Here is a 56,768-nt window from a genome sequence, read left to right as displayed (position 1 = left end):
CGCGCAGCCTGCTGTTGCTGCTCGCGACGATCGCGGGCGTCTCGGTCGCGAACATCTACTACAACCAGCCGCTGCTCGACAGCTTCCGCGCGTCCTTTCCCGACGGCGCGTCGTGGATCGGCGCCGTGCCGACCGCGACCCAGCTCGGCTATGCGGCCGGGATGTTCCTGCTCGCGCCGCTCGGCGACCGGTTCGACCGCCGCCGGCTGATCCTGATGCAGATCGCGGGCCTGTCGATCGCGCTGATCGTGGCGGCCCTCGCGCCGTCGCTGGCGGTACTCGCCGTCGCGAGCCTCGCGATCGGCGTGCTCGCGACCATCGCGCAGCAGGCCGTGCCGTTTGCGGCCGAGATCGCGCCGCCGGCCGAACGCGGACAAGCCGTCGGCACCGTGATGAGCGGGCTGCTGCTCGGCATCCTGCTGGCCCGCACCGCCGCCGGCTTCGTCGCCCAGTATTTCGGCTGGCGCACGGTGTTCGGCGCGTCGGTCGCGGCGCTCGTCGCGCTTGCCGCGGTGATCGTGCTGCGGCTGCCGCGCAGCTCGCCGACCTCGACGCTGCCGTACGGCAAGCTGCTCGGCTCGATGTGGCATCTGGCGGTCGAATTGCGCGGACTGCGCGAGGCGTCGCTGACGGGCGCCGCACTGTTCGCGGCATTCAGCGCGTTCTGGCCGGTGCTCACGCTGCTGCTCGCCGGCCCGCCGTTCCACCTGGGCCCGCAGGCGGCCGGCCTGTTCGGCATCGTTGGCGCGGCCGGCGCGCTCGCCGCGCCCTATGCGGGACGCTTCGCCGACAAGCGCGGCCCGCGCGCGATCATCTCGCTCGCGATCGCACTGCTCGCGGCATCGTTCGTGATCTTCGCGCTGTCGGGGTCGAGCCTCGTCGGGCTCGTGATCGGCGTGATCGTGCTGGACGTCGGCGTGCAGGCCGCGCAGATCTCGAACCAGTCGCGCATCTATGCGCTGAAGCCCGACGCGCGCAGCCGCGTGAACACGGTCTACATGGTGTGCTACTTCATCGGCGGCGCGCTCGGTTCGTCGGCCGGCGTGGCCGCATGGCACGCGTTCGGCTGGACCGGCATGTGCGCGGCCGGGCTGCTGTTTACCGCGCTCGCCGGCTGGTTCCATCATCGCGGCGCGCGCGGCGGCTGAGCGCAGCCGGCGCGGCCCGGGGCGGCTGCGTCAGGCGTCGGCGCGCGTCACAGCCGCAGCCGGTTCGGCGGCGGGCGGCGGCGCAAACGCCTGCGCGGGATCCATCACGGCAGCCGGATCGACGACGGCGCCCGGCGCCGGTACTGCGAGCGGTACGGCGGAAGGCGTCAGGATCGGCGCGTCGTCCGGCACGGCGATCGGTTCGGCAGCGGATGCCGCATCCGCTGCCGGTGCCGTCGCCACGGCCGGCGCGGCAGCAGCAGCGGCCGCCCGCGCCGCGGGCCGGCGCGCGGGATCGAACAGGAACGACAGCCCGACGCTGCCGAGAATCGCGACGGTCGCGACCACGGTGGCCGTCGTCACGGGCTCGCCGAGCATCAGCGCGCCGAGCGCGACCGCGACGATCGGGTTCACGTACATGCAGCTGCTCGCGATGATCGGGCTCGTGTGGCGGATCAGATAGCCGTACGCGACATAGGCGGCCATCGTGCAGAACACCATCAGGTAGAGGAACGCGAACACCGGCCCCACCGCGACATGCTCGACGTGCTCACCGAGCAGCCACGCGACGATCGTGGACATCAACCCGCCGAGGCCGATCTGCAGCGAGGTCGACAGGAACAGGTCGGACGGCAGCTTGAGGCGCGTCGCGAGATGCGCGCCGCCCGCCCAGAACAGCGCGCCGGCCAGCACGCAGATCGTGCCGAGCGCCGAATTGTCGGCGGCCGCGCCGCCCGAGTTCAGCACGACGATCCCGACCATCCCGAGTGCGACGGCCGCCCACTCGCCCTTGGTCACGGGCCGCCCGGCGACGGCCGCGATCACGGTCGCGAACAGCGGCACCGTGGCGACCATCACCGCGGCCGAGCCGCTGCTGACCGTGCGCATCCCGAGCGCGATCGTGCCGGACGACAGCGCGACCAGCATCGTGCCGACGATCGCCGAGTTGCGGATCTCCAGCAGCGTCGGCCATTCGGGCTTGCGCCGCAGCGCGAAGATGAACAGGCCGATCCCGCCGAGCAGGTTGCGCAGCCCGGACAGCATCAGCGGCGGGAACGACTGCAGCGCGAAATGCAGGCCGCTGTAGGTCGAACCCCAGACGAAATAGATGAACACGAGCGCCAGCGCGACGCGGCCGCCGCGGCTTTGCGGCAGGCGGATCCGGATCGGCAGGCGGGCGAGGAAATCGAGGAGGCGGTCGAGCGGCGTCATCGTCAGCCTGCCCGCACGTCGCGCCGCGTGCTCCGCTGAAGGACGCCGGCGATGCCGGCAAACGGCCCGGACGGGACCGGGAAGGCGGAAGCGGACGTGCGGAACGACATGGCAGTGCGAACGGCGACGAATAAGAACCGGCAAGCGGCGGCAGACGGACAAAAAAACGTGCGCAACCGCTTCGGCTGCGCACGTCGCGCATTATCGCATTAAGGATTAGAAAGCATCGGTCGACCTGGCTGAAAGGATAAGGACTGACGTTTCGGCGCGACATTTTCGCGCGACGGGCAGGCCGGACCGACGGCTGAGACGGCGCGGCCGCGCACGCAAGGCGATCCGGACGGGCCGCCGATGCGGGGCGCTCGTCCTGTCGCGCCGGCTACATCGGCCTGTCGGCCGGTCAGGTACGACAACCGCCGTCTCGCGCTTATGGTGACGGTACGGCGCACGCATCGCGTCGCCTTCTCCGTTCGTCCACAACCCTGACAGCCCATACAAAATTTTGTATAATCCAGCCAGCCTTCCGCAAAAGTCCGTCGTGTTCGTCGGCAGCGCCCTCGCCGATCTGCGCGACTTCCCGCCGCCCGCGCGACGCGAAGCCGGCCATCAGATCGACCAGGTGCAGCGCGGCCACGAGCCCGACGACTGGAAGCCGATGCGTACCATCGGCCCCGGCGTGCGGGAGATTCGCATACGCGACGCGGGCGGCGCATTCCGGATCGTCTATGTCGCGACGTTCCCCGATGCCGTCTACGTGCTTCATTGCTTCCGGAAGCAATCGGCGCGCACGAGCCGGCCCGACGTGGAGCTGGCCACCCGGCGCTATCGCGCCCTGTTGATGGAGTGGAAACGATGACCGAGAAACGCTATCCGAGCGTCTGGGACGCGATCGAGGGCACGCCGGCCGAGGCCGAGAACATGAAGCTGCGCTCGGAACTGATGATCGCGCTCAAGCAGCGTCTCGCGCAGCTCGAACTCAGCCAGGCGCAGGCCGCGCAGCTGCTCGGCGTCACGCAGCCGCGCGTGTCCGACCTGATGCGCGGCAAGATCAACCTGTTCGGGCTCGACGCGCTCGTCAACATGGCCGCGGCGGCCGGCTTGCGCGTCGATCTGCAGGTGCGCGCATCGCCGTAGCGCACCGCCGTCGGCGCCGTCGCGCGGCATGCGCACACGTCCGCCGCCGCGCCGCGCATCACGAGCCGCCGAACCAGTTGTATCCCTGGTCGACCCAGTAGCCGCCCGGGTACGTATCGGTCACGAAGATCTCCATGATGTGCTTCGGGTTCTTGTAGCCGAGCTTGGTCGGCATCCGCAGCTTCATCGGAAAGCCGAACTCCGGCGGCAGCCGGCGGCCGTCGTAGTCGAACGCGAGCAGCGTCTGCGGATGCAGCGCGGTCGGCATGTCGATGCTTTCGTAATAGTCGTCCGCGCACTTGAAGCCCACGTATTTCGCGCGCGTATCGGCGCCGACGCGCGCGAGAAACGCGCCGAACGGCGTGCCGCCCCAGCGCCCGATCGCGCTCCACCCTTCCACGCAGATGTGCCGCGTGATCTGTTCCGCGTGCGGCAGCGCATACAGCTCGTCGAGCGTCCACACGCGCTTGCCCGTCACGCGCCCCGACAGCACCAGCCGGTAGCTCGACGCATCGACGTGCGGCACGTCGTCGATCCCGTAATACGCGTTGAACGGAAACGGCCGCGTGAGGTCGGCCTCCGTGTAGGTCGGCGCGAGCCGCTCGCCGCTGAACAGCCACGCCTGCACGCGGTCGTTCATGCGCGACACCTTCTCGAGGAACGCGTTGACCGACGCATCGTCCTGCAGCGTGCAGCCGGTCAGCATCGTCAGGCCGCCGAGCGTCAGGATGCGCCGGTTGAACAGCCGCCGCGACGGCATGTCGAGTTCGCGGCGCACGTCGAGTTCGAGTGCGCGGCGGTCGAGCGTCCAGCGCGCACCTGCGCGCTTGTCTGCGGGTTCGGACATGATGATTCCCCCTTGCGCAGATCAGCGGCCGCGCAGCATCGCAAGCAGCGAACGCGGCACCAGCAGCGCCATCGCCACGTGCACGACGAAGAACGCGACGAGCAGCGCCATCGCCCAGAAATGCACGATGCGCGCGTTGTCGTAGCCGCCGAACAGTTCGCGCAGCAGCGGGAACTGCACGGACTTCCAGATCGTGAGCCCCGACAGCACGAGCACCACGAGGTCGACGATCGCGGTCAGGTAAGCGGCGCGCTGCACCGCGTTGTAGACGCTCAGGTCGTCGTGCGACAGCCGGCCGCGCAGCGCCGCGCGCACGTCGCGCCAGATCGACGCCGGCGTGACGGGCAGCATCTTGCGCGCGAGGCGTCCGGTCGCGATCGCCATCGCGAGATAGAACACGCCGTTGCCGACGAGCAGCCACATCGCCGCGAAATGCCATTGCAGCGCGCCGCCGAGCCAGCCGCCGAGCGTGATGCCGTGCGCGAACGTGAACGACGGGTAGATCGGCGACGCATCGTAGATGCGCCAGCCGGACAGCGCCATCAGCACGGCCGCGAGTGCGTTGAGCCAGTGGCTCGCGCGCACCCAGGCCGGATGGATCGGGCGCGCGGGCGGCGGCACGACCGCGCGATCGGGGGCGGATACGGTTTGCATGATGAAGACTCCCGGGAGGATGCGACGGTCCGCGACGCGGGCAGCCCAATGCGCATCGCGCGCCGTCGCCTGGCGCGGCGCCGGCGCACGCGCCGGCCGCGCCCCGCATGCGTCGCTCAGTTCGACGGACTCATCTTGTCGCCCTGCATCGACTTGCCCATCTCGTCGTGCGACATCGCATCCTTCTTCATCGCCCCCTTCTTCATTGCGTGCTTCTTCATCGCGTCTTTCTTCATCGCGCCGTCCTTCGCCATCGCATCGTGGCCCATCGCATCCTTCGACATCGACATGTCGTCCTTCGACATCGCATCGTTCTGCGCATGGGCGCCCGTTGCAAGCGTGGTGAAAGCGGCGACGCAGACGGCCATCAGGATCTTGTTCATGACTTCACTCCGGTACATGGGTTGAGGAGCCGAATAGACGGCGCACGTCGCCGGAAATGACAGCGATGCCGAAAAAATTTTTCGGGCGGCGCGAGCAGCGCCGATGCTGCAGCGCACCGCGAGCGCCGCTTCGCGACCGGTTGAAACCGCCGCCAAGGCGGTGTATCGTGTGCCCTTGCTAACGCGGGGGTCCTGCAATGCTCCCGGTCGAACCGACCGGCGTTGTGGGTGAGAAATACCCTTTGAACCTGATCTGGATAATGCCAGCGCAGGGAAGCGTACGGATTTCGCCGCCATCCCTCTGACGAAATCCGCCGCCTCACCAAGCCTCGTCTCCTGCTTAGCTCGAGCCCCACATTCGTCACGGGACCCGGGTGAACGCCAGCGCGCCAACTCGGGCCGACAAGGAGATTGCATGAACGCCAATCCGAAGTTTCTGTCTGCCGACGCCCACGTCGATGCCGCTGCCATCGCGCCGCTGCCGAACTCGCGGAAAATCTACGTGACGGGCTCGCAGCCCGACATCCGCGTGCCGATGCGCGAAATCACGCAGGCCGACACGCCGACCGGCTTCGGCGGCGAGAAGAATCCGCCCGTCTACGTGTACGACACGTCGGGCCCGTACACCGACCCGGACGCGAAGATCGACATCCGCGCAGGCCTGCCGGCACTGCGCCAGCGCTGGATCGAGGCGCGCGGCGACACCGAGACGCTGCCGGGTCTGTCGAGCCAGTACGGCCGCGAGCGCGCGGCGGATCCGGCCACGGCCGACCTGCGCTTCCCGGGCCTGCACCGCAATCCGCGCCGCGCGCAGGCTGGCCGCAACGTCACGCAGATGCACTACGCGCGCCAGGGCATCATCACGCCGGAAATGGAGTTCATCGCGATCCGCGAGAACCAGCGCCGCGCCGAATACCTCGAGAGCCTGAAGGCGAGCGGCCCGAACGGCGCGAAGCTGGCCGCGATGATGGGCCGCCAGCATCCGGGCCAGGCGTTCGGCGCCGCGGCCTTCGGCGCGAATGCGCCGACCGAGATCACGCCGGAATTCGTGCGCTCGGAAGTGGCGAGCGGCCGCGCGATCATCCCCGCGAACATCAACCACCCGGAATCCGAGCCGATGATCATCGGCCGCAACTTCCTCGTGAAGATCAACGCGAACATCGGCAACTCGGCCGTCACGTCGTCGATCGGCGAGGAAGTCGACAAGATGACGTGGGCGATCCGCTGGGGCGGCGACACGGTGATGGACCTGTCGACCGGCAAGCACATTCATGAAACGCGCGAGTGGATCATCCGCAACAGCCCGGTGCCGATCGGCACGGTGCCGATCTACCAGGCGCTGGAGAAGGTCAACGGCAAGGCCGAGGACCTCACGTGGGAAATCTTCCGCGACACGCTGATCGAGCAGGCCGAGCAAGGCGTCGACTACTTCACGATCCATGCGGGCGTGCGCCTGCAGTACGTGCCGCTCACCGCGAACCGGATGACCGGCATCGTGTCGCGCGGCGGCTCGATCATGGCGAAGTGGTGTCTCGCGCATCACAAGGAAAGCTTCCTGTACGAACACTTCGAAGAGATCTGCGAGATCATGAAGGCGTACGACGTGAGCTTCTCGCTCGGCGACGGCCTGCGTCCCGGCTCGATCTACGACGCGAACGACGAAGCGCAGCTCGGCGAGCTGAAGACGCTCGGCGAGCTCACGCAGATCGCGTGGAAGCATGATGTGCAGGTGATGATCGAAGGCCCGGGCCACGTGCCGATGCAGTTGATCAAGGAGAACATGGATCTCCAGCTCGACTGGTGCAAGGAAGCGCCGTTCTACACGCTCGGGCCGCTGACGACCGACATCGCGCCGGGCTACGACCACATCACGTCGGGCATCGGCGCCGCGATGATCGGCTGGTTCGGCACCGCGATGCTGTGCTACGTGACGCCGAAGGAGCACCTCGGCCTGCCGAACAAGGACGACGTGAAGGAAGGCATCATCACGTACAAGCTCGCCGCGCACGCCGCCGATCTCGCGAAGGGTCACCCGGGCGCGCAGGTGCGCGACAACGCGCTGTCGAAGGCGCGCTTCGAGTTCCGCTGGGAAGACCAGTTCAACCTCGGTCTCGACCCGGACAAGGCGCGCGAATTCCACGACGAAACGCTGCCGAAGGATTCGGCCAAGGTCGCGCACTTCTGCTCGATGTGCGGCCCGCACTTCTGCTCGATGAAGATCACGCAGGACGTGCGCGAGTTTGCGGCGCAGCAGGGCGTGTCCGAAACCGACGCGCTGAAAAAGGGGATGGAAGTCAAGGCCGTCGAGTTCGTGAAGAGCGGCTCGGAAATCTATCACCGGCAATAACACCGCGACGCACCGCGTCGCAATGCACGAAGCCCGCTTTCGAGCGGGTTCAGATTGCTGACAAACCCTCGCCAAGTGCGGGGGTTTTGTTTTTTAATGGCGTGATGCTGAAGACGCCCATGCCCACGCAGCACGAACTCGAGATGGTGACGCTCGAGGAACTCGTGCCGAAGGACCACCTGCTGCGCCAGATCGACGCGGCGGTGGATTTCGAGTTCATCCGCGCGAAGGTGGCGCATCTGTATTGCGCGGATAACGGGCGGCCAGCGCTCGATCCCGTGGTGATGTTCAAGCTGCTGTTCATCGGCTACCTGTTTGGGGTGGGCAGCGAGCGGCAACTGATGCGTGAGGTCCAGGTCAACGTCGCCTATCGGTGGTTCGCGCGGTTCCGGCTGACCGACAAGGTGCCGGATGCGTCGACGTTCTCGCAGAATCGCCGCCGCCGCTTCCCGGACACGGTGGTGTATCAGGAGATCTTCGACGAGATCGTGCGGCAGGCAATGAAGCGCGGGTTGGTCGATGGTCGGGTGCTGTACACCGACAGCACGCACCTGAAGGCGAATGCGAACAAAGGCAAGTTTGATGTCGTGAAGCTGGAGCAGACGCCTGCGGCGTACACGGAGGCGCTGAATGCGGCGGTGGATGCGGACCGGGCCGCGCATGGCAAGAAGCCGCTGGATCGCGACGACGACGAGCCGCCGCCGAGCAAGGACACCAAGATCAGCCGAACCGATCCGGACAGCGGCTACATGGTTCGGGACGACAAGCCCAAAGGGTTCTTCTATCTGGACCACCGCACGGTGGATGCCCGGCACGCGATCATCACCGATACGCATGTGACGCCGGCCTCGGTGCACGACAGCCAGCCGTATCTGGATCGGCTGGATCGGCAGCGCGAGCGCTTCGAGTTCAAGGTCGATGCGGTGGGGCTGGATGCGGGCTACTTCACGCCGGCGGTGTGCCAGGGGCTGGAGGAGCGAGGGATTGCCGGGGTGATGGGCTATCGCACGCCGAACCACAAGCCGGGCATGTTCTACAAACGGCAGTTCAAGTACGACGCGTATCGCAACGAATACGTGTGCCCGCAGGGGCAGGCACTGCCTTACAGCACGACCAATCGAGTCGGCTACCGGGAATACAAATCCAACCCGCAGATCTGCCGGCGTTGCCCGGTACGCGCGCAGTGCACGAACAGTGCGAACGCGGTGAAGGTGGTGACGCGCCACGTGTGGGAGCGCGCCAAGGAGAAGGTGGACGCGCGGCGCTTGACCGAATGGGGCCAACGCATTTACGCGCGGCGCAAGGAGACGGTGGAGCGTAGCTTCGCCGATGCCAAGCAACTGCATGGGCACCGTTATGCGCGTATGCGTGGGCTACGCAAGGTGGCCGAGCAGTGCTTGCTGGCCGCGGCGGCGCAGAACATCAAGAAGATCGCGATGCTGGTGGCGCGGAAGCGGAAAAAGGGGCCAGCGGGTCCCGATTGGCGCTTCGTGCGCATGCTGCTGCGTCTGGTGAGCGGTTTGCGCTGCAGCTTCGACTACCCGCTCGCGGCGAGCTCGCAATCCTGATCCCAGAAAGACAAAACCCCACGCTTCCAAAAACGTGGGGTTCGTCAGCAATCTGAGCCCGCTTTCGAGCGGGCTTTTTTCATGCCGAAGGACATGGCGCGCATCGCGCGTGCCTGCGGGCCTGCGCGAAACAAATGATTACGAAACCGCGATTAGCTTAACAAGTGCTTACAGAAGCACCGCCGGAGCGCGCGTAGATTGGACTCATGCGCGGTCGCCCGGCGGCTGCGCGCCTTCCTTCACAACACAAGGACGACGACCATGAACTCGACCCGGCGTATCGGAATATGTGTACTGCTCGTCGCGACAATGGCCAGCCTGTCGGGCTGCGATTCGATGTCGCGACGTCAGCGCGACACGGCCATCGGTGCAGGCGTCGGCGGCGTAGCGGGGGCGGCGATCGGCGGCAACGCGCTGTCGACGCTCGGCGGCGCGGCGGCCGGCGGCATCATCGGCAACCAGGTCGGCAAGTAAGCCGGCCCGCGGCCCGTCCGCCGCGCCACGCGCGGCGACGACAACCGGCCGAACGGCGTTTCCGCGTCGCGGGAACGCCGTTTTTGCGTGCGGCTGCGTCCGGCGGCCACGCGCGCCGCACGCTCGCCGGAAATGATCCGTTACCGTTTTGTACAGCGTGTCACGGAGGTGCGGCGTAAGCTGGATTCATGTCCATGCCCGTCACGCGCGCGCCCTGCTCCGGTTCGAACCCGCCGATCGCGGCGCAAGCCGGTCCACCGTTCGCGGCCGGCATGAACAGCCCCCAAGCATCGGCCGCTTGCCGGCCTGCCGGAGTGACATCATGAACAGGACCCTTGTCGCGGCAGCACTCGCCTGCTCGACGCTCGCCGGCTGCTACTACCCTTACGGCTACTATCCGTCCGGCTATTACGCGGCCGCGCCGGCGCCGGTCCAGCCCGCGCCAGTCTACGTGGACCCGGGCCCCGCGTACTACTATCCAGCCCCCGCCTATGCGCCCGCCTGGGGCGGCTACTGGGGCCCGTCGATATCGCTGGGCTTCGGCTTCGGCGGCGGACACGGCGGCTGGCGTCACCACTGAGCGACGCGCCGCATTCCTTCAGGGCCGGCTCGCCGGCGATGCCGTGACGACATCGCCGGCGCCGCGCCGCATTGCCGTTTCTTGTCGTTTCATTCGAGCGTGAAACGACGGCCGGGCGCGCGGTGTAAGATTCGCCGCATCCCTTTCATCCCGCCCCACCCGATGTCGCCCAAGAACGCCCTTCTGCTGACCGTGCTCGCTGCCCTGTGGGGCGCGTCGTTCCTGTTCATCCGGATCGGCGTCGCCGAATTCGGCGTCGCGCCGCTGATGGCGCTGCGCGTGGGCATCGGCGCACTGTTCCTGACCGCGCTCGCGCTGACACGCTTCAAGCCCGCCGATCTCGTCGCGCGGCTGCGCCGTCATGCGTGGCCGCTGTTCGTCGTCGGCGTGCTGAATTCGGGCGCGCCGTTCTGCCTGTTCGCGTTCGCCGAACTGACGCTGTCGGCCGGCGTGACGTCGGTGATCAACGCGACGACGCCGCTGTGGGGCGCGCTCGTCGCGTACCTGTGGCTGAAGGACAGGCTGTCGCTGCCGCGTGCGCTCGGCCTTGTGATCGGCTTCGCCGGCGTGCTGACACTCGTATGGGACCAGATCGCGCATGCGCACGGCAGCGCCGGCGCCAGCGCGACCGCGCTCGCCGCCGCCGCGGCGCTCGGCGCGACGCTGCTGTACGGGATCGCGGCCAACTACACGAAACGCAGGCTCGGCGGCGTCGATCCGCTGATCAATGCGACCGGCAGCATGATCGGCTCGACCGTGCTGCTGCTGCCGTTCGCGCTCGCGACGTGGCCGGCCGCACCCGTCAGCGCGCACGCGTGGGGCGCCGTGCTCGGCCTCGGCATCGCGTGCACGGGCATCGCGTATTTCATCTTCTTCTACCTGATCTCGCACGTCGGCCCGGCCCGCGCGATCACCGTGACCTTCGTGATTCCGGTGTTCGGCCTGCTGTGGGGCGCGCTGTTCCTCGGCGAACACGTGTCGCTCGCGATGATCGAGGGCTGCGCGATCGTGCTCGTCGGCACCGCGCTCGCGACCGGCGTGATCCGCCGCATTCCGGGCGTCGGGCCGCGCGGCGGCGAGGCGGCCTGAAACGCGGGCAGCGGCACGGGCGCGCTCCGACGCGCCGGGCGGCCGGCAGACCACGGCCGCCGCCGTCGCCCGCAACCGCGGCTGCGCTGCCGCACGCGTGTGGAGTTACCCTGATACGCGAGCGGCGCCATTCCCGGTACACTCGATGCACTTATCCGCAGAAGGCGGTCACGATGCCCCACGTTCTGCCGCGTCCACCTTCGCGCGCGACTGCTTTTGCGTGGCGGCGGGATACCGCCCCTCCGATCGCCCCAGGGCGCCGCTGACATGAAGCCCTCCCGCGACCTCTCGCTCGACTCCCTGCTCGCCCGCCTCACTCCGACTCCCGCCGGCTGGCTCGCCACTTATCGCGGCACGACGCTGCGCAGCGTATTCCAGCCGGTGCTGTCGATCACGCACAAGCGGGTCGTCGGCTACGAAGCGCTGCTGCGCGTCGTGGACGCGAACGGCGCGCTGATCTCGCCGACCGCGCTGTTCGACCGCACGCGCGCCGACGCCGATGCGCTGCTGCTCGACCGGCTCGCCCGCTGCCTGCATACCGCCAATTTCGTCGCGCAGGGGATCGGCGACGGCTGGCTGTTCCTGAACGTGACGCCGCGCGTGCTCGATTCGGGCCTCGTGCAGCGCGAGTTCGTCGAAACGCTGTGCCGGCATTTCGCGCTGCCGCCGAACCGCATCGTGCTCGAGGTCGTCGAGCAGCCCGCGCGCGACGAAGCCGAGCTCGCGCGCACGATCGACATGATCCAGCATCGCGACTTCCTGATCGCGATCGACGATTTCGGCACCGGCTTCTCGAATTTCGATCGCGTGTGGCGAGCGCGGCCCGACATCGTCAAGCTGGATCGTTCGCTGGTCGAGCGCTCGACGTGGTCCGGCGAGGACCGCCGCATCATGCATCACCTCGTCTCGATGCTGCACCAGGCCGGCACGATGGTGCTCGCCGAAGGCGTCGAAAGCGACGACACGCTGCAGTCGCTGATGGATGCCGACATCGATTTCGTGCAGGGCTTCCAGTTCGGCCAGCCCGACGCGTCGATCGCGCACGCGAGCGCGGCCGCGCCGGCGATGCTCGACGCCGCGTGGCGGCGCTTCATCGCGCGCCGACACGTGCCGGTCGCCGCGACCCAGCCGGGCTTCGACGCGATCGAGCGGCTCGTGCTCGCCGGCGCGGCCGCGTTCGCCGCGAGCGGCAACCTGCAGGACGCCGCGCAGCGCGTGTTCGCGGTGCCGGCCGCACGCCGCGTGTTCGTCACGGACGAGATCGGCGAGCAGTTCCTGCCGTCGATCGGCGCCCCGCCTCCCGACGACGGCCCGCCCGGCGGCACGCGCCTCGCGCCGCTGTTTCCGGAAACGCACAGCAACTGGTCGCGCCGCCCGTATTTCCAGCGCGCGATCGCCGCACCGGGCCGCGTCGCGCTGATGGGGCCGCACTTCTCGCTAACCGAAGGCCGCGACTGCTATACGGCCGCCGTCGCAACCCGCGCGCGCGACCGGCTCGTCGTGTTCTGCGTCGATTTCGTGCTCGACAGCGCGGGCACCGTGATGCGCTAGGCAGCCGCGCGAACCGGCCGGCCTCTCCGCAGATACGCGCGGCGCGGGCCGACGGGAATCAATCGACGATCTTGCCGCGCCCCGACTTCACCACGCTGCGGCGCGCCTTGTGCTCGAGCCGCCGCTCCTTCGACGCGCGCGTCGGCCGCGTCGCGATCCGGGCGCGCGGCGTGAACGCGACACCGCGAATCAGCGCATCGAGCCGCGCGAGCGCCGCTTCGCGGTTCTTCTCCTGGGTCCGGTGTTCCTGCGACTTGATCACGACGATGCCGTCGCGCGTGATGCGCTGGTCGGACAGCGCGAGCAGCCGCTCCTTCAGCACCGGCGGCAGCGACGACGCGCGGATGTCGAAGCGCAGGTGGATCGCGCTCGACACCTTGTTGACGTTCTGCCCGCCGGCGCCCTGCGCGCGCACGGCGGTCCATTCGACCTCGGCCGGATCGAGCGTATAGCGAATCATCATCGTGCGGCCTCCGCGCGGCGCCGCGCGAGCGCCTCGTCGACGCGCGCCGACAGCCCCGAATCGCGCTGCGTGCGCGTCGCGACCGCCTGCGCGAGCACACGGCGCGGGCCGATCACCTGCACGCGCGTGCGCGCGCGCGTGACAGCCGTATAGACGAGCTCGCGCGTCAGCACGCGGCCGAAGCTCGCCGGCAGCACCAGCACGGCCTCATCGAACTCCGAGCCCTGCGACTTGTGGACCGTCAGCGCGAACGCGGTTTCGTGCGGCGGCAGCGCAGCCGGCGACACCGCGCGCGCGGTGCCGTCCGCACGCCTGAACCAGACGCGCAATACGCCGTGCGCGTCGGGCAGCGCGATGCCGATATCGCCGTTGAACAGGCCGAGCGCATAGTCGTTGCGCGTGACCATGATCGGCCGCCCGGTGAACCAGTGCGCGCCGACCGCGAGCGGCACGCGCGCCGCGCGCCGCACGTGCGCGGCCACCAGCGCGTTGACGTGCTCGGCGCCGCGCGCGCCGTTGCGGGTCGCGCAGAGGATCCGGAAGCGATTGAGCGCATCGAACAGCGGCAGCGGATCGGGCGTCGGCGCGGCCTGCGCATCGCGCAATGCGTCGAGATACGCGCTGAAGCGCCGCGCGAGCCGCTCGACGGTCGCGGCCGCAAGCGTCTCGCCCGCGTCGTCGTGAAACGATGCGGCGGCCGCGTCGTCCGCCGGCAGCGCGTCGAGTGCGGCCTGCACGTCGCCGCGGCGGATCGCGAGCGACAGCCGGCCGATCGGCGAATCGAGCCCGAAGCGGTAGTTGCGCTCGAGCCACACGACGCAGTCCGCGAGCGGCGCGGGCGAGGTCGGCGCGGGTGCGGCGTCGCCGGACGGTGACGTCGGCGGCGACGCAGCGGAAGCCAGCGCCGCGGCGCCGGCGTCGAACGGCGGCAACACCGCGGCGTCCAGCCACGCGAGTTCGTCGGCCTCGATCCACGCGGGCGCGTCGCCGGCATTGAGCGCGGTGCTCGCTTCGTCCGAATGCGCCGCGGCCACGCCGGCCGGCGCGGGCGCATCGTCCTGCGGTTCGTCGTCGAAAAGCGACGCCTGCCGCGTATCGACTGCGACGCGGCGTGCGGGTTTGCGCGTGGATACCGGCGCTGTCGCCGAAGCCGAAGCCGAAGCCGGTTTCGACACCGCTGCCGCCGCGCCGTCATCCGGCACCGGCAGCGCCGCGACGAACGCCGCCTCGTCGATGCCGAGCGCCTGCGCGATGCGCGCACGCGCCGCAGCGGTAAAGGTCGGCCGCGCGCTCAGCTCGGCGAACACGGCGCCTGCCTCGACCGCGGCGAGCTGGTCCTTGTCGCCGAGCAGCACGAGCCGCGCGCCCGGCGCGAGCGCATCGAGCAGGTGCGCGGCCAGCGCGACGTCGATCATCGACGCTTCGTCGACGACGATCAGGTCGTACGGCAGCGGATTGTCGCGATGATGGCGGAAGCCCGTCGCGCCGCCGCCGCCGAGCAGCCGGTGCAGCGTGTACGACGTGTCGGGCAGGCGCGCCGCCAGCTCGGGCGGCAGTTCGCCGGCGCGCGCGTGCAGCGCTTCCTGCATCCGCTGCGCGGCCTTGCCGGTCGGCGCCGCCAGCGCGATGCGCAGCGCCGGCTGCGCGTCGAGCAGACAGGCCAGCACGCCGACGACGGTCGTCGTCTTGCCGGTGCCGGGGCCGCCGCTGACGATCGTCACACGGCCCGTCAGCGCGACGATCGCCGCGACGCGCTGCCAGTCGACCTCCGCCGTCGCCGGCCCGAAATAGCGCGCGAGGCTCGCGCGCAGCCGCTCGGGCGACAGCGCATCGTCGGGCATCGCGACGCCGGCCTGCGCGACGAGCGCGTCGGCCAGCCGCCGCTCGTAGTCGAAATAGCGCGACAGGTACAGATGGTCGTGCCGGTCGACGATCAGCGGCCGCTCGTCGCCGCGCGCGAGCGTGCCGAACGCGACGACGCCGCTCGCGGCAAGCGCCGCGCGCACGTCGTCGAGCGGCGCCTCGTAGCGCTGCGCGAGCGCGCCGAGCGACACGCACACGTGGCCGCCGGCCGTCGCGCGGCTCGTCGCGAACGCCGCGCGCGCGGCCCAGCGCGCCGCCGCAGCCGGCGCACCCGCGCGTCGCGCGAGATCGCCGATGCGGCGCGCAAACCCTTCCGCAAGCGCGATGCCGAAATCCGCCGGCTCCGGCAGCCGCGCAACGAGGCCGCCGGTGAATTCGAGCGTATCGTCCGCTGCGTTCATGCGCGGCCCCCTTCCATCATCCGGTCGAGCGCGTCGACGAGTTCGCGCGACGGCCGGCGCGCATGCACGCCGGCCGGCTCGCCGCCGCTGCGCCAGCCGGGCCGCACGCCGCGCACGAACAGGTACAGGTAGCCCGCGACATGCGTGTCGTAGTCGTAACCGGGCAGCCGCCCGCGCAGATAGCGGTGCAGCGCGACCGTATAAAGCAGCGCCTGCAGGTGGTACGCGTGATCGGCCATCGCGACGTCGAGCGCGCGCGGGCCGTAGGCGTCCGGCGTATTGCCGAGATGGTTCGACTTCCAGTCGACGATCCAGAACCGCCCGTCGTGTTCGACGATCATGTCGATGAAACCCTTGATGAAACCGGCGAGCGTGCCCGCCTCCAGTGCGACGTCCGGATAGCCGTGCGCGACCAGCAGCCGGCGCAGCGCGCCGAGGTCGAGCGACGGCGCAGGAAACAGGAAGCCCATCTCGTCGAGACGCTTCGCCGGGTCGAGATCCGCCAGCCGCATGCCCGGCACGAGTTCGGTATGCACGACGTCGTCGACCAGCCGCACCATCATCGCGGGCAGACGCGCCGCGAGTTCCGGCTCGGCCTCGACCGGGCGGTCGTGCAGCGCGCCGAGCGCGGCCTCGCGCCACGTGTCGGGCTGCGTGAACCGGCTCAGCTCGAACAGGCGGTGCAGGCACTCGCCCGCCGCCGCGCCGCGCGGAAACACGAGGATGTCGTCGTCGGGCGGCACGACGGCCGGCGTATCGGCAACGATGAAGTCGCCGTCCGGCACGAGCGCCGCCAGCGCATCGTGGTCGGGCCGCAGATCGTCGTCCGGCACTGCCGCGACGCCCGCTTCCTCGCGCGCCATCGACGCGGTCAGCGAACTGAAGCTCGCCATCCGCCACGCATCGCGCAGCACGCGCGTCGCATGGCGTGCCGCGAGCGTCTGCGACGCATCGTGCCCGGCCGCGACGCGCTCGCGGCGCGCGGGCACCGGCAGCGGCGCGACGCTCACCGGGCCGCCCGCGAGCGCGCGCCACGCGGCGTCGAGCGCGGCTTCGTCGGGCGGCTCGTCGAGCCACGCGTCGAACGACTGCCCGGCGCCGGCGACCAGCCAGTTGAGCACGCTGCGCCGCGCTTCGCGCGTCGAACGCGACGACAGGTACGGCCCCGCGACGAGATAGCAGCGATAGACCGCGCGCGTGAGCGCGACGTAGACGAGCCGCGCGCGTTCCGCGGCCTGCTCGCGCAGCACCTGCCGCGCCGCGTGCGCGGCGGCTTCGTCGTCGCACCCGTAGTGCAGCACCGCGTCGCCCGCATCGTCGTGATATTCGCGCGCGTCGGGCAACCCGGACGCGGGCGGTTCGCGCAAGCCGCCGTCGTTCAGGAACGGACAGAACACGACCGCGTATTCGAGCCCCTTCGACTTGTGCACCGTCACGATCTGCACGAGGTTGCGATCGGATTCGAGCCGCAGTTGCGCCTCCTCGCCGCCGCCGTCGAGCCGCTGCGCGGCGAGCCAGCGCAGCGTCGGCGCGATGCCGGGCTGCGCGGACGCGCGCGCCTGCGTGAGTTCGGCGAGATGGTTGATGTCGGTCACGCGACGCTCGCCGTCCGCACCCGACATCAGCCGCTCGGCGATCCGCAGCTCGCGCGTGAACGTGCGCCACATCACCGCGAAGCCGCGCTCGCGCCACAGCAGGCGATAGCGCGAAAAGCGCTCGACCCAGCTCATCGCGTCGATCGAGCCGCCATCGTCCGCGTCGCGTTGCGCATCGCCGCCGCCCTGCTCCATGCGCCACAGCGCGGCCGCGTCGAGGCCGAACCAGTCGGATGCCAGCGCCGCGCGCAGCCGCCGCAGGTCGCCCGGCGCGTCGATCGCCGCGAGCACGCGCTCGAGCTGCTCGGCGTCGCCGGTCGAGAACACCGACGCCTGCGCGAGCTCGACGCTGCCGATGCCCCACGCGGCAAGCACGCGCTTCACGAGACTGCCCTGCCGGTGCGTCTGCACGAGCACCGCGATATCGCCCGGCGACAGCGGCGCGTCGCCGAGCCGCGCGTGCCCTTCCCGCGCGCCGCGCATCAGCCGCGCGATCTCGGCCGCACACGCCTGCGCGGCCTGCGCCTGCGCATCGCGCTTGAGCAGCGTCGCGTCGCCGCCCGGCAGCGTCCAGATCCGGAAGTCGCCGGCCGGGCCCGGATCGGTGTCGTCGACGAACGGCGCGCGCACGCGCGTGCCCGCGCGCACCGCGTAGTAATCGAGCCCGTCGAGCACGAACGCGCGCGGATTCGACAGGAACAGGCGGTTGCACGCCTCGACGATCGACGGCGTCGAGCGCTGGTTGACCGCAAGCGTGTAGCACGCGCTCGCGCGCTCGCGCGCCCTGAGGTACGTGTGCAGGTCCGCCGCGCGGAAGCTGTAGATCGCCTGCTTCGGATCACCGACGAGAAACAGCGGCCCGCCCGGCGCGAAGATCCGGTCGAAGATCGCGAACTGCAGCGGGTCGGTATCCTGGAACTCGTCGATCAGCGCGGCCGGATAGCGCGCGCGCAGCGTCTCGGCGAGCCACGGATGCGCGTGCAGCGCGTGGTACAGGTTCGCGAGCAGGTCGTCGAACGACACCACGCGCCGCGTGCGCTTGCGCTCGGCCAGCTCGCCCGGCGCGGTGTCGAGCCATTCGGCGATCAGCGCGAGCCAGCGCGCGCGCTGCGCGGCCTCGGCGGCCGCGACCGCCGCTTCGAGCGCGTCGGCCACCTCGAAGAACGGATGCTCGGGCGTCGCGCCGCCCTTCTTGGTCGCCTTCGCGAGCGCGGTGCGCGTGAGCTTCAGCGCGGCCTTCGGCAGCGCGGCCGTCGCGTCGCGCTGCGCGAAATGCGCAGTCCACGCGCCGAGTGCATCGGCCACCGCGTCGGGCTTGTGCGAACGCTGGTTCAGCACCGGCTGCGCGGTGCGCAGCAGCGCGTCGATCGCGTCGCGCTCGGCGGCCCACAGCCGCGCCGCCTCGGCAAAGCATTCGGCGGCGGCGGCTTCGGCCGCATCGTCCGGTTCGGTCACGCCGTCCCAGCGCAGCGCGGCGAGCGGCTTCTTCAACCGGCGCGCCAGCTGCGCGTCGAGCGCGGCGGGCCCGGCGCCCGATTCGACGAGCCAGCCCGCGAAACCGGGCCAGCGCGCGGCCATTGGCTCGACGCGCGTGCGCCAGAAATCCGCGGCCAGCTCGAAGCGCAGCGCCGCATCGTCCGCTTCCATGTCGAACGCGAACGGCATCGCGGCCGCGAACGGCGCTTCCTGCAGCGCGCGCTGGCAGAACGCGTGGATCGTATGGATCGCGGCCTGGTCGAACGCGCGCAGCGCGCGGCGGATCCGCTTCGCGGCCGTCTCCGGGTCGAGCGCGCCGTCGTCGCCGAGCGTCGTGTCGAGCAGCCGGACGATGAACGGATCGCCGCCGTCGTCGCCGGTCTCGAGCGCGTGCGCGAGCTGCGCGAGCCGCCCGCGGATCCGTTCGTGCAGTTCGGCAGTCGCCGCCTTCGTGAAGGTCACAACGAGAATCTGGTCCGCGCCGAGGTCCTTTTCGAGCAGCAGGCGCACGTAGAGCGCGCAGATGTTCCAGGTCTTGCCGGTGCCGGCCGACGCCTCGATCTGGTTGACGCCGTCGAGCGGACACGCGAATACATCGAGTTCGAGCGCCGCCTGCGGCTGCGTGACGGCACTCATGCGAGCTCCTTCAGATGGTCGACGAGCGGCTCGAACACGAGCCGCGCCAGCGTGCCGAACGGCTCGTCGAGCGACGGATGCGCGCCGCGCCATGCGATCGCGATTGCCGGATCGTCGGCCTCGCTGACGACGCGCTCGTTGATCCACACGCTCGCGGCCTTCGCTTCGCCGTCGGAGACGCACGCCCATGCGCTGCGCGGAAAGAAGCGCAGCGGCATGCGCCGCCCGGCGCGAAACAGCGCGGCCAGCGGCGCGAGCTGATCGAGCGGCGCCGCGACCGGCGTCAGCTCGAACGCGCCGCCGCTGCCGAACCACAGCGTGCGGCGCGGCCCGTCGGGGTCGATCGCGCAGTAGACGAGATGCGCGAGCCACGCGGACAAATAGTCGCGTGCGCTCGGCCGCGCATAGCGATAGATGATCTGCCCGGCCGGCGTCAGCCGGTTCAGCGTGCCGTGCAGTTCGAGCGGCGCACCCAGCGCGTCGCGCGACAGCGCCGCGTCGTCGGCGCCGAACAGCGCCTGCCCGGTGTCCGGCCATGCCGGCATGATGTCGAGCGCGAACGGCCGCCGCTCGGTGCCGTCGGCCAGCGCGCGGCGCACGCTCGACGCAAGCTGCGACAGCGAGCCGAGCGCCTGGTCGCGCCACACGGCGCCGGTCGCGCCGCCCGGCAGCTCGGGGCTCGCGTCCGCGATGCGCAGCGCGTGGTCGTGCGCGCGCGCTTCGTCCGATTCGATCAGCAGCGGCAGCACGCGCGCGGCGAGCGCGTCGCTGCCCGCGAAGTCGAGCGCGAACGGCTCGGTATCGAGCAGTTCGGCCTGCGCATCGGCCAGCACGATGCCGAGGCGCGCGCGCAGCAACGCGCGCGCGGGGTGGCGCCAGAAACGTTCGAACTCGCTGAACGCGACCGGCTCGACCGGTTCGGGCGGCAGCGGCTGCGCGAAGAACGGCTGCTCGCGCGGCCCGTCGCGCGATGCGTCGGCGGCCAGCAGCGACGCGAGCGTCGCGCGTTCGGCGTCGTACGACACCAGCGCGCTGTCGGGCCGGAAATACGCGGCCGCGAACGGCTGCAGCGGATGCTCGACGATGAACGCGCGGCGCGCGGCATCGACCGCATCCGGCGCGGCGTCGGGCTCGGCCGTGACGAGCGCGAGATGGTCGAGCAGTTCGTCGACGAGCGCCGCGGGCGGCAGCGGCGCGTTGTCGCGAATGCTGCGGCCCGTGTACGCGATCAGCAGCCGGTCGCGCGCGGCCAGCAGCAGGTCGAGGAACAGGTTGCGCTCGTCGTCGCGGCGCTGACGATCGCCGAGCTTCGGCAAGACGGCCATCAGGTCGAATTCGTCGGCGCGCGCGAGGCTCGGCAGCACGCCGTCGTCCATGCCGAGCAGGCACACGACGCGATACGGCAGCCCGCGCAGGCTCGTCAGCGACGAGAACGTGACGCCGCCCCACGGCACGCCGCCGCGCGCGGGATCGTCGAGCGCGGCGGCGAGGCCCGCGCGCACGACGGCGGCCGGCAGCGCCTCGTCGGCCGCGCCTTCGGTCATCGCGGCCAGCATCGCGTCGAGCGCGTCGCGCACGCCCGCGAGCGCGTCCGCGTAGGCCGCGCCCGAGTCGAAGAAGCGCGCGAGCGTGTCGGCGAACAGTTCGCTCCACGCGCGCGGCGTGTGCGCGTCGGCCAGCCGCCGCGCAAAGCCGTCGAGATCGTCGGTGAAGCGCGCGAGCCGGCCGAGCAGCTCGGCCTCGCTGCCGGTGGCCGCCTCGATCGGCAGCCACGCGCCGACCGGCGCGGCGCCGTCGGGCATCGCATAGCCGAGAAACAGCCGCGCGAGCGCATCGGCGAACGTATGGCGCGGCGCCGGCACGGCCGCGTCATCGTGCGCGACCGGCGCGAGCCCGCGCCGCGCGCCGGCCGCCGCGAGCCAGGTCTGCACCGTCTCGAGCGCGTTCGCGTCGATCCCGTAGCGGGCCGCCACCGCATCGACGCGCAGCCATTCGACCAGTTCCGGCGCGCCGACCTGCCGGTCCGGCAGCGCGAGCCAGTCGAGCAGCACGCGCGCGACCGGGTTCGCCTGCGACGGCGGCAGGCCGGTGATCCGGTAAGGCACGCGCGCGCCGCCGGCGCCGGCCGTGCCGAACACTGCGTCGATCAGCGGCCCGGCCGCCGCGAGATCGGCGACCGCGACCAGCACGTCGGACGGCTGCAGGCTCGGGTCCGCGTCGAACCATGCGAGCAGGCGGTCGTGCAGCACTTCGAGCTGGCGCGCGAGGCTGTGGCACACATGCACCTCGATGCCGCGCTCGGCCGGCGGCACGCCGAGTTCGGCCTCCGGTTGCAGTTCGAGGATCGCGTTCTGCACGCGCGCGAGCCAGGTCGGCGCGGGATTCTCGACAAACCGCGATGCATCGCCGAGCGCCGCGCTTTCGGTAAGCTCGTGCAGCATGTGCAGCTGCGCCTGCGTCTGCCGGCCCCACTCGGCCAGCAGCGGATGGCCGACTTCCTGATAGTCGAGCCGGCCGGCCGCATCGAGCGCCTCGGCATGCGCGGCGGTCACGATGTCGAACCAGAATTCGCGGCACGGGTTCAGCGCATAGACGCGCACGTCGATCCAGCGCGACAGCTCGCGCAGCAGCGCGATGTGCAAGGGCGGCATCGTCGGCAGCGCGAACACGCTGACCGATTCGGGCCAGTCGATCCGCGCGATCGCGTCGGCATCGAGATGGCGCGCGTCGGCGAGGAAGCGATGCGCGGGCGGCGTGCCGCTGTCGCTCAGCTCCGCGAGCAGCGCGCGCCACAGCGCGGCCTGCCAGCGCTCGTCGTCGCGCGCGGCATCGCCGATCCCGCGCGGCGCGGCGTCGCCGGCCAGCACCGACTCGCCGGCCTGCCACGCGGCGAGCCATTCGGGCCGATAGGTCAGGTAGTGATCGAGCACGGTCGCGACGCGGTGCGCGAGCTCGTAGCGCATCGCGTCGTCGGACGCGGACAGATAGGCAGCGAGCCGCGGCGACGCGAGCCACGGCGCGCCGTCGGCCGCCTGCGCGAACAGCCGGTAGCAGCGCCACACGAGGCGGTCGGGCGCGAACGGCGAGCGAGCGGGCACCGTCAGCACGCGGCCGATCTGCGTCCACAGCCATTGCGCGAGATACGTGAACTCGACGTTCGCGCACACGCCGTGGCGCGCGGCGATGTCGAGTTCGAGCCGACGCCGCAGCGCCGCGCTCGGCACGATGATCTGCTGCGGCGCCCACGGGCCGTTGCGGGCCGGGAACGCGGCCAGATCGTCGAGCAGCGCGTCGGCCAGCGTTTCGTGGCGATTCGAATAGAAGAGCTGGAGCATGAAGCGGGTGTTGGAACCTCGCGCCGGCCGTGCCGGGCGAACGGGTTCCCCAAGGATAGCAAAAGGACCGTCGCGGCGAGCATCGTCCGGAAGGCCGGGTTTTGCGGGCCGCGAAATACGATAGACTCGTCGCCAGTCAAACCGCCGCCCCCGGGCGTCTTCGTCAGCCATTCAGCCCATCGATGCGCTATTCGGTCGAAATCAGAAAGTTTTTCTACAGTCAGTACTTTTTCGGCGGGCTGCGGATCGCGGTCGGCGTGTCGCTGCCGGCCGTGCTGTGCCTGATCGTGTTTCACAACCGGGATCTCGGCTTCACGATCTCGACGGGCGCGCTCGGCGCGTGCGTCGTCGACATGCCGGGCCCGCTCAAGTACAAGCACAACGAAATGCTCGCGTGCAGCGTGATCGGCGGCCTCGCCGCGCTCGCGACGGGCCTCGCGACGCCGAACATCTTCGCGCTGTGGCTGACGATCGTGCCGCTCACGTTCGTGCTGTCGCTGATCGTCGTCTACGGCAACCGCTGGCCGCAGATCAGCTTCGCGACGCTGTTCATGATGGTGATGACGCTCGAGGAGAAGCTCACGCCGCTGCAGGCGTTCGTCAACGCCGGCTGGATTCTCGCGGGCGGCCTCTGGTACACGTACTGGGCGACGCTCGTGTCGCAATGGCAGGCGCGCCGCATCGAGCAGCAGGCGCTGGCCGAAAGCCTGTTCGCCTGCGCCGACTACCTGCTCGCGCGCGCGCAGTTCTACGATCTCGACGCCGATCTCGACGAGTGCTACCGCAACCTCGTTGCGAAGCAGATCACCGCAGTCGAAACGCAGGAAACCGCGCGCGACATCGTGCTGCGCAACCTGCCGAAGCTGCGCCGCGGCAAGCTCGACCCGGGCCGCACGACGATGTACAACCTGTTCATCAACAGCGTCGACCTGCACGAGCTGTTCGTCGGCGCGCACACCGACTACCCGCTCGTGCGCAACACCTTCGGCGGCTCGGACCTGATCATCTTCTACCGCGACCTGCTCGGCAAGGCGGCCGCCGATCTCGAGGAGATCGGCCTCGCGGTGCTCGAGAACCGCGCGCCGCATTCGCGCATCAGCGTGAAGGCCGAGCTGCGCGCGATCGAGTACGAGATCGAACTGATGCGCAAGAAGAACTTCCCGGCCACCAACGCGGAAGCGTATGCAGCCGTGCTGGCGACCTTCCGGCGCATCTGGAGCGCGACGCGCATGATCGACCGGATGAGGCGCAACCTGTCCGGCCACGCCGACCCGCAGCAGACCGAACTGAAGATCGACAAGGCGCTCACGCGCTTCCTGCAGCGCCGCCGGATGTCGCCGCTGCTGATCTTCTCGAACCTGAACATGCGCTCGCCGAGCTTTCGCCACGCGCTGCGCGTGACGATCGCGGTGGCGGTCGGCTTCTGGCTCGGCCGGCTGCTGCCGCTCACGAACGCGTACTGGATCGTGATGACCAGCATCATCATCCTGAAGCCCGGCTACTCGCTGACCAAACAGCGCAACGCGCAGCGGATCATCGGCACGCTGATCGGCTGCGCGGCGAGCCTCGCGCTGATCTACACGGTCAAGGATTCGCACCTGCTGATCGCGATGATGTTCGGCTCGATGGTGATGAGCTACAGCCTGCTGCTGTTCAATTACGCGGCGAGCGTCGTGTTCACCTCGTCGTACGTGCTGCTGATGTTCCACCTGCTCGCGCCGGGCAACATGCGCATCATCGGCGAGCGCGCGATCGACACCGTGGTCGGCTGCATGATCGCGATCGCGGCGAGCCGGCTGTTCCCGTACTGGGAATACCGGCTGATGGGCAAGCTCGTGACCGACATGCTGACCTCCACCCGCAAGTATTTCGAAGCCGTCTGGCGCGCCGGCCGCGGCGCATCGCCGCCGCCCGTGCCAGTCGCCGACGGCGCGGCCGTCGTGCCCGGCGTCGCCGCGGCGATCGAGGCGCCGGCCACGAGCCTCGACGACGACTATCGATACCGCCTCGCGCGCAAGGACGTGAACATCGCGTTCGCGAACCTCGGCCAGGCCTTCCAGCGCATGATGATCGAGCCGAAGGCGCACCAGCGGTTCGTGCCCGAGCTGAACGACCTGCTGGTGCAGACGCACGTGCTCGGCGCGCAGATCACGGCGGCCGCGCCGCTGATCCGCAGCGCGTGCGCGGCCGACGGCAGCGTGCTGCCGGACGACGCGCTGCATCGCGGCCTCGCCGCGGTGCTCGACAACCTCGAGAAGGCCGAGGCCGGCGAGCCGCCGCCCGCCGACCAGCTCGAGGCGACCAGACAGATCACGCGCGACCTCGACGCGATGGTCGTGTCCGCGGAAAAATCCGACGCGGTGGGCGCCGAACTCACGCACGACCTGAAGGTGCTCGCGCACCAGTGCAAGCAGATGCTCGCGTCGTCGCTGCTGATCCGCAAGGACGCGAGCGTGATCCGCCTGCCCGCCTGAGGTCCTGCCGCCGGCGGCCGGCCCGCGCACGCCGCGGGCGCGCCGCCGGCGTTCCCGAGTCTCGTCGCATCCCCCCGCCTGCCGTCCACGACCCGCGCATGACCCGCACGCGCCGCGCCGCCCGCGCGCCCGTCCATCCCGATTCCGGCCATCGCGCCAGTCAGGGAATACCCGATTCCGGCCACCGGGCCCGGCTTGTTATCATTCGTTCACATTCAAGTTGTATAGACAACTTGAGAGACCGGATCGGCATGGTCCGCCCGGTCTGTCGGAAAACGATATCGGAGACTCGATGAAGAACTTGCAGCGCCATCTGAGCGCGCGGCACATCCGCTTTCTCGCGCTGGGCTCGGCGATCGGCACCGGCCTGTTCTACGGCTCGGCGTCCGCGATCCAGCTCGCGGGCCCGGCGGTGATCCTGGCGTACATCCTCGGCGGCGCGGCCGTCTACATGGTGATGCGCGCGCTCGGCGAGATGGCCGTGCGCGATCCGGTCGCCGGGTCGTTCGGCCACTACGCGACCGAAAACCTCGGCCCCTTCGCGGGCTTCGTCACCGGCTGGACCTACACGCTCGAAATGGTGATCGTCGCGATCGCCGACATCACCGCGTTCGGCATCTACATGGGCTTCTGGTTTCCGGGCGTCCCGCAGTGGATCTGGGTGCTTGGCGTGGTGGCCGTCATCTGCGGGCTGAACCTCTGCCACGTGAAGGTGTTCGGCGAGCTCGAGTTCTGGCTGTCGATCATCAAGGTCGGCGCGATCGTCGCGATGATCGGCGGCGGCGTCGCGATCCTGCTCGCCGGCATGCATTTCGGCCATTCGGCCGACGCGCCGGACTTCGCGAACCTGTGGAACCACGGCGGCTTCCTGCCGAACGGTTTCGGCGGGCTGATCGCGTCGCTGTCGGTCGTGATCTTCGCGTACGGCGGCATCGAGGTGATCGGCATGAGCGCCGGCGAGGCGAAGGACCCCGAGCGCGTGATTCCGCGCGCGATCAACGCGGTGCCGGCGCGGATCCTGCTGTTCTACGTGCTGACGATGGTCGTGCTGATGTCGATCAGCCCGTGGACCGGCGTCGGCAGCGAAGGCAGCCCGTTCGTGCAGATCTTCTCGACGCTCGGCGTGAAGTCGGCCGCGACGATCCTGAACCTCGTCGTGATCAGCGCGGCGATCTCGGCGATCAACAGCGACATCTTCGGCGCGGGCCGGATGATGTTCGGGATGGCGCGCCAGGGCCAGGCGCCGCGCGTGCTGATGACGACGTCGCGCCACGGCGTGCCGTGGGTCACGGTGCTGGTGATGGCCGGCGCGCTGCTGGTCGGCGTCGTGCTGAACTACCTGATGCCGAAGGACGTATTCCTGATGGTGGCGGCGATCGCGACGTTCGCGACCGTGTGGGTGTGGCTGATGATCCTGCTGTCGCAGGTCGCGATGCGCCGGCGCCTGCCGGCCGCGGAAGTCGCGGCGCTGAAGTTCAAGGTACCGCTGTGGCCGGTCGCGCCCGCGCTGACGATCGCGTTCATGGGCTTCGTGATCGTGATGCTCGGCTGGTTCGACGACACGCGCGTCGCGCTCTATGTCGGCGCGGCCTGGCTCGCGCTGCTCGCGGTGCTGTTCTACGCGCGGATCCGCCCGAAGTTCGCCGCTGCGTCACGTTGACGCACGACTGATCCACGCGCCGCGCCGGCTCCGGCGCGGCCCCTGCTCCCGGCGCGCCGCGCGGCATGCGCCGTGATGCGCGCCGCGCCTTGTCCGCCCGGCCCGCGCAGCGCGACAGCGCCGGGCCTCGATGCCGCGCTGCCCGGTTCAGTGCGACGCCGCGCTCGCGGCCTCGGCCGGATGGGCCTCGTCGTAGGCGCGCTTCTGCGAAATCGCGTTGTACAGGATCGTCCCGATCACGAGCAGCACGGCCACGACGATCAGGATGCTCACGTTGCGGACTGGGTTCTTCTTGCGCTGATCGTTCATGGTCGGGGCGACTCCGTCAAATTCATTGAAGCGGGCATTCTACGCGCTTGCGCGCGCCGTGCGACGCGTCGTCGCCCGCCATTTCGCGCGCGCTGCGCGCGGCTTGCGCGAAGCTTTCATTTGATAATCATTCCCATTTCGATCTAGAATCCGGAGTCTTACATTTCGTAATGTTCCGGGCAGCGCGAGCGGCAGGTGCGCCCGGCGCATTCCACCGTCTGCCTGCCGCTCCGGAGTCTCCATGTCGAATCCGCGTATCCGCCCGCTGCCGCTCGCCGGCGCCCTCGCCCTTGCCGCGGCCGCTTTCGCGCCGCTCGCTCACGCCGCCGAGGAAGTGAGCCTGTACACCACCCGCGAGCCGAAGCTGATCCAGCCGCTCATCGACGCGTTCACGAAGCAGAGCGGCGTCAAGGTCAACACCGTGTTCGTGAAGGACGGCCTGCTCGAACGCGTGAAGGCGGAAGGCGCGCAGTCGCCGGCCGACGTGCTGATGACGGTCGACGTCGGCAACCTGCTCGACCTGGTCGACGGCGGACTCACGCAGCCGGTCCGCTCGAAGGTGCTCGACGATGCGATCCCCGCGAACCTGCGCAGCGCGCAGGGCGACTGGTACGCGCTGTCGCTGCGCGACCGCGTGCTGTACGTCGAGAAGGACCTGAAGGTCGACGCGTTCCGCTACGAGGATCTCGCCGACCCGAAATGGAAAGGCAAGGTGTGCATCCGCTCGGGCCAGCATCCGTACAACACCGCGCTCGTCGCGGCGATGATCGCGCACGACGGCGAGGCCGCGACCGAGCAATGGCTGCGCGGCGTGAAGGCGAACCTCGCACGCAAGGCGACCGGCGGCGATCGCGACGTCGCGCGCGACATCCTCGGCGGCATCTGCGACGTCGGCCTCGCGAATGCGTACTACGTCGGCCACATGAAGCATGCCGAGCCGGGCACCGACGCGCGCAAGTGGGGCGACGCGATCAAGGTCGTGCGGCCGACCTTCGCAAACGCGAAGAGCGGCGGCACGCACGTGAACATCAGCGGCGCGACGGTCGCGAAGCACGCGCCGCACAAGGCCAACGCGGTGAAGCTGCTCGAATATCTCGTGTCGCCGGAAGCCCAGGCGCTGTATGCGCAGGCGAACTACGAATATCCGGTGCGCGCGAACGTGAAGCTCGACCCCGTCATCGCGAGCTTCGGTCAGCTGAAGATCGATCCGCTGCCGCTCGCGGAAATCGCGAAGCATCGCAAGCAGGCCAGCCAGCTCGTCGACAAGGTCGGCTTTGACAACTGAAGTCCCGTTCGTCGCGGCGCGCCGCTCGCGCCTGCGGCCGCGCGCCGGCAGCGCATGGCTCGCCGGCGCGCTCGTTATCGCCGCGGCGGTCGCGGCGCCGCTCGCGGTGCTCGTCGCAGCCGCGTTCGGCGCCGATCTCGAGCACTGGCGGCATCTCGCCGAATTCGTGCTGCCGCAGGCGCTCGCCAATACGCTGCTGCTGCTCGCGGGCGTCGGCGCGATCGTGTCGGTCGTCGGCACCGGCTGCGCGTGGCTCGTCACCGCATACGACTTCCCCGGCCGCCGCGTGCTGAGCTGGGCGCTGCTGCTGCCGCTCGCGGTGCCGACCTACATCGTCGCGTTCGCCTATCTCGACCTGCTGCACCCGATCGGCCCCGTGCAGGGCGCGATCCGCTGGCTGCTCGGTTTCGACAGTCCGCGCCAGTTCCGGCTGCCCGACCTGCGCTCGCTGCCCGGCGCAGGGTTCGTGCTCGGCTTCGTGCTGTATCCGTATGTGTACCTCAGCACGCGCGCGATGTTCGTCACGCAGTCGGCGAGCCTGCTTGAAGCCGCGCGCACGCTCGGCGCCGGGCGCATCGCGACGTTCTGGCGCGTCGTCGTGCCGCTCGCGCGGCCCGCGATCGCGGTCGGCGTCAGCCTCGCGCTGCTCGAAACGCTGAACGACATCGGCGCGTCCGAATTCCTCGGCGTGCAGACGCTGACCGTCTCCGTCTACACGACCTGGATCACGCGCTCCGATCTCGCGGGCGCCGCGCAGATCGCGCTGGCGATGCTCGCGATCGTCGTCGGCATGATCGCGCTCGAACGCTACGGGCGCCGCCGCCAGCGCTACGCGCACGGCCGGCGCATGCGGCCGATCGCGCCGCGCCGCCTGACGGGCGCGGCCGCCTGCAGCGCGGCCGTGCTCGGCTGGCTGCCGGTGCTGCTCGGCTTCGGCGCGCCGGCCGCGTATCTCGCGGTCGAGACCGGCAAGCGCCTGCATCTGGTCGGCGGCGTGTCCGCGCAGTTGCTGATCGGGCTCGCCAACACGCTGACGATCGCCACCGCCGCCACCGTGGCCACGCTCGCGTGCGGGCTTGTCGTCTCGTGGGCCGCGCGCGCGCAGCGCGACAGTGCGCGCGCCGGCCCGGCCCGCGTCGCCGCGCGGATCGCGAGCCTCGGCTATGCGGTGCCGGGCACCGTGCTCGCGATCGGCCTGCTGATTCCGCTCGCGGCGCTCGACCGGCTGCTCGGCGTGGCGCTCGGCCGCGACGGATTACTGCTGATGGGCTCGGCGGCTGCGCTCGTGATCGCGTACACCGTGCGCTTTCTCGCAATCTCGGCCGGCAGCATCGAGGCCGGCCTCGCGCGTATTCCGCCGTCGCTCGAACAGGCGGCGCGCTCGCTTGGCGAAACGGCCGGCGGCACGCTGCGCCGCGTGCACCTGCCGCTGCTGCGTCCCGCGCTCACGACGAGCGCACTGCTGGTGTTCGTCGATGCGATGAAGGAGCTGCCGGCCACGCTGCTGCTGCGCCCGCTGAACTTCGACACGCTGGCGACCTGGCTGTACGCGGAAGCCGCACGCGGAACCTATGAAGAAGGCGCGGTCGCCGCGTTCGCGATCGTGCTGGCCGGGCTCGCGCCCGTGATCCTGCTCGCCCGCACCCGCCCCAACACCGGAGCCTGACACCGTGAACCTGCTCGAACTCGAAACCCTCTGCCTCGCGTACGACACGCCGCAAGGCCGCCGGACGGTGGTCGACGGGCTCAGCCTCGCGCTGCCGCGCGGCGACATCGGCTGCCTGCTCGGCGCGTCGGGCTGCGGAAAGACCACCGTGCTGCGCGCGATCGCGGGTTTCGAGCCCGTGCGCGCGGGACGCATCGTGCTCGACGGCGCCGCCGTCGCGACGCCGACACTCGACGTGCCGCCCGAACGGCGGCGCATCGGCATGATGTTCCAGGACTATGCGCTGTTCCCGCACCTGAGCGCGGCCGACAACGTCGCATTCGGGCTGCGCCGGATGCCGAAGCCCGAACGGCGCGCGCGCGTCGCGGACATGCTCGAACTCGTCGGTCTCGCGCAATCGGCCGGCGCGTATCCGCACGAGCTGTCGGGCGGCCAGCAGCAGCGCGTCGCGCTCGCCCGCGCGCTCGCGCCGTCGCCGGAACTGTTGCTGCTCGACGAGCCGTTCTCGAACCTCGATGTCGATACGCGCGAACGGCTCGCCTTCGAGCTGCGCGAGATCCTGAAGCGCACCGGCCATACCGCGATCCTCGTCACGCACAACCAGGCCGAAGCATTCGCGATCGCCGACCGGATCGGCGTGATGCACGAAGGCCGGCTCGCGCAATGGGATACGCCGCATGCGCTTCACCACCGGCCGGCCAGTGCCTTCGTGGCGGACTTCGTGCGCCGCGACGCGCTCGCCGACGAACGCGCGCGGGCGCTGATGCGCGGTCGCTGAGCGCAGCGCGCGCCTGTGCGGCCGGCCGGTTCGCCCGGTGCCGCGCACGACACCGCGCCGCGCTACGCGGATTCCACGAGATCGCGCACCGGCAAGGCCGTCGAATACTTGATCTGCTCCATCGCGAACGACGAGCTGACGTCGAACAGCGGCACCGCGCGGATCAACTGCTTGTAGACGCGATCGTAATCGTCGATGCCGGCCACGACGACCCGCAGCAGATAGTCGGTCTCGCCGCTCATCCGGTAGACCTCGACGACTTCCGGCATGTCGCGCACGGCCTGCGTGAAGCGCTGCGCCCACTCTTCGGTGTGCTGATTCGTGCGGATCGCGACGAACACGGTCGTGCCGACGCCGAGCTTGCGCGGATCGCACAGCGCGACCTGCGCGCGGATCGCGCCGGTCTCCTTCAGTCGTTGCACGCGCTTCCAGCACGGCGTCTGCGACAGGTTCACGCGCTGCGCCAGTTCCGCGATCGGCAGTGTCGCGTCCGCCTGCAGCAGCTCCAGCAGCTTGCGATCGATGGCGTCCATTTCTCCAGTCCCTCGTAAATAGAAATTTATTCTATGCATCTGCATGACTGGGGAACAATATGAAAACTGTTTCTCGGCGTCGACCGGTATAAATACCAATCAGGCACACGCACTCGCCGTGCGGCCGCCCCGACCCGGAGAAACAACGCCATGCAAACGTCCACGCTTGCCCGCGTCGCAACCCGACGCGTCGCGACCGCCGCTGCGGATATCGCGCCCGCTTCTGCGTCCGCGGTGCGCCCGGCGCTCGCCCGCCTGTGCGCACGGATCGACGAGGCGTTCGAGGCCGTCCACGCGAGCGGAGCGTCGTCGCACGACGATCCCGCGCAACACCCCGCATTCGCGCGCCGCATGCGCGCGGCGCTCGCCGAAGCCGGCGCGGCCACGCGCTGGCTGACCGACGCGCAACGCCGCGGCGATCCGCAGACGTACTGCCGCCACCTGCTCGCCGCCGATCCGCTCGGCCGCTACACGATCGTCGCGCTGGTCTGGCGCCCGGGCCAGTGCAGCCCCGTGCACGCGCACCGCACGTGGTGCGGCTACACGGTGCTCGAAGGCACGCTGACCGAAACGCTGTACGACCGCGACACGGCCGCCGATCACGCGATCGAAGCCCGCCGGCAGCGGCGCGACGCCGGCGCGGTATCGTTCGTGCGCGGCGGCCCGCAAGGCATTCACCGGCTCGGCCACGACTGCGCATCTGCCGGCGCGCCCGCGATCTCGCTGCACGTGTACGGCGTGCCGGGCGAGCAGATCGCGACGCATGTCAACGCGCTCGTCGAGGTCGCGGCGCCCGCATGAGTCGCGCCCAAAGAAAAGGCAATCCCGCCCGCCAGGGTGGAATCGCCTGAAACCGTCGCCCGGCGCGGGTTCGACACCGCGCGCGGGCCGCGCCGGCGGTCACGCGCCGCCGGCCGTCGCGCCGCTCAATATGCGACCGTCGCGATCTCGCGCACGAAGCTGCCCTGCTCGAGCGCGTCGACGAACGCGACCGCGTAGTCTTCCGCCGAAATCCTGCTGTTGCCGTCCGCGTCCGCGATCAGCTTGCCGGTGCCCGTGCGGAACTTGCCCGTGCGTTCGCCCGGCGCGATCAGCGCGGCCGGCGCGAAGAACGTCCAGTCGAGATCCGCGACCGTCTTCAGGTAATCGAACGCATCGCGATGCGCGAGCGCGACCGCCTTGTACGCTTCCGGGAACCCTTCGCTGTCGACGAGCTGCTTGCCCGGCGCGACCTCGAGCGAACCGGCGCCGCCCACCACGACGAGCCGCTTCAGGCCGGCTGCACGCGTGCCGGCGACGAGCGCTTTCGCGGCTGCGACGACCTTGGCGGCATCGTCCTGCTTCGGGCCGTATGCGCTCGCGACCACGTCATGGCCCGGCACCGCAGCCGCGATGCTGGCCGGGTCGAACAGGTCGGCCGCCTTCGCGGTGATGCCGTCGCCGGCCGCGCCGGGGTGGCGCGACAGCGCGGTCACGCGATGGCCGCGTCGCGCGGCTTCCGCGGCGATGCGCGAGCCGATCATGCCGGTGGCGCCGAACAGCGCGATATTCAAGCTTCGTTGCGTCATATCGATACTCCAGAAATAAAATATGTAATTACTTTAATTACATATAAGACCGAAAAAAACGGGGCGAAGACCCCGGTCGCGCCGGCTGCGCAGCGTCGCTGCGACCCGGCATCCTGCCCTGCCCGCCGGCGCTTATCCGCCGGCGCCGACTGCTCCGTCTGCCCCTGCGCCTGCCCTTTTCCCGCGCCGCTCCGCATCCAGCATGTCGGCCGTCACGTCGGCAAGCGTGCGCGTGGCGAGCGACGCTTCCATCGCGCGCTGCGCATCGCCGATATAGCCGATCAGCGCGCCCTGGATATGGCGCCCGACCAGACACGCGGGATTCGGCGCCTCGCGGTGCAACGCGAAGAGCTGCGCATCGTCGACTGCCCGATAGATGTCGAGCAGCGTGATCTCGCCCGGCTCGCGCGCGAGCAACGCGCCGCCGCCCGCGCCGAGCTGCGACGTCGTGAGCCCGGCGGCCGCGAGCATCGACAGCAAGCGGCGAATCAGCGCCGGATTCGTGTTCACGCTGCCCGCGATGATGTCGGACGACAGCGGCGCGCCTTCCTGCATCGACAGCAAGGCAAGCACGTGAACGGCAAACGCGAAGCGGCTGCTGGTATTCATTCCTCACTCACTCGGCATCGCCGGCCCGGGCCTGCGGCCGGCGACAATGTGTAACCACTATAATTACATTTCACGAAAAAGGCAAGTTCCGCGTCACTCGCCGCTCGCGGGCTTCGCGCCCGCCGCATTCTGCTGGCTCCACTGCTGAAGCTTCTTGCCGGCCTCGGCGAGCCTCGCACCGGCCTCGGACGCCGTATGCGCGACGACCTCGGAAGCCGCCGCGTCGATCTGCGCCTGCGCGGCGGACGCCAGCCCGCTCGCCGACAACGGCGGCACCGCCGACGCCGCGGACGCGATCCCGGCCTTCGCGGCATTGATCTGCTGGTTGACCGCGCTCGCCACCTGGTCGAGCGCCTGCGCCGCGTGGCCCGCGGCATCGGCCGCCGCGCTTGCGGCCGTATCGGGTTGCGTGGCCGGCGCGCCGGACTTCTCGCAGCCCGCGAGCAACACCGCCGCACCGATGGTCACGATCGCCAGCGCGGCACCGGGCGCGCGACGCGCCCGCCAAGTCTTCGTCTTCATCAACAAGTCTCCGGCCGCGCGTCACGCGGCCTGCAGGGTTGGATCGACGTCGATGATACCGCCTGTGGAACGGACCTATGCGATCCACGCTTAAAACCGGCTTTCAATTTCGAACTTGTCTGATTTATTCGTGGGTGCGCCGCCAGTAAAGTGGGCACGCTTCAACCTGATGCTCCGCACCCGCTTCTCCATGGCTTTTCTCATCGATTGGTTTATCTCACTGGCCGCGTTGCTGGCCGCCACGCTGTTCCTGTGCCTGCGCCCGCCGGCCGCGCGCCGCCTGTCGGCGTCGGGCCGCCCGCGCCGCGTCACGGCCGCGCGGCTGCTGACGCAAGCCGTGATCGGCTTCTGGACGGCCGCGCTGATCGTCGCGCGCGGCATCCTCGGCCCCGAAGGCGACGGACAGTCGGCGGCAGGCTTCGCAGCCCTTGCGTTCGCCGCGCTCGGGCTGGCGACCGTCGCCGCCTACTGGTCGGCATGCGCGCTGCGGCTGTGCCGGCCGCGTGCGCTGTTTGCCGGCCGTCCCCGTCGCTGACGCACCGCGATCGCGCATTGCCTGCGCACCACCTCGCATCACGCGGCACGACACACGCACCAGTTCCGCACGCGTCGCACCATGCGCGTGCATCGTTCGCACTGCGCCGCCCCATCCCCGTCGCCGCGATGTCGCACGCGACCGACCGGCGTGCCGCATCGCACGGCCATCCGCACCAATTCCACGCAAACGCTCCCCAAGTTGGCTCGATACTTGCATTCCTTGCCCGTTTTTTGAGCAAGGAAGCCACGGCATGGATGGTCTGAAATCCGGCGTCGACACACTGTTCCTGTTGATCGGCGCCGTCATGGTGCTCGCGATGCACGCGGGCTTCGCATTTCTCGAGCTCGGCACGGTCCGCAAGAAGAACCAGGTCAACGCGCTCGTGAAGATCCTCGTCGACTTCTCGGTGTCGACGCTCGCGTATTTCTTCATCGGCTACACGATCGCGTACGGCGTCGAATTCTTCGATGACATCGGCACGCTGTCGCAGCACAGCGGCTATGCGCTCGTGCGGTTCTTCTTCCTGCTGACCTTCGCGGCCGCGATTCCCGCGATCGTGTCGGGCGGCATCGCCGAGCGCGCGAAATTCAATCCGCAGCTCGTCGCGACGCTGATCATCGTCGGCTTCATCTACCCGTTCTTCGAAGGGATCGCGTGGAACAACCGCTTCGGCGTGCAGGCATGGCTCGCCCACGCATTCGGTGCGCCGTTCCACGATTTCGCGGGCTCGGTCGTCGTGCACGCGTTCGGCGGCTGGGTCGCGCTGCCGGCCGTGCTGCTGCTCGGCGCGCGCCACGGCCGCTATGCGAAGGACGGCCGCATCGCCGCGCACCCGCCGTCGAACATCCCGTTCCTCGCGCTCGGCGCGTGGGTGCTCGCGGTCGGCTGGTTCGGCTTCAACGTGATGAGCGCGCAGACGCTCGACAAGATCAGCGGCCTCGTCGCGGTGAACTCGCTGATGGCGATGGTCGGCGGCACGCTCGCCGCGTGGCTCGCGGGCCGCAACGATCCGGGCTTCACGTACAACGGCCCGCTCGCGGGCCTCGTCGCGGTCTGCGCGGGCTCGGACGTGATGCACCCGATCGGGGCGCTCGTCACGGGCGCGATGGCCGGCGCCGTGTTCGTCGCGATGTTCACCTGCGTGCAGAACAAGTGGCGCATCGACGACGTGCTCGGCGTATGGCCGCTGCACGGCATGTGCGGCGCGCTCGGCGGCCTCGCGGCCGGCGTGTTCGGGCTGCCCGCGCTCGGCGGCCTCGGCGGCGTCGCCTTCCTGTCGCAGCTGATCGGCACCCTCGGCGGCATCGCGATCGCCACGGCGGGCGGCGCGCTGGTCTACGGCGCGCTGAAGGCGACCGTCGGCCTGCGCCTCGACCGCGAGGCCGAGTTCGACGGCGCCGACCTGTCGATCCACCGCATTTCCGCGACGCCCGAGCGCGATTGAGCGCCTGATTCGAACGCCTGACGGACGCCCGACGTCACATTACGTTTTCAATTCAAAAAACTTTCATCGAGCGTCCCTACACTTCCGTCCAGTTTTCAAATTGCCTTCGCGACACTTTCCGTTCGCCGGTGTCGCGCAGGCCATTCTTCCAACCACCGAAACTGGACTCCACATGCCCGCGTTGCCCAATGCTTCCCGTCGTCAGGCCCTGAAGATCCTCGCCGGCGCGCCCATGCTTCCCCTTTCCGGCCTCGCGCTGCCGGCCCTGCTGACGGGTTGCGGCGGCGACGACGATCCCGCGGCGACGCCGACGCCGGTCGCCGCCGCGTACACCGCGGCGGCGTTCTCGACGATGGCCGCCCCCACGCTCGACAATCCGGCGGCAATGGCCACGACGACGGTCGGCTCGACGCTGTCGGTGTCGTTCTCGGACGGCTCGTCGCGCAACTTCAAGCTCGCGTACCGGCCGTTCTTCGTGACCGGCGACCAGGTGCCCGACGGCAAGGGCGGCACGATCCTCGCGGGCGGCTACTACGACATCAACAACCAGCCGATCATCGACCGCTCGGTCGCCGGCAAGGAACGCCAGTTCTACTCCGACTGCCCGGACGGCAGCTCGCTGCTCACGCTGAAGAACGCGAACGTGCCCGGCGTGAAGGGCAACACGGTGTTCGCGGTCGTGCAGTTCGAATACACGACGCGCGACCAGGCGAGCGCGTCGCAGTACGGCCAGCTGCCGTCGCCGATCGCGGTGCTGACGCTCGACCAGGATCCGGCCAGCGGCGCGCTGAAGCTCGTCAAGTATCACAACGTCGACACGTCGAAGGCGCACGGGCTGTGGATCACCTGCGGCGCGAGCCTGTCGCCGTGGGGCACGCACCTGTCGAGCGAGGAATACGAGCCGGACGCGACCAAGGCCGCGACCGACGCGCAGTTCAAGGCCTTCAGCAAGAACACCTTCGGCGACGAGACCCGGGCGAACCCCTACCACTACGGCCACCTGCCCGAGATCACGGTGAACCCGGACGGCACCGGCACCGTGAAGAAGCACTACTGCCTCGGCCGCATCTCGCACGAGCTGATCCAGGTGATGCCGGACCAGCGCACCGTGATGATGGGCGACGACGCGACCAACGGCGGCCTGTTCATGTTCGTCGCCGACAAGGCGGCCGACCTGTCGGCCGGCACGCTGTACGTCGCGAAGTGGACGCAGACCTCGTCGGCCGGCGCCGGCAGCGCGACGCTCACGTGGCTGAAGATCGGCCACGCGACCAGCAGCGAGATCGAGGCGCTCGCGAACACGCTGAAGGCGTCGGACATCATGGACCTCGCGACGACCGACCCGAACGATGCGAGCTACACGAAGATCCATTTCGGCGGCAAGTTCAACTGGATCCGCGTGAAGCCCGGCATGGAAAAGGCCGCCGCGTTCCTCGAGACGCACCGCTACGCGGCGCTGATCGGCGGCAGCATGGCCTTCACGAAGCTCGAAGGCACGACCGTGAACGCGAAGGACAAGATCGTCTACACGGCGATGTCGCGGATCGAGACGTCGATGGTCAAGGGCAATGCGGCGTCGCGCGACGTCGCGCTGGACAAGAAGATCGCCGCGGGCGCCGTCTATGCGCTGAACCTGAAGGGTGGTCAGCGCGACACGTCGGGCGCCGCGATCGACAGCGAATGGGTGCCGGTCGACATGAGCGCGCCGGCCGCGCTGGTCGGCGAGGACCTCGCGTCGGCCGACGCGCTCGGCAACCTTGCAAACGCCGACAAGATCGCAAACCCCGACAACCTGAAGTTCTCCGAAAAGCTGCGCACGCTGTTCATCGGCGAGGACTCGGGGATGCACGTGAACAACTTCCTGTGGGCGTACCACGTCGACACGAAGACGCTGTCGCGCGTGCTGTCGTGCCCCGCCGGCGCCGAATCGACGGGCCTGCACGCGGTCGACGAGATCAACGGCTGGACCTACATCATGAGCAACTTCCAGCACGCGGGCGACTGGGAATCGCCGCTGCACGACAAGGTCAAGCCGGCGCTCGATCCGCTCGTGCGCGCGAACTTCAAGGACCGCTTCGGCGCGAGCGTCGGCTACCTGACCGCCGAGCCGACCGGCATCAAGCTCGCGAAGGCCTGACCCGCGGCACCACGGGGCCGCGCGGCCCTGTCACGCTTTCTTCATCACGCTTCATTCGTCGGCGCTCCACGCCGTTTGATGCGCGACGCCCGTGGCGGGCGTCGCGCTTTTTTTTTCGGATTGCCGCCGCGTCAATACAGGCCGCCCGGGCGCTGTCCGGGCAGCGCGCCGCCCGGAAAACCGGACAGGCTCGGCGCGCTGGCCGGCATCGCCGGTGCAGCCGCCGCATCACTGGCCGGCGCGGACAACCCGGGTGCGAGATACAGGAACTTCCATTGCCGATAGGTCTCGGCGCCCTCGAAGTCCATGTATCGATCCGGAAATCCCGCGCGCTTGATGGTTGCGCCCTCCGAACTGCTGTACACGCCGTAGAAGCGGTCGGCCCGCCACAGGAACGACCAGTCGTTCTTGCCGCTGACCGGATCGGGATATGCGCGGCGCAGGTGGTGCATGGGTTTCGCGAAGCGCGTGTCTTCCAGCAGATCGTCGACCGTTTGCGGGTACGCGCGCGCGAGCCGGTAATAGCCGACGATGGCCTTGCGGTACTGGTCGCCGGCGAACAGCAGCTGCCGCTCCTGCTCGCGGCGCCGCTGCAGCGACCAGACGTCCAGCGCGCCGGCCAGCGCGATCGACATCAGCATCAGCGCGATCAGCAGCGCAAGCAGCACGAGCCCGCGCTGCCGCCCGCGGCGACGGGCACGCGACGCGCGCGCGACGCCGCGTCCGGACCGGCTCATTTCGACGCTCCCGACGCTCCCGACGCTCCCGGCGCGGCCGCCGCCCCGCTCCCCGGCGGCACGCCCTGCACGCCGCTCGCGGGCCCGACGTCGTACACGCCGGGCTTGGTCTCGTCCGGCGATGCGAGCGTCGCCCATTTGTCGTCGCCGTTCACCGGATCGACCGGCACCGCGCGCAAATAGTGCTTCGCGACCAGTTCGTCGAGCGTCTCGGGATACTGCCCGTTGTCGCCGTAATACTGGTCGATCGCATTGCGCATCACCGCGAGGTTCTGCCGCCTCACCTGTTCCTTGCCGCGCTCGATACTGTGCATGTAGCGCGGCACGGCCAACGTCAGAAGCAGTCCGATGATGGCCATCACGACCACGATTTCGATCAGCGTAAAGCCGCGGATCCGGCGGATGCGAGCGGGTTTCATGATGAACCGTCACCACTGTTTGTACGGAATGCCGTTGAGGCCGATACGGGCCGATTTCGACGTCACGTCGAACACGTCCTTGCCGGGCTCGAAGCCGCCGGGCGGGCCGTCGGCCGCCGGATCGGGCGGCGTGCCGTATGCGCGCACGTCCCAGGTGTCCTCGTCCGGCGTATCGGGGTCGCCGGTGAAGAACGGATCGCGCGGCACGCGGCGCAGGAACATCACGAGGCCGCCTTTCGGATCGCGGGCGTTTTTCACGCCCGTCACGAGCACGGTCAGCGTCGGCGGATAGCCGGACGATTCGGCCTCCTTCTCGATCTTGCCCTCGTCGCTCGCCTCCTTGTACGCGTCGAGCGCCGTGCGGATCTCGCGCAACGCGGCGCCCAACTCCTGCTCCTTCTGCCGCTGCACGACCAGTTCGGAGAACGGCATGATCGCGAGCGCGAGGATCGCCACGAGCGCGAGCGTGATGACCATCTCGATCAACGTGAAGCCGCGCAGGCCGCTGCGGCCGACGCGAATCGCTGCGTTGCGCGCGGCCACGGCTCACTTCCCGACCGGGCGAAGCGGGTTTTCGCTCGGTATGTCGCCCGCGGGCATCTGCAGCGTCGGCGGCGGCGCCGCCGGCGCGGCCGCCGGTGCATTGGCCGCCGCAGCCGCCTGCTCGGCCGGCGCAGGCGAGGCAACCGGCGTCACGACGGTGCCCGGCGCAGGCGCGACTTCATTGCCTGTCGGTGCGGCCGGCTGCGCCGCGCCGCCCGCCGGCTGTTCCGCCGCGGCGGCCCCGCCGGCCGGCGCGGGCAACGCCGGCTGAGGCCGCGCGAACCGCCCGCCGTACGGTTCGGGCGGCGGCGTCGTGCGCGGCGCGGCCGGCAGCTGCCCGAACGCGCCGCTCGTCGGCGACGGCTGCGCACGGCTCGCCGCCGCTTCCAGCGGCGACGGCGCCGCGCCGCCCGTGGTCCCGCCGCCCACGCTGCCCGGCACGACCTTCGCCTCCGGCGCCGCAGGCGCGGCCTCCGCGCTCGGCATCACCGGATCGAGCCGCAGCTCGTCGGCGTGCACGTTGACGTCGGTGCCCGACCACACTTCCTGCGTGTCCGCATCGGCCGCCACTTGCGGCCGGACGATATGCGGCGTGATCTGCAGCACGATCTCGGTCTTCTTGTGATCGCCGCCGTGATCGGAGAACAGCCGGCCGAGCACCGGCAGCTGCCCGAGACCCGGCACCTTGTTCGCGTTGCGGCGGTCCTCGTCCGAAATCAGGCCGCCCATGATCTGCGTCTCGCCGTCCCGCAGCCGCAGGCTGGTCGACGCACTGCGCGTCCCGATCTGGTAGGCGAGCGAGCTGAGTCCCTGCGAGTTGCCGCTCGAGATCGTGTTGGTGATGTTGCTGACTTCGAGATTCAGCTTGATGCCGACGTCGCCGTCGCGATAGACCTGCGGCTCGACCTCGAGCTTGATGCCCACGTCGAGGTACTGGATCATCTGCGTAAACGACGGGCCGCTGGTGCTCGGCGTGCTCGAGCTCGAAATCACCGGCACCTTGTCGCCGATCATGATGCGCGCCTTCTCCTTGTTGCGCGCGCGGATGCGCGGGCTCGCCAGCAGGTTCGCGTCGGTGTCGGTGAGCTTGAAGTCCGCGGTGGCCGACAGGCCGCTGACGTTCAGCGCGTTGATGGGCAGGTGGTGCAGCACGCCCCAGGTATCGGCCGAGCTGGGCGTCGACACCGTAAACGAGTTCGGCCAGTTGATGCCGAGCTGCGACATCCGGTCGTGCGACACCTCCAGCACCTCGACCTCGAGCATCACCTCCGGCTCCGGCAGGTCCTGCGCGGCGATCATCTCCTCGGCCACCTTGATCATGTCCGGCGTGCCGCGGATCGTCACCGTGTTCGCGTGCTCGTCGATCACGGCCTCCTTCACCTTCAACAGGCTCTTCAGCAGCGACTGGACCTGCTTCGCATCGACGTTCGACAACTGGAACGTGCGCACCTTGAGCTCCTGGTACTCGAGCTCCTTGGCGGGCGTCGCCGGGTAGATGAACAGCGTATTCGCGTTCATCTGCTTCTTGTCGAGCTGGTTCTGCAACAGGATCATGTCGACCGTGTCCTGCAGCGACGCGTTCTGCACGAAGATCGTCGTCTTCAGGTCGGCGCGCACGTCGCGATCGAAAATGACGTTCAGCCCGGAGGTGCGCGACAACGCCTCGAACACCATCCGCACGTTCGCGTCGCGGAACTGCAGCGACACCGGTGTGCGCATGATCGACGACGACGCGAGCTTGTCGTCGCGCTCCGCGTGTTGCTGGCGGCGCTTTTCGTCGAGTTCCGCCTGCATCCGCGCCGCCATCGCGTTGGCCGGATCCTCGACCAGCACGCGATGCACGCGCTCGGCCGCCTGCGCGTACGAACCGCGCTTCATCATGCGATCGGCTTCCTGCAGGATCGCGAGATGCTTGCGGTCCTGGTCGATCATCGCGCCGATCCGGCGTGCGCGCTCGCTGGTCGGATCGAGCTGCTTCGCCATGTAGACCGAACGCGCCGCATCGTCGAACTCGTTTTGCTGGCGAAACGTGTCCGCGTTGTCGAGCAGCTGGTCGACCGCGTCGTTGCGCTCGTGCAATGCGTCGATCTTCACCTGGGCGTTGGTGGGGTCGTCCCGAAGGTTCGGCACATGCGCACAGCCGCCGCATGCGAGCAGCGCCGCGGCGATCGCCAGCGCGCGCCTGGTCGCGCAGCGGTGCGGCAATACCGGTCGTGCGTCGGGCGAGGCGGCGGAACAACGGCGTGTCGCCCGGCCGCCATCCCCGGTGCGGCGCGCATTCCGTATACGTAGCGTGTCCATTTACTTTCCTTCTACTGGAATGGGCACCATCTGGAGCTGGTTCAGCGGCAGATAGGTGAGCACCACGTTCGACTCGGTCACCGACTCGACGCGATACTGACTGCCGATCACGTCGCCCGGCGAGACGATCAGCAACTGATCGCCGTTGCCGAGAAACACCTGCGGCTTCGCCGCCTTGGGATCCTGCTGGCCGAGATAGACGAACGGCACCGGCGGCGCGGTCGGCGGCGCCGGCCGCGTCTCGGGCGGCGGCGGCACGACGGGCGGCGGCGGCAGCCACGACGACGCGGTGAAGGGATCGTGCGCCGCGTCGAGCGACACGGGCGCGCGCAAGGCCGCGAGCCGTTCCCGCGGTGTCGGCGGCGTGTCGTGCGCCGGCGGCAACGACGCGGGCGCCGCCGACGCCGCCTGCGATGCCGACGCGACGTGCGCGCGTGCCGGCGCGGACGCCGCGCGCGCACCGGCACGATGCACGATGCCGGGCGCAGCAGCCGGCGCCGGCTGCTGCATCGCCGCCACCAGCACGCGATATCCGGCACCGGCGACGACCAGGCAACCCAGCACGAGCGCGAGCCACGTGCGCGAAGCGGGTTTCACGAGGGCGGAGATCATGGCTGGGCGCTCCGATAGACGAGTTCGAAACGCACCCGTGCGTCGAGAATGCTGCTGCCCACTGCCGGGCGCTCGACGTGGATTTCCTGCAGCGCCGCGTTCGGCACATGGTTCAGCACCGATGCGAGAAAATGCCGGATCGCGCCGTACTGATCCTTCACGGGCAGCAGCACCTGGTAGCGCTCGAAGCGCCCGCCCGACTCGGTCGTCATCTGGTACTCGGCAGATCCCAGCGTCAAATGGCTGTCGCGCGCCTGCTCGAAGATCGAGGCGATGTCGTCCGCGCTCTGCGATGCACGCGGAAAGAGCGCCGGCAGCGTGTCGAGCGCGATCGCATCCGCCGCCGTGCCGCTCGCCTCGACAGGACGGTGGCCGTGGGCGGCAAGCACCACGCCGGACGGCGCAAGCATCGCGCGCGTGTCCGAATCGACGCCCGCGATCGCCGCGCAGGTGATGCCTGCGGCGCCGAGCATCAGCAGCCCGGCGAGCCCCGGCAGGCCGAAGGCGCGCCGCCACGCGAAGCGAAGCGTGAGCAGGCGGTCCGCGAAGCGATCGGTGTTCATGATTTCCTCCAGACGGCCGTGATCTGGAAACGCACCGGCCTGCCCGCCACGTTCTCCTCGACGAGATGCCCGTTGAGCGTCGCCTCGCGCAGCACGACGCTCGTCTGCAGGTACTTCAGGTACGCGATCATCGCGTCCGGGTCCTTCGCTTCGGCCGTGATGCGAATCTGGCCCTGCGCCGGGTTCTGGTCGATGCCGATCAGCGCGACGTCGTGGCCCGGATAGTCCTCGACGATCGAGAAGAGCGTCTGCCACGGCACGGTCAGTTCGCGCAGGACGGCCTGGCTCTGCTTTTCCGCGAGCCGGGTGGCCGCGCTCGGCGGCGGCTTCGCGACGTGCTGCTGCGCGAACACGTGATGCTGGACGACCGCGACGCGCTCCTTGACGCGGTCGTTTTCCGCGTACGCGTACCAGAGCCGGACCGCGCACGCGCCCCACAGCAACGCGGCGACGCCGAGCAGGATCGCGCCGCCCGTGCCGATGCGCGCGCGGCGCCGGCAAAAATCGATGTCGAGCGCGCGGATCATGGTGCGTACTCCAGCAACCGGCGCGCGGCTGAACCGTCGAGCGCCGCGCGGCCCGGCACGACGGCGGCGGCGAACCGCGCGTCGAACGGCCCGGCATCGACGTCGGCGCCGGACAGATAAACCTTGCAGGTGTCGCGCTTCAGGCCGGTGCGCATCGCCGAGCGCTCGAACAGCTGCTCGGCGAGCTCGGCGAGCCGCGACGCGTCGCCGGACTCGCCCGGGAACAGGCGCTGCGCGTCGTATGCGGCCCACTCGCCGCGCTCGACCATGACCGCCTGCAGCAGCGCCTCGCCGACCACGAGCAGCATCGCGTCGCCGTCCGGCTTTGCCGCGAACCGGTTGAGCGTCTCGGGAAGCGCCGCGCGCAGGCCGCGAATCCGCACGTCGCCGGACGCGCCCGCGCCGAGAATGCCGTCGTGGAGCGTGCGCGGCAACGCACTGGCGAAGAGCGCGCGGCCGCCATGCAGCACGTCGAAGCGCGCAACCAGCGACTCGGCGGCGACGCCGTATGTGTCGGAGAAATGCGCGAGCGCGATTTCCTCGAGCTCGCGTGCGTGCAGCGCGCGGAAGTCGCCGCGCAGGATCGCGTGGCAACACCAGAAGTCGTCGAGCACGACGTGCGCGCCGCGCGCCGAAGCCCGCGTCGCATCGACGTCGGCGCCGCGCGCTGCAGCCAGCGCGGCGTGCAGCGCATCGAGCAGCCCCGTCTCGCTGCCGAACTGTTCGTCGGGAATGACGACGCCGTGCGGCTCGGCGACGAACCCGCGCCGGCCCCGCCGCCACAGTGCGCGCGCACGGATGCCGACGACGATTTCGCGCGTGCCGACGCCGACCGCCAGACGTTCATTCGACCATGGTGACACGATTGATCTCCTCGAGCGTCGTTTCGCCGCGCCTCACCAGCTCGATCGCCGACGCCCGCAACGTCGCCATCCCGTAGCGCAGCGCCGCGGCCTTGATGTGTCCGAGCGGCGCGCGCTCGGACAGCAGCTGCCGCAGTTCGTCGTTCATGCGCAGCGCCTCCGCGATCGCCCGCCGGCCGCGATAGCCGGTGCCGCGGCACATCGCGCAGCCGGTCCCGCGGCGAAACAGGTAGCTGCCGGCCGTATCGGGATCGATGCCCGAGCGGACCAGCGCATCCGCATCCACCGCGTCCTCGTCGAGACAGTCGGGGCAGCACTGGCGCAGCAGCCGCTGCGCGATGACGCCGTTCAGCGCCGATACGAAGCTGTACGGATCGACCTCCATGTTCGTGAACCGGCCGATCACGTCGAACACGTTGTTCGCATGCACGGTGGTGAACACCTGGTGGCCGGTCAGCGCGGCCTGCACGGCGATCTGCGCGGTTTCGGGGTCGCGGATCTCGCCGACCATGATCTTGTCCGGGTCGTGCCGCAGGATCGAGCGCAGGCCGCGCGCGAACGTCAGGCCCTTCGCCTCGTTGACCGGAATCTGCAGGATCTCGCCCAGCTGGTACTCGACCGGATCCTCGATCGTCACGATCTTCTCGAGGCCGTTGTTGATTTCGGTGAGGATCGCGTAAAGCGTCGTGGTCTTGCCGCTGCCGGTGGGCCCCGTGACGAGCAGCATGCCGTACGGCATCGACGCGATCGACCGCATGAAGCGCGTATCGGCAGGCTGGAAGCCCAGCGCCTCGAGCGTCAGGCCGCCCGATGCCTGGGACAACTGATAGCGGTCGAGAATCCGCAGCACTGCATCCTCGCCGAACTGATTCGGCATGATCGACACGCGAAAATCGATTTCGCGTCCCGCGTACATCGCCTTGAAGCGGCCGTCCTGCGGGATGCGGCGCTCCGCGATATCGAGCTCGGAGATCACCTTCACGCGCGACAGCACCTGGTCCGCGACGTCGCGCCCGTCCACGCGCCCCACCACCGCCAGCACGCCGTCGACGCGGCACTTGATGATCAGGCCGCTCGCCCTGCATTCGAGGTGGATGTCGCTCGCCAGCATCTTGAGCGCATCGTAGATCGTCGAGTTGAGCAGCCGCACCACCGGGCTGTCGTCGCTGCTGATGCCCTGCAGCGTCAATGCGAGCGAGGCCGGATCGGGCGCGCACTGGACCGGATCGTCGAACGCGAGCGAATCCATGGCGCGGATGTCCTTCTCGCGCACCGCGAGATAGGCGCTCAGGTCGCCCGCGCTCGCGAGCGCCCATCCGTACGGCAGCGCCGGGTGCGCGCGCATGCGGTGTTCGACCCAGCCGCGCGTGCGCGCATCGAGCGGATCGGCGATCGCGAACAGCAGCGCGCCGCTGTCGGGATCGCGCAGGCATACGCAGAGGCGCGCCGTCGCCTCGACGAACGGCACGCGTTCGAAATCCGGCTCCAGCCGGTTCAGCTCGCGCATGCCGATCGGCTTCATCCGGAACTGCGCGGCGAGCCGCTCGCGCAGTTCGTCCGCGCCCAGCCCCGTGTGCGCCGTCAACGCCTCGAGTGCGCGAATACCGGAGCCGTGCCGTTCGCCGAGCGTGCGAAGCAGGTCGCGCAGGCCGGCATCCGCGTCGGAATCGGGATCGAGGGGAGCAGTGACGGTGTCCACGCGCGTCTCCAGGCCGGTCTACTGAATGCTCGACGCGATCTCGAAGATCGGCATGTACATCAGCACGACGATTCCGCCGATCACCACGCCGATCACGATCATCATCGCGGGTTCGATCAGTCGTGAAATCAGGTCGATCGTGCGCGACACCTGCGCTTCCTGGAACGCGGCGATCCGGTCGAGGACGGGCCCGAGCCCGCCGGTCTTCTCGGCCACCGTCAGCAGGCGATAGCCGATCGCGTTCGCGAGGCCGGCCTGCTGGAACGCATCGGACACCTTCGCACCGTTGCGGATCTGCTGCAGCGCGGCTGCAAGCGCGGCCTGGTCCGCGCGGCCGACGAGGCCGCGCGCGAGGTCGAACGCGCGAATGGCGGGAATGCCGCCGTCGACCAGCATCGCGGTCGTGCGATAGAACTGCGACTGGCGAAACACGCGGAAGTGTTGCCCGATGCCGGGCAGCGCCAGCAGGCGGTCGGCGAGCCAGATCCGCAGCGCCGGCCGCCGCAGCGCGACGCCCGCGGCCACCGCCAGCACGGCCAGGCCGCCCGCCAGCCCGGCGCCGTGCGCGTGCACCATGCTGCCCCACGCCATCAGCAGCCGCGACATCAGCGGCAGTTCGCGCCCGCTGTGTTCGAGCAGCGTCGCGAACCGCGGCACCACGAAGCCGAGCAGGAACAGCACCACGGCCGCGCCGACGAACAGCAGCACCGTCGGGTAGATCGCCGCCGACACGACCCGTGCGCGCAGCTCGCGCAGCGTCGCGCTGTTGACCGAATAGCGCGTGAGGCTGTCGGCCAGTCCGCCGGTCTGCTCGCTCGCCTTCACGCACGCCACCAGCACCGGCGGAAAGATCGGGCTCGCATGCTCCAGCGCCATCGACAGCGACTGCCCTTCCTCGAGATGCCGCAGCAGGTCGTGATACACCTGCGCGGACGCTTCGCGCCGTGTGTTGCCGCCGAGCGTGCGCAACGCGTCGACGAGGCCGACGCCCGCATCGAGCAGCGCTGCGAGCTCGCGCGCGAACATGTCGACGTCGAAGCGCGCCCGCGGCATCCCGAGCCGCTTCGCGCCGCGCCGCTGCCGCGCGGCGTCCGCGCTGACCGACACGACGCGCAGGCCGCGCGCACGCGCGAGCGAGGCGGCGTTCGCCGGCGAATCGCTGTCGATCCGCAGCGTCTGCACCGACCCGCTCGTATCGAATACCCGCAGCACGAATTTCACGTCGACTCTCCTTGCGGTCCGCTCACGCCGTGCGCCGCGACCGCGCCTCTACCACGACGAGATCGTCGCGTTCTCGCCGGACCCGCCGCCGCGCCCGTCCTTGCCGAGCGAAAACAGGTCGTAGTCGCCGTGTTCGCCCGGGGAACGATACTGATAGGGCCGATCCCACGGATCCACCGGGACGGCCTTCTGCAGGTAGGGGCCGCTCCACCGCGATGCGCTTTGCGGCTTGTTCACGAGCGCGTCGAGCCCCTCCTCGGTGGTCGGATACGAACCGACGTCGAGCCGGTATTGATCGAGCGCCTGGCCGAGCGACACGATCTGCGCACGCGCGATCTTCACGTTCGACTTGCCGACCTGTTCGAAATACCGTGGCGCGACGAGCCCGGCCAGCAAGCCGATGATGACCATCACGACGAGCAGCTCGAGCAACGTGAAGCCGCGGCTTGCGCACGCGCGACACCCGCTTCGTTCGTCACGCTGCCGCCCGCCCGGCCCGCCGGCCGGTATCGAGAACGATTGATGGCTCACGGCTTACCTCCCTGTATCGACCCGCGGCGTCAGCGCTGCCGATGCCGTTGATTGCATTCTTGATCACGCCGGTACGCGCCAGAAGTAGGGAGTGCCGTGCATCCCCATGGGTAAATCCCCCCCAGTTGGGTCATACGTCGATGGGGGGATTTACACACGGTCGTCGTCGTTCAGCGCGAGCACGCCGATGTCGATCGCGAAGTGAACGAGGCCGGTCAGGTTGGCGATGCCGAGCTTGCGCATCAGGTTGGCGCGGTGCTTGTCGACCGTTTTGGGACTGACCTTCAGGCACTCGCCGACCTGCCGGCTCGTGTGCCCTTCGACGACGAGACGCAACACCGTGCGCTCGCGGCTGGTCAGCGCGCGCCACAGGCGCGCCTTGTGCGCGTGCTCGTCGCGCAGCCCGTGCAGGCCGGCGCGGGCGCGATACGCGTCGAGGCTGACCACGCACTTGCCCTGCATCACGAAGCGCATTTCGCGCACCAGGTCGGCGAACGGCGAGTCCTTGACCACGTAGCCGTCTGCACCGGCGGCGAACGCGTCGCTCACGTCGTCTTCGCTGCGATGAACCGTGAGGACGATGATCCGCACATGCGGCACGTTGCGCTTGATCGTCGCGATCGCCTCGAAGCCGCTGCCGCCCGGCATGGACAGATCCATCAGGATCAGGTCGGGCCGGGTCTTCTCGGCCAGAGCGCACGCCTCGACCCCGCCGCTCGCCGCGCCGACGATGCAGTAGTCGGCCAGCTCGGAAACCAGATGGCTCAGGCCGACGCGCAACAGATGCTGGTCCTCGACGATCAGCACACGATGCTTGGTGTCCAATTTCGACGCTCCCCCGCAGAAACGCGGCGTCTAGTTGGACGCGACGACGTCGCGATAGGCCGCGAGCAGCTCGGTGGGCGTCGCGAAGCCGTCGATCCGCAGCCACGGCCGGCCCGGCGCGGCCCGCACGAACGTCACCGGCGTATGGTTCATCTTGTCGCCGCGATACACGTTGAACGCGCGCTGCGCGGCCACGCTCGCATCGACGGTTCCGGTGTAGTGCTGCCATTCGGGGCCCGCGCCGAAGCGTGCCGCGTAGGTCCTGAGCCGCTCGGGCGTGTCCGCCTCCGGATCGATCGAGATCGACATGATGTGGACCTTGTCGCGGTCGGCGCCGAGTTCGCCCTGCAATTGCTCGAGCGTCTGGCTGATCATCGGGCAGATGGTCGTGCAGCTGGTGTAGATGAACGTCAGGATCACCGGCCGGCCGTCGTCGAGCTCGCGGCTCAGCGAGACGGTCCGACCGTCGTCGCGCACGAGCTGCACCGTCGGTGCCGCATAGTCGACCATCGTGTGCACGGTGCCCGGCATCACCGCGTGATGCATGTGCATGCCGGGGGCCTGCATCGCACCCTCGGTCATGGGCGCGGCGGCCTTGTCGACCGCGTTGCCGGCGGGCGCTGCCGGTGCGGGCTGGGCCGGGGCGTCGGCTGCGGGCGCCGCGGGCGGCGCCGCAACCGGCGCCGTCGCGGGGGCCGCAGCGGGCTGCGCGGCGGAGTCGGTCGCCGGCTCCATCGCATGTCCCATCGCATGGTCCATCGTGTGCTCGCCCGCGGGCATCGCCGCGTTGTCGGCAGCGCTTCCGTCGGCGCTCTCCGCCGCGTTTCCGACAGGATGTTCGACACCGTTCTGCATGTCCTTTCCCATCAGGCTGTCGATGGCATCCGGCGCGGCGTTCTCGCTGACGTTCGCGTTCGCCGCCGCACTTTCGGCTGCCGCACCGCCGGCGTTCTCCATCGCGCCGCCATCGGACGCACACCATGCCGGCGCCGCCGCAAGCGCGGCGCCCGCGACCACCAACGCCCCCATCGTCGATCTGGCGATCCTCTTCATACCAGCCTCCATGACACGAGTCAGGCAGCGGACAATTCCGTGCCCCGCCCATGCAGTGTCATGAATTTGCTCGCGAGCGTCATGGGATGACGCCCCCCAAAGGCCGGTAGGACATGCCCGCTCGGCGCGATGCCCCGGTACGTGCGGCGGGCCTTTACCTATGACGAACGCGCGCAATCCCCATGTTGCGGCCCGTGGCGGTCACGGCCTAGAATGGTCGAAACCTTACGTTTTCCTGATGAGTGCGCCTCGGGAGCCACCATGACTGAACGCCAGCCCGAAGGGCCACGGGTCAGGCTGCTCGATCTGATCGACGCGATGCGCAAGCTGCGCAGCGCGCTTCGTCACGACGATCGCCGCACCCCCGTCGTCACCGATGCACGTGGTGCGGCGCTCGCCATTCTCGCCGACGACGGCGTCTTCGTATCGGTCAATCGCAGCGCCGCGGCGCTATTCGGATATACGACCGCCGAACTCGTGGGCCGGCATCTGTCCGAGCTGGCGCCCGAGGACGCCCACGTCGGGCTGGCGAACGAACTGTCCGCGAGCGCCGCGCTTCAGCATCATTCGTTCACGGCGATGCTCAGCGGACGCAGCGGCCATCCCGCGCCATTCGTCATACATCAGCAGGTGCTGCCCGGCACGTCGCTGTCGCTGACGCTGTTCGAAGAAACGCCGACGCCCGAGCCCGCACGGCGCGGCGACGCGGCCAACGATGCGGGCGTGCATGCGTGCCACACGTATGTGCTGATGGGCCAGCAGAAGGAACGGCATCGGCTCGCCGCGGAGCTGCACGACGGGCTCGGCCAGGCGCTGACGCTGATCAAGCTGATGAACGAGGACGCGCTGATGCGGCTTCGTCGCGGCGAGATCGCCGAGGCGACGAATCTGCTCGACGTCGCCGTGCTGCGGATTCGCGAGACGATCGGCGAGGTGCGCCAGATCTGCGGCGAACTGAAGCCGCCGATGCTCGACCGCCTCGGCCTGCCGGCCGCGCTCGCGGCGCTGTGCCGCCGCATCGAGCGCGACGCGGGCCAGCTGGCGGTCGAGTTCGATTGCGACGTCGACGACGACGCCATTCCCGAGCACCTGAAGGCGGACATGTTCCGGGTTGCGCAGGAGGCGCTGCACAACGTCGTCAAACATGCGCAGGCCACCGAGATCGTGCTCGGCCTGCACCGCGATGCGGGTGGGCTGCTGCTGACGATCGACGACAATGGCGTCGGCTACGAGCGCCATACGCTCGCGACGGACGACGGGCGCGCAGCGGGGCTCGGGCTGATCGGCATGCAGCACCGCATCGAGTCGCATGGCGGCACGTTCGCGATCCGGTCGTCCGCGACGACGGGCACGCGCGTCTCGGCAACCTGGCCGCTCTGATGCGGGCCGCGCTCAGCGCTTCGCGCCGCCGGCGGGATAGTCGTCCAGCGGCGCGACCGCGTCGGGCGTCTGCATGCTGTCGATGACGGGGTGCGCCGGCACGTCTGCCAGCTCCGGCTCCGCGCATTTCGCCGCGAGCGTGGTCAACAGACCCATGTTCATCGCGACGAGCACCAGCTCCGTCAGGTTCGCGAGATGGAGCTTGTGCATCATGCTCGCCCGATACTTCTCGATCGTCTTCGGGCTCAGGTTCAGGTACTGGCCGACCTGCCGGTTCGTGCGCCCTTCCGCGATCAGCTTCAGCACGCTGCGTTCGCGCGCGGTCAGGACGTCCCACGCCTTCCTGGGTGCGGGCGCTTCGCGGCCGGTCACGAACGAGTCGACCATGTAGCCGTACACCTCCGCGCTCAGGTGCCGCTTTCCCTGCATGACCATGCGCATCGCGAGCAGCAATTCGTCGAACGACACGTCCTTGAGCACGTAGCCGTCGACGCCTGCACGCAGCGCCTCGCGCACGTACTCCTCGTTCTGGTGCACGGTCAGCACGACGATCCGGATGGTCGGCGTTCGCCGCTTGATCGTCGCACTCGCATCAATGCCGTTCATCCCGCGCATCGACAGATCCATCAGGATCAGGTCCGGCGCGAGCGTCATGGCCAGGTGGCACGCTTCCTTGCCGTCCCGCGCTTCACCGACGACTTCGTAATCGCCTTGTGCGGAGAGCATCGACCGTAGCCCGTTTCTCAGCAGATCGTGATCCTCTGCAATCAACACGCGATATTTCGTATTCACGGCTTTCCCCATTTTTCCGCGCTTACACCACGTCGGATCTCGACGCCTCGTTTGCACGACGCCGGACGTTCTTTTGCTGCGTTCCGCTATCCGGTCTGGCGGCCACGTCTCGCGAGCGACAGGCCACGCCTCTGTCGCGAGCAAGGATCGCGCCACCGTGCGGCGCGCGCCCCTCGCGCCAGAGGTGCGCACGCGGAACCGCCGCGGCATCGCAGGAACGTTTCAGAGTTGAATCGATTCGGCGTTGTGCGTCGCATCAGTAAGACTACGGATGGCGGGACTATCCAATCGTTTCGGCCGCACGCGAAACGATTCATTCCACCACGACGGTCGAATCGAGCAGAAACCAACTGCTGCGCGTAAGAATCGTCAACTTGGCCCTGTTACCGCTCACTACCGACGATTACTTGTGTAACAGTTTTGCAGCGCCGTCGCGGGGCGTCTGTTCCGGTATCGAAGTGTAGGAGGTCGCCCCATTGCCGAGCCGATGAACCGGCCACGACAATGCAGATGCAGGAGGCCAGAAAAATGCATCGCCGCCCTTCATCCGGACTGGGAATAGCGCTCGTTGCCGTATGCGCGGGATTGGGCTCGTGCGCTGCGCACGCGCAGATCTTCGGCACGGTGGCGAGCAATGGCGCGATCGTCCTGACCAACGAGCCCGGCACGGCCAATCTGAAAGTGATCGTCGCGGCCGCGCCGGCCGCATCGGCAGCGAAGCACGCCGCGCCGAAATCGGCGGTCGCGGCGTCGTTCGCGGACGTGATCGCCGAGGCGAGCCAGGCGTTCAATGTGCCGCCCGAACTCCTTCGCGCGGTGATCGACGTCGAATCGGGATACAACCCGAAGGCGGTCTCGGACAAAGGCGCGCTCGGGCTCATGCAACTGATGCCGGAAACGGCGCGGCGCTTCTCGGGCGGCGACATGTTCGATCCGCGCGACAACGTGCTGACCGGCGCGCGGTATCTGCGCTTCCTGCTCGACCTGTTCAAGGAAAACGTCGAGCTCACGCTCGCCGCGTACAACGCCGGCGAGAACGCCGTGATTCGGGCCGGCTATCGCATCCCGTCGTTCCCGCAGACGCGCGAGTACGTGCCGCGCGTGCTCGCGCGCTACAAGCGGCTGCTCGCCGCGAGCTGACACGCAGGCGGCCGACGAACGATCTGCTGCCCGGCGGCAGCGAACGACGGCGTGCGGCCGCGCACGTCGGCCGGCATCGCGCCGGCCGACGGCGGGACGGACGCTCAAGGAAAGGCCGGGATGGTCGGATCTTCGCCCTGCAGATGCGCCTCCGTATGGTGAAGCTTGATCGCGTCTTCGATCTCGTGAACGCGGTCGGTCGGAACGTCGATCATCATCAACAGTTCGCCGTGCTCGATACCGTCCTCGAAGCGCTTCAGGCGCGTGCTCGGCACGTCGACGCCGATCATCGTCGACACCCATGCGCCGAAGGCGGCGCCGAACAACGTGATCGCCACGACGATGCCGCCGCCGATCGGCAAGCCGTCGGGCGGAAACACCAGCAGGAGCAGCCCGAGCAGCATGCCGGTGCCGAAGCCGACCGCGGTGCCGCGCGCCAGCGACGGCAGCAGGTCGCTGCGTTGCACGAGCGTGGCCCCCGGCAAACCGTCGCTCATCACGTCGTGATTGGCGAGGCAATGGATATGTCGCCACTCGATTCGCAGCGACAGCAACTCGCCGACGATCGATTGCGCGCACTGCGTCGTCGGCAACAGAAAATAGACCCGTCTCATGGCAGCTCCTCCTACATCGCCGCGCAATGCGGCGAAACACCCCTTGATACATTCTGGTTCGGTACGCATCCAGCGTGTAGTGGTAATGCCCGCCGAACTGCATGGGTGAAATACGGTAGACGGCGCCGCGCGTGTTTCAGAGCTGCCCGTAGCTGTGCAGCCCCGACAGGAACAGGTTGACGCCGAGGAACGCGAAGGTCGTCACCAGCAGGCCGGTGAGCGCCCACCACGCGGCGACCGTGCCGCGCAGCCCCTTCATCAGCCGCATGTGCAGCCACGCCGCGTAGTTGAGCCACACGATCAGCGCCCAGGTTTCCTTCGGGTCCCAGCTCCAGTAGCCGCCCCACGCTTCGGCCGCCCACAGCGCGCCGAGGATCGTCGCGATCGTGAAGAACGCGAAACCGACCGCAATCGACTTGTACATCACGTCGTCGAGCACGTCGAGCGTCGGCAGGCGGTCGGCGAGCACGCCGCGCTCCTTCATCAGGTACGCGACCGACACCATCGCCGACAGCGCGAAGCTGCCATAGCCGATAAAGTTCGCCGGCACGTGGATCTTCATCCACCAGCTCTGCAGCGCCGGCACGAGCGGCTGGATCTGCTGCGCATCGCGCGCGACCGAGTACCACATCAGGAAGCCGACCGCCGCGCTGATCACCAACAGCACGAACGCGCCGAGCGTGCGCGTGCCGTAATGCCCTTCGTAATACAGATAGAGCAGCGCGGTGATCAGGCTGAACAGCACGAACACTTCGTACAGGTTCGACACCGGGATATGCCCGACGTCCGCGCCGATCAGGTAGGACTCGTACCAGCGCACCATCAGCCCGGTAAAGCCCATCAGCACCGCGACCCAGGTGAGCTTCTGGCCGATCGCCGATCCCGATGCCGAACGCGCGAGCAGGCCGATCCAGTAGAACAGCGTCGCGAGCACGAACAGCGCGCTCATCCACAGGATCGCCGACTGGCTCGACAGGAAATACTTGAGGAAGAACGCCGAATCGGCGCGTGCGAGATCGCCCTGGTAGATCCGGATCGCCAGCAGCGCCAGCACCGCGATCGACGCCATCAGCAGCCGCGCGGGCTTCCAGCGCCAGCCGAGCGCGATCAGCGCCGGCACGGCGCCGACCAGCACGGCCGTGTCGTAGTAATCCATGTGCGCGCCGTTGTGCTCGAACGCATAGCCCGCGCCCGCCACGAGCGCCAGTGCGAACAGCCAGTCGATGACAGACAGACGCTCAACGAATGAAAAGCGCGTGCCATGCACGTCGACGCGCGCCCTGCGGCGGTCCCGGTACGGCAGGCTCGCGACTGGCGCGGTGCCGCTGCGCGTGATTCGGATGGTTTTCATGGTGCTCGGGAACGACCCCGCCTCTCGAACAAAAAGCGGCGCCCCGCCCCGGGGGAGACGGTGCACCGAAACGATTCCGGCCGGTGCGCCGGGCGCGGCTGCGGCCGGTGCGGCCTGGCGGTGCGCGCGCGCGGCGGTTCGACCGGCGTCAGTTCATTCACGGGCCGGCGGACTCGCCGGTGCGTCGCCGCCCGCCGGAAACGCTTCGACGAAAGCCGCGACCGCGCGCATGTCCTGCTCGGACATGTTCGCGCATACCGACTTCATCACGGCGCCGCGCGGCCGCGTATCGGTCTCGCGGAACACCCGCAGCTGCTTGATCACGTAGTCCGCGTGCTGGCCCGCGAGGCGCGGGAACCCGCTCAGCCCCTCGCCATGCTGGCCGTGGCATCCGGCGCAGGCGGCGACGCCCTTGTCCGGCAGTCCCGACATGAAGATCGCCCGGCCCGCGTCAAGGAGCACCCGATCGCCGCCCTCGCCGAGCGTCGGCGTCTGGCTCGAGAAATAAGTCGCCAGCTCGTCGATCTGCGCGTCGGTCAGATGCGTGAAGCCCCACATGAACCGCTTCGCGTTCGGATCGGCGCGCGCGTGATGCTTGAAATCCGTCAGTTGATCGACGAGGTATTCCTTGCCCTGTCCGGCAAGCTTCGGAAACATCGGCGATACCGACACGCCGGTCGCGCCGTGACAGTTCGAGCACACCTGCAGCGCGATGGTCTTGCCCGACACGGCCGGATTGTCGACTTCGCGCGATCGCTCGAGGTCGTGACAACCCGATGCCGCCAGCACCAGCGCAAGCGAAGCGAAATGGGCGACCTTGTTCATTTCAGTGCTCTCCCTGTCGCAACGTCCGTCGTCCCGCCGGATGTCAGAACGACGCGATCCATAGATAGACGAACAGCGTGTCGTTGTCCCTGGCATTGCGTCCGTTGCCGTCGTAGTTGGTCGTCGCGCCGAGGAACTTGGTGAAGTGCGTGTACTGGATGCCGACGCGAATATGTTGATCCGGAATCCAGAATATCTCCGGAGTCCATCCCTGCGTATTCGGATGGAAGTTCGCGCTCGCCGCGTAGGCCGTGCTGTCGGCGGTACCCGTCGTGTTGAAGAACGACAGGCTGACGCCATACTTGGCCTGGTAGACGTACGACGCCTTGAGCCGCAGCGAATTCAGGTTCGCCGACGTGTTGTCGCTCACGACGAAATTGTTCGGGTCGTGAATGTTCTCGCGGACGTAGCGCGCCTGGGCCGTGATCGTGTGCGGCTCCAGCAGGTACTGGTATTGCGCATCGAGACCATAGTCTCGAAAACGCGTGACACC

The 56,768-nt window shown here is 69.2% G+C and carries 50 protein-coding genes, 1 pseudogene and 1 riboswitch (2 of these 52 running past the window's edge); of the genes and pseudogenes, 20 read left to right on the top strand and 31 right to left on the bottom strand.

The features are described from left to right. Positions 1 to 1,148: the 3' portion of an MFS transporter gene (locus WS57_RS23935; RefSeq protein ID WP_059514428.1), read on the top strand. 49 nt of this gene lie to the left of the window's left edge; only the last 1,148 of its 1,197 coding nucleotides appear in the window; the start codon falls outside the window, past its left edge; the stop codon is at positions 1,146 to 1,148. Between the two features lie 30 nt (positions 1,149 to 1,178). On the opposite strand, the gene WS57_RS23930 is transcribed toward WS57_RS23935, so the two are convergent. After that, a complete protein-coding gene (locus WS57_RS23930) occupies positions 1,179 to 2,360 on the bottom strand; it encodes an EamA family transporter (RefSeq protein ID WP_069244919.1) in 1,182 nt (393 codons plus the stop codon). A 502-nt stretch (positions 2,361 to 2,862) separates the two neighbouring features. On the opposite strand from WS57_RS23930, the gene WS57_RS23925 reads away from it, so the two are divergent. Beyond that, positions 2,863 to 3,216: a type II toxin-antitoxin system RelE/ParE family toxin gene (locus WS57_RS23925; protein WP_059514424.1), complete on the top strand. Its 354-nt coding sequence runs from the start codon at positions 2,863 to 2,865 to the stop codon at positions 3,214 to 3,216. Beyond that, positions 3,213 to 3,494 carry a helix-turn-helix domain-containing protein gene (locus WS57_RS23920; RefSeq protein ID WP_009694344.1) on the top strand — a complete coding sequence of 94 codons (282 nt, stop codon included), beginning with the start codon at positions 3,213 to 3,215 and terminating at the stop codon, positions 3,492 to 3,494. The genes WS57_RS23925 and WS57_RS23920 overlap by 4 nt, the downstream gene beginning before the upstream one ends. Before the next feature lie 58 nt (positions 3,495 to 3,552). Here the strand turns inward: WS57_RS23920 and WS57_RS23915 are convergent, their stop codons facing one another. The 3 genes from WS57_RS23915 to WS57_RS23905 all read right to left on the bottom strand — a co-directional run bounded on the left by WS57_RS23915 (position 3,553) and on the right by WS57_RS23905 (position 5,378). Continuing rightward, the gene (locus WS57_RS23915) at positions 3,553 to 4,341 is read right to left on the bottom strand and encodes a molybdopterin-dependent oxidoreductase (protein ID WP_059514422.1); all 789 of its coding nucleotides are present in this window, start codon (positions 4,339 to 4,341) and stop codon (positions 3,553 to 3,555) included. Positions 4,342 to 4,362: 21 nt separating this feature from the next. After that, positions 4,363 to 4,995 carry a cytochrome b/b6 domain-containing protein gene (locus WS57_RS23910; RefSeq protein WP_059482553.1) on the bottom strand — a complete coding sequence of 211 codons (633 nt, stop codon included), beginning with the start codon at positions 4,993 to 4,995 and terminating at the stop codon, positions 4,363 to 4,365. 116 nt (positions 4,996 to 5,111) lie between these two features. Beyond that, positions 5,112 to 5,378: a pentapeptide MXKDX repeat protein gene (locus WS57_RS23905; RefSeq protein ID WP_009694348.1), complete on the bottom strand. Its 267-nt coding sequence runs from the start codon at positions 5,376 to 5,378 to the stop codon at positions 5,112 to 5,114. A 175-nt stretch (positions 5,379 to 5,553) separates the two neighbouring features. Beyond that, positions 5,554 to 5,671: riboswitch (TPP riboswitch) on the top strand. A gap of 122 nt (positions 5,672 to 5,793) precedes the next feature. Here WS57_RS23905 and thiC point away from each other — a divergent pair. The 6 genes from thiC to WS57_RS23875 all read left to right on the top strand — a co-directional run bounded on the left by thiC (position 5,794) and on the right by WS57_RS23875 (position 12,987). Beyond that, a complete protein-coding gene (gene thiC, locus WS57_RS23900) occupies positions 5,794 to 7,725 on the top strand; it encodes a phosphomethylpyrimidine synthase ThiC (protein WP_040127042.1) in 1,932 nt (643 codons plus the stop codon). A gap of 104 nt (positions 7,726 to 7,829) precedes the next feature. After that, positions 7,830 to 9,293, top strand: coding sequence for an IS1182 family transposase (locus tag WS57_RS23895; RefSeq protein ID WP_155741224.1), 1,464 nt, complete (start codon positions 7,830 to 7,832; stop codon positions 9,291 to 9,293). A gap of 261 nt (positions 9,294 to 9,554) precedes the next feature. After that, the gene (locus WS57_RS23890) at positions 9,555 to 9,767 is read left to right on the top strand and encodes a glycine zipper 2TM domain-containing protein (protein ID WP_040127041.1); all 213 of its coding nucleotides are present in this window, start codon (positions 9,555 to 9,557) and stop codon (positions 9,765 to 9,767) included. Between the two features lie 322 nt (positions 9,768 to 10,089). Beyond that, positions 10,090 to 10,347, top strand: a complete 258-nt coding sequence (locus WS57_RS23885; RefSeq protein ID WP_009694351.1) for a hypothetical protein — start codon at positions 10,090 to 10,092, stop codon at positions 10,345 to 10,347. 162 nt (positions 10,348 to 10,509) lie between these two features. Then, positions 10,510 to 11,436, top strand: coding sequence for a DMT family transporter (locus WS57_RS23880; protein WP_059601895.1), 927 nt, complete (start codon positions 10,510 to 10,512; stop codon positions 11,434 to 11,436). Between the two features lie 267 nt (positions 11,437 to 11,703). Next, positions 11,704 to 12,987 carry an EAL domain-containing protein gene (locus WS57_RS23875; RefSeq protein WP_040127039.1) on the top strand — a complete coding sequence of 428 codons (1,284 nt, stop codon included), beginning with the start codon at positions 11,704 to 11,706 and terminating at the stop codon, positions 12,985 to 12,987. 58 nt (positions 12,988 to 13,045) lie between these two features. Here WS57_RS23875 and arfB read toward each other — a convergent pair whose 3' ends face one another. The 4 genes from arfB to recC are packed head-to-tail and all read right to left on the bottom strand — an operon-like array spanning position 13,046 to position 22,756. Next, complete coding sequence (gene arfB / locus WS57_RS23870; protein WP_040127038.1) at positions 13,046 to 13,450, bottom strand: alternative ribosome rescue aminoacyl-tRNA hydrolase ArfB; 405 nt, start codon at positions 13,448 to 13,450, stop codon at positions 13,046 to 13,048. Next, positions 13,447 to 15,714, bottom strand: a complete 2,268-nt coding sequence (locus WS57_RS23865) for an AAA family ATPase (RefSeq protein WP_069244918.1) — start codon at positions 15,712 to 15,714, stop codon at positions 13,447 to 13,449. Before WS57_RS23865 ends, arfB begins: the two co-directional genes overlap by 4 nt. Continuing rightward, on the bottom strand, positions 15,711 to 19,421 hold the full coding sequence (gene recB, locus WS57_RS23860; protein ID WP_059514415.1) for an exodeoxyribonuclease V subunit beta: 3,711 nt from the start codon (positions 19,419 to 19,421) through the stop codon (positions 15,711 to 15,713). Before recB ends, WS57_RS23865 begins: the two co-directional genes overlap by 4 nt. Further along, positions 19,418 to 22,756, bottom strand: a complete 3,339-nt coding sequence (gene recC / locus WS57_RS23855) for an exodeoxyribonuclease V subunit gamma (protein WP_069244917.1) — start codon at positions 22,754 to 22,756, stop codon at positions 19,418 to 19,420. Before recC ends, recB begins: the two co-directional genes overlap by 4 nt. Before the next feature lie 182 nt (positions 22,757 to 22,938). On the opposite strand from recC, the gene WS57_RS23850 reads away from it, so the two are divergent. Beyond that, a complete protein-coding gene (locus tag WS57_RS23850; protein ID WP_059514412.1) occupies positions 22,939 to 25,230 on the top strand; it encodes an FUSC family protein in 2,292 nt (763 codons plus the stop codon). Positions 25,231 to 25,522: 292 nt separating this feature from the next. Next, positions 25,523 to 26,890: an amino acid permease gene (locus WS57_RS23845; RefSeq protein ID WP_069244916.1), complete on the top strand. Its 1,368-nt coding sequence runs from the start codon at positions 25,523 to 25,525 to the stop codon at positions 26,888 to 26,890. Positions 26,891 to 27,037: 147 nt separating this feature from the next. On the opposite strand, the gene WS57_RS37250 is transcribed toward WS57_RS23845, so the two are convergent. After that, positions 27,038 to 27,199, bottom strand: a complete 162-nt coding sequence (locus WS57_RS37250; protein ID WP_009688068.1) for a hypothetical protein — start codon at positions 27,197 to 27,199, stop codon at positions 27,038 to 27,040. Positions 27,200 to 27,440: 241 nt separating this feature from the next. Here WS57_RS37250 and WS57_RS23840 point away from each other — a divergent pair, with 241 nt between their 5' ends. The 3 genes from WS57_RS23840 to WS57_RS23830 are packed head-to-tail and all read left to right on the top strand — an operon-like array spanning position 27,441 to position 30,928. Continuing rightward, a complete protein-coding gene (locus WS57_RS23840) occupies positions 27,441 to 28,484 on the top strand; it encodes a Fe(3+) ABC transporter substrate-binding protein (RefSeq protein WP_059601884.1) in 1,044 nt (347 codons plus the stop codon). Beyond that, complete coding sequence (locus WS57_RS23835; protein WP_069244915.1) at positions 28,474 to 30,150, top strand: ABC transporter permease; 1,677 nt, start codon at positions 28,474 to 28,476, stop codon at positions 30,148 to 30,150. The genes WS57_RS23840 and WS57_RS23835 overlap by 11 nt, the downstream gene beginning before the upstream one ends. 4 nt (positions 30,151 to 30,154) lie before the next feature. Continuing rightward, positions 30,155 to 30,928, top strand: a complete 774-nt coding sequence (locus WS57_RS23830; protein ID WP_040127031.1) for an ABC transporter ATP-binding protein — start codon at positions 30,155 to 30,157, stop codon at positions 30,926 to 30,928. A gap of 62 nt (positions 30,929 to 30,990) precedes the next feature. On the opposite strand, the gene WS57_RS23825 is transcribed toward WS57_RS23830, so the two are convergent. Beyond that, complete coding sequence (locus tag WS57_RS23825) at positions 30,991 to 31,461, bottom strand: Lrp/AsnC family transcriptional regulator (protein WP_009690079.1); 471 nt, start codon at positions 31,459 to 31,461, stop codon at positions 30,991 to 30,993. Positions 31,462 to 31,611: 150 nt separating this feature from the next. Here WS57_RS23825 and WS57_RS23820 point away from each other — a divergent pair, with 150 nt between their 5' ends. Further along, positions 31,612 to 32,262: a cysteine dioxygenase family protein gene (locus tag WS57_RS23820; RefSeq protein WP_155774339.1), complete on the top strand. Its 651-nt coding sequence runs from the start codon at positions 31,612 to 31,614 to the stop codon at positions 32,260 to 32,262. Between the two features lie 125 nt (positions 32,263 to 32,387). On the opposite strand, the gene WS57_RS23815 is transcribed toward WS57_RS23820, so the two are convergent. The 3 genes from WS57_RS23815 to WS57_RS23805 all read right to left on the bottom strand — a co-directional run bounded on the left by WS57_RS23815 (position 32,388) and on the right by WS57_RS23805 (position 34,160). Further along, entirely contained in the window at positions 32,388 to 33,029 is a 642-nt protein-coding gene (locus tag WS57_RS23815) for an NAD(P)-dependent oxidoreductase (RefSeq protein ID WP_059601878.1), read from the bottom strand. A 132-nt stretch (positions 33,030 to 33,161) separates the two neighbouring features. Then, complete coding sequence (locus WS57_RS23810) at positions 33,162 to 33,638, bottom strand: Rrf2 family transcriptional regulator (RefSeq protein WP_009690075.1); 477 nt, start codon at positions 33,636 to 33,638, stop codon at positions 33,162 to 33,164. A 93-nt stretch (positions 33,639 to 33,731) separates the two neighbouring features. Beyond that, on the bottom strand, positions 33,732 to 34,160 hold the full coding sequence (locus WS57_RS23805) for a hypothetical protein (protein WP_069245472.1): 429 nt from the start codon (positions 34,158 to 34,160) through the stop codon (positions 33,732 to 33,734). Positions 34,161 to 34,350: 190 nt separating this feature from the next. Between WS57_RS23805 and WS57_RS23800 the strand changes: the two genes are divergently transcribed. The 3 genes from WS57_RS23800 (at position 34,351) to WS57_RS23790 (ending at position 38,279) form a co-directional block, all read left to right on the top strand. Beyond that, complete coding sequence (locus WS57_RS23800) at positions 34,351 to 34,695, top strand: hypothetical protein (RefSeq protein WP_059514394.1); 345 nt, start codon at positions 34,351 to 34,353, stop codon at positions 34,693 to 34,695. Between the two features lie 253 nt (positions 34,696 to 34,948). Continuing rightward, positions 34,949 to 36,142, top strand: coding sequence for an ammonium transporter (locus WS57_RS23795; RefSeq protein WP_009694874.1), 1,194 nt, complete (start codon positions 34,949 to 34,951; stop codon positions 36,140 to 36,142). A 172-nt stretch (positions 36,143 to 36,314) separates the two neighbouring features. After that, the gene (locus WS57_RS23790; protein WP_069244914.1) at positions 36,315 to 38,279 is read left to right on the top strand and encodes a PhoX family protein; all 1,965 of its coding nucleotides are present in this window, start codon (positions 36,315 to 36,317) and stop codon (positions 38,277 to 38,279) included. Positions 38,280 to 38,410: 131 nt separating this feature from the next. On the opposite strand, the gene WS57_RS23785 is transcribed toward WS57_RS23790, so the two are convergent. The 13 genes and pseudogenes from WS57_RS23785 to WS57_RS36155 all read right to left on the bottom strand — a co-directional run. After that, positions 38,411 to 39,016 (bottom strand): type II secretion system protein, encoded by a 606-nt coding sequence (locus WS57_RS23785; RefSeq protein ID WP_081337660.1) that lies wholly within the window; start codon positions 39,014 to 39,016, stop codon positions 38,411 to 38,413. Next, complete coding sequence (locus tag WS57_RS23780) at positions 39,013 to 39,435, bottom strand: type IV pilin protein (protein WP_059601872.1); 423 nt, start codon at positions 39,433 to 39,435, stop codon at positions 39,013 to 39,015. The genes WS57_RS23785 and WS57_RS23780 overlap by 4 nt, the downstream gene beginning before the upstream one ends. 9 nt (positions 39,436 to 39,444) lie before the next feature. Next, positions 39,445 to 39,978, bottom strand: a complete 534-nt coding sequence (locus WS57_RS23775; RefSeq protein WP_069244913.1) for a type II secretion system protein — start codon at positions 39,976 to 39,978, stop codon at positions 39,445 to 39,447. A gap of 3 nt (positions 39,979 to 39,981) precedes the next feature. Continuing rightward, positions 39,982 to 42,183 carry a type IV pilus secretin PilQ gene (locus tag WS57_RS23770; protein ID WP_236871918.1) on the bottom strand — a complete coding sequence of 734 codons (2,202 nt, stop codon included), beginning with the start codon at positions 42,181 to 42,183 and terminating at the stop codon, positions 39,982 to 39,984. A gap of 96 nt (positions 42,184 to 42,279) precedes the next feature. Then, entirely contained in the window at positions 42,280 to 42,891 is a 612-nt protein-coding gene (locus tag WS57_RS23765; RefSeq protein ID WP_059482577.1) for a hypothetical protein, read from the bottom strand. Further along, the gene (locus tag WS57_RS23760) at positions 42,888 to 43,454 is read right to left on the bottom strand and encodes a hypothetical protein (RefSeq protein ID WP_009693328.1); all 567 of its coding nucleotides are present in this window, start codon (positions 43,452 to 43,454) and stop codon (positions 42,888 to 42,890) included. Before WS57_RS23760 ends, WS57_RS23765 begins: the two co-directional genes overlap by 4 nt. After that, complete coding sequence (locus WS57_RS23755; protein ID WP_059482579.1) at positions 43,451 to 43,981, bottom strand: hypothetical protein; 531 nt, start codon at positions 43,979 to 43,981, stop codon at positions 43,451 to 43,453. The genes WS57_RS23760 and WS57_RS23755 overlap by 4 nt, the downstream gene beginning before the upstream one ends. Continuing rightward, positions 43,978 to 44,844, bottom strand: a complete 867-nt coding sequence (locus WS57_RS23750; protein ID WP_009693331.1) for a hypothetical protein — start codon at positions 44,842 to 44,844, stop codon at positions 43,978 to 43,980. Before WS57_RS23750 ends, WS57_RS23755 begins: the two co-directional genes overlap by 4 nt. Then, a complete protein-coding gene (locus WS57_RS23745; protein ID WP_155774338.1) occupies positions 44,825 to 46,543 on the bottom strand; it encodes a GspE/PulE family protein in 1,719 nt (572 codons plus the stop codon). Before WS57_RS23745 ends, WS57_RS23750 begins: the two co-directional genes overlap by 20 nt. A gap of 18 nt (positions 46,544 to 46,561) precedes the next feature. Continuing rightward, on the bottom strand, positions 46,562 to 47,764 hold the full coding sequence (locus tag WS57_RS23740) for a type II secretion system F family protein (RefSeq protein ID WP_059482580.1): 1,203 nt from the start codon (positions 47,762 to 47,764) through the stop codon (positions 46,562 to 46,564). 48 nt (positions 47,765 to 47,812) lie between these two features. After that, on the bottom strand, positions 47,813 to 48,196 hold the full coding sequence (gene gspG / locus WS57_RS23735; protein WP_228545602.1) for a type II secretion system major pseudopilin GspG: 384 nt from the start codon (positions 48,194 to 48,196) through the stop codon (positions 47,813 to 47,815). 249 nt (positions 48,197 to 48,445) lie between these two features. Further along, positions 48,446 to 49,120: a response regulator gene (locus tag WS57_RS23730; protein WP_009691172.1), complete on the bottom strand. Its 675-nt coding sequence runs from the start codon at positions 49,118 to 49,120 to the stop codon at positions 48,446 to 48,448. A gap of 30 nt (positions 49,121 to 49,150) precedes the next feature. After that, positions 49,151 to 49,669, bottom strand: a pseudogene (locus tag WS57_RS36155) (SCO family protein); the annotation flags it as partial. Between the two features lie 633 nt (positions 49,670 to 50,302). Here WS57_RS36155 and WS57_RS23720 point away from each other — a divergent pair. Next, positions 50,303 to 51,553 (top strand): ATP-binding protein, encoded by a 1,251-nt coding sequence (locus tag WS57_RS23720; protein WP_311000240.1) that lies wholly within the window; start codon positions 50,303 to 50,305, stop codon positions 51,551 to 51,553. A 12-nt stretch (positions 51,554 to 51,565) separates the two neighbouring features. On the opposite strand, the gene WS57_RS23715 is transcribed toward WS57_RS23720, so the two are convergent. Continuing rightward, positions 51,566 to 52,345, bottom strand: coding sequence for a response regulator (locus tag WS57_RS23715; protein WP_059482607.1), 780 nt, complete (start codon positions 52,343 to 52,345; stop codon positions 51,566 to 51,568). 528 nt (positions 52,346 to 52,873) lie between these two features. Here WS57_RS23715 and WS57_RS23710 point away from each other — a divergent pair. Continuing rightward, complete coding sequence (locus WS57_RS23710; RefSeq protein WP_155640344.1) at positions 52,874 to 53,485, top strand: lytic transglycosylase domain-containing protein; 612 nt, start codon at positions 52,874 to 52,876, stop codon at positions 53,483 to 53,485. Between the two features lie 104 nt (positions 53,486 to 53,589). Here WS57_RS23710 and WS57_RS23705 read toward each other — a convergent pair whose 3' ends face one another. From WS57_RS23705 to WS57_RS23690, 4 genes are all read right to left on the bottom strand, one after another. Next, complete coding sequence (locus WS57_RS23705) at positions 53,590 to 54,099, bottom strand: hypothetical protein (RefSeq protein WP_009688799.1); 510 nt, start codon at positions 54,097 to 54,099, stop codon at positions 53,590 to 53,592. Between the two features lie 136 nt (positions 54,100 to 54,235). Next, positions 54,236 to 55,450 carry a c-type cytochrome biogenesis protein CcsB gene (ccsB, locus tag WS57_RS23700; protein ID WP_236871917.1) on the bottom strand — a complete coding sequence of 405 codons (1,215 nt, stop codon included), beginning with the start codon at positions 55,448 to 55,450 and terminating at the stop codon, positions 54,236 to 54,238. A 153-nt stretch (positions 55,451 to 55,603) separates the two neighbouring features. Further along, the gene (locus WS57_RS23695) at positions 55,604 to 56,275 is read right to left on the bottom strand and encodes a c-type cytochrome (RefSeq protein ID WP_009688150.1); all 672 of its coding nucleotides are present in this window, start codon (positions 56,273 to 56,275) and stop codon (positions 55,604 to 55,606) included. A gap of 43 nt (positions 56,276 to 56,318) precedes the next feature. Next, positions 56,319 to 56,768: the 3' portion of a cytochrome C gene (locus WS57_RS23690; protein WP_081337659.1), read on the bottom strand. It continues 939 nt past the right edge of the window; only the last 450 of its 1,389 coding nucleotides appear in the window; the start codon falls outside the window, past its right edge; it ends in the stop codon at positions 56,319 to 56,321.

This window comes from Burkholderia pseudomultivorans, assembly GCF_001718415.1.
Classification (GTDB): Bacteria; Pseudomonadota; Gammaproteobacteria; order Burkholderiales; family Burkholderiaceae; genus Burkholderia; species Burkholderia pseudomultivorans_A.
This window is presented reverse-complemented; position numbering and strand designations above follow the sequence as displayed.

Excerpts from the sequence above, each read along its gene's own strand:
- WS57_RS23930 (WP_069244919.1), bottom strand. The coding sequence starts at position 2,360 with ATGACGCCGCTCGACCGCCTCCTCGATTTCCTCGCCCGCCTGCCGATC.
- WS57_RS23920 (WP_009694344.1), top strand. The coding sequence starts at position 3,213 with ATGACCGAGAAACGCTATCCGAGCGTCTGGGACGCGATCGAGGGCACG.
- WS57_RS23915 (WP_059514422.1), bottom strand. The coding sequence starts at position 4,341 with ATGTCCGAACCCGCAGACAAGCGCGCAGGTGCGCGCTGGACGCTCGAC.
- WS57_RS23910 (WP_059482553.1), bottom strand. The coding sequence starts at position 4,995 with ATGCAAACCGTATCCGCCCCCGATCGCGCGGTCGTGCCGCCGCCCGCG.
- WS57_RS23905 (WP_009694348.1), bottom strand. The coding sequence starts at position 5,378 with ATGAACAAGATCCTGATGGCCGTCTGCGTCGCCGCTTTCACCACGCTT.
- thiC (WP_040127042.1), top strand. The coding sequence starts at position 5,794 with ATGAACGCCAATCCGAAGTTTCTGTCTGCCGACGCCCACGTCGATGCC.
- WS57_RS23895 (WP_155741224.1), top strand. The coding sequence starts at position 7,830 with ATGCTGAAGACGCCCATGCCCACGCAGCACGAACTCGAGATGGTGACG.
- WS57_RS23890 (WP_040127041.1), top strand. The coding sequence starts at position 9,555 with ATGAACTCGACCCGGCGTATCGGAATATGTGTACTGCTCGTCGCGACA.
- WS57_RS23885 (WP_009694351.1), top strand. The coding sequence starts at position 10,090 with ATGAACAGGACCCTTGTCGCGGCAGCACTCGCCTGCTCGACGCTCGCC.
- WS57_RS23880 (WP_059601895.1), top strand. The coding sequence starts at position 10,510 with ATGTCGCCCAAGAACGCCCTTCTGCTGACCGTGCTCGCTGCCCTGTGG.
- WS57_RS23875 (WP_040127039.1), top strand. The coding sequence starts at position 11,704 with ATGAAGCCCTCCCGCGACCTCTCGCTCGACTCCCTGCTCGCCCGCCTC.
- arfB (WP_040127038.1), bottom strand. The coding sequence starts at position 13,450 with ATGATGATTCGCTATACGCTCGATCCGGCCGAGGTCGAATGGACCGCC.
- WS57_RS23865 (WP_069244918.1), bottom strand. The coding sequence starts at position 15,714 with ATGAACGCAGCGGACGATACGCTCGAATTCACCGGCGGCCTCGTTGCG.
- recB (WP_059514415.1), bottom strand. The coding sequence starts at position 19,421 with ATGAGTGCCGTCACGCAGCCGCAGGCGGCGCTCGAACTCGATGTATTC.
- recC (WP_069244917.1), bottom strand. The coding sequence starts at position 22,756 with ATGCTCCAGCTCTTCTATTCGAATCGCCACGAAACGCTGGCCGACGCG.
- WS57_RS23850 (WP_059514412.1), top strand. The coding sequence starts at position 22,939 with ATGCGCTATTCGGTCGAAATCAGAAAGTTTTTCTACAGTCAGTACTTT.
- WS57_RS23845 (WP_069244916.1), top strand. The coding sequence starts at position 25,523 with ATGAAGAACTTGCAGCGCCATCTGAGCGCGCGGCACATCCGCTTTCTC.
- WS57_RS37250 (WP_009688068.1), bottom strand. The coding sequence starts at position 27,199 with ATGAACGATCAGCGCAAGAAGAACCCAGTCCGCAACGTGAGCATCCTG.
- WS57_RS23840 (WP_059601884.1), top strand. The coding sequence starts at position 27,441 with ATGTCGAATCCGCGTATCCGCCCGCTGCCGCTCGCCGGCGCCCTCGCC.
- WS57_RS23825 (WP_009690079.1), bottom strand. The coding sequence starts at position 31,461 with ATGGACGCCATCGATCGCAAGCTGCTGGAGCTGCTGCAGGCGGACGCG.
- WS57_RS23820 (WP_155774339.1), top strand. The coding sequence starts at position 31,612 with ATGCAAACGTCCACGCTTGCCCGCGTCGCAACCCGACGCGTCGCGACC.
- WS57_RS23815 (WP_059601878.1), bottom strand. The coding sequence starts at position 33,029 with ATGACGCAACGAAGCTTGAATATCGCGCTGTTCGGCGCCACCGGCATG.
- WS57_RS23810 (WP_009690075.1), bottom strand. The coding sequence starts at position 33,638 with ATGAATACCAGCAGCCGCTTCGCGTTTGCCGTTCACGTGCTTGCCTTG.
- WS57_RS23805 (WP_069245472.1), bottom strand. The coding sequence starts at position 34,160 with ATGAAGACGAAGACTTGGCGGGCGCGTCGCGCGCCCGGTGCCGCGCTG.
- WS57_RS23800 (WP_059514394.1), top strand. The coding sequence starts at position 34,351 with ATGGCTTTTCTCATCGATTGGTTTATCTCACTGGCCGCGTTGCTGGCC.
- WS57_RS23795 (WP_009694874.1), top strand. The coding sequence starts at position 34,949 with ATGGATGGTCTGAAATCCGGCGTCGACACACTGTTCCTGTTGATCGGC.
- WS57_RS23790 (WP_069244914.1), top strand. The coding sequence starts at position 36,315 with ATGCCCGCGTTGCCCAATGCTTCCCGTCGTCAGGCCCTGAAGATCCTC.
- WS57_RS23785 (WP_081337660.1), bottom strand. The coding sequence starts at position 39,016 with ATGAGCCGGTCCGGACGCGGCGTCGCGCGCGCGTCGCGTGCCCGTCGC.
- WS57_RS23780 (WP_059601872.1), bottom strand. The coding sequence starts at position 39,435 with ATGAAACCCGCTCGCATCCGCCGGATCCGCGGCTTTACGCTGATCGAA.
- WS57_RS23765 (WP_059482577.1), bottom strand. The coding sequence starts at position 42,891 with ATGATCTCCGCCCTCGTGAAACCCGCTTCGCGCACGTGGCTCGCGCTC.
- WS57_RS23760 (WP_009693328.1), bottom strand. The coding sequence starts at position 43,454 with ATGAACACCGATCGCTTCGCGGACCGCCTGCTCACGCTTCGCTTCGCG.
- WS57_RS23755 (WP_059482579.1), bottom strand. The coding sequence starts at position 43,981 with ATGATCCGCGCGCTCGACATCGATTTTTGCCGGCGCCGCGCGCGCATC.
- WS57_RS23720 (WP_311000240.1), top strand. The coding sequence starts at position 50,303 with ATGCCCCGGTACGTGCGGCGGGCCTTTACCTATGACGAACGCGCGCAA.
- WS57_RS23710 (WP_155640344.1), top strand. The coding sequence starts at position 52,874 with ATGCATCGCCGCCCTTCATCCGGACTGGGAATAGCGCTCGTTGCCGTA.
- WS57_RS23705 (WP_009688799.1), bottom strand. The coding sequence starts at position 54,099 with ATGAGACGGGTCTATTTTCTGTTGCCGACGACGCAGTGCGCGCAATCG.
- ccsB (WP_236871917.1), bottom strand. The coding sequence starts at position 55,450 with ATGAAAACCATCCGAATCACGCGCAGCGGCACCGCGCCAGTCGCGAGC.
- WS57_RS23695 (WP_009688150.1), bottom strand. The coding sequence starts at position 56,275 with ATGAACAAGGTCGCCCATTTCGCTTCGCTTGCGCTGGTGCTGGCGGCA.